This is a genomic window from Bacillus sp. ILBB4 (assembly GCF_035064545.1).
In the GTDB taxonomy this organism is placed as follows: Bacteria; Bacillota; Bacilli; order Bacillales; family Bacillaceae_H; genus Priestia.
Genome location: NZ_JAIQVD010000001.1, coordinates 1 through 57,278 on the forward strand (window position 1 = coordinate 1; position 57,278 = coordinate 57,278).

Here is a 57,278-nt window from a genome sequence, read left to right on the forward strand (position 1 = left end):
TCAGACTCAGTAAATCCAATTGGAACTGGAAACCCTTCGTTTTCTATAAAAGCTACAATTTGTTTTTTTTGTTTTGCGAAGGTCTTGATAGCATCTTCAAAAATGGTCTTTATTGACTCATCCTCAATAATAGAGAACATATATCGATTTACTACATCCGTCATTGTTCCGTTTACATACTCTCCCCATAGTGTCCCTATTTCAGAAGATGTGAGTTTTAACTTATTCTTATCCACATTATCACCTCTTGGATAATATTTACTAACTTGTTAATAGATATGAATTTTTTCTTAACAAAAAAAGGTTTTCAGCATGTAATTTCCGATAAAGAGGCATTATGGTAACTAAGTTTGTATAGCGTATACAGTTTTTCGGCTAAAAGAATAGAGACTTTAAAGCGATTGATGCTTCATGGCGATTACCTTCTAACAACAAACGAGGAAAAACCGATGCTCTTCTCTTGGCACCTTCATAGCAAATGATAGTTAACTTATACATAAAAATCACTCTATAGGTTATCTTAACGCATAACGTTTTAAAGAAGGAGATGCTTATGAGAAGGATTATTTTGCTGGTTGGGTTATCTTTATTTACCGTGTTCATGATGAGTGAAAAAATGGTTGGAGCCTATTCATTGATGAAACCATTATTTTCTATCCCTCTACCTCAAGATCGTGTAATTCATTCTATTCCTATCGAAAAAAAGAAAATAGCTCTTACGTTTGATGATGGACCAACATCGGATGAAACAGTACAAATCTTAGACATTTTGAAAGAATATAATGCAAAAGCGACCTTCTTCGTTGTAGGGTCTCGTGTAGAACGTCATGCATCCATTGTTGAAAGAGAGATACGAGAAGGTCATGAAGTTGGAAATCATACATTTCATCATTTGATTTGGACTGGAAATGTTTCTGAGAAACAACTAATCAAAGAAATCGAATTAACTCAGAACACTATTTCCAATATAAGTGGGTATAATCCCTCATTATTTAGACCTGTTCAAGGGTTTTATGACAAAAAGTTAGTGGACGTGGTAGGACGCTCAAACTTGCGGGTTGTGTTATGGTCTCAAAAGCATGATACGCGTGACTGGGATCGACCCGGTGTGGAATATATTGTTCAAAAAGTATTAAATGATATAGAAAATGGGGATATCATTCTTTTGCACGACCATGTACATGGAAAAAGTCAGACCATTTTAGCTCTCAAACGTATCTTGCCTGTCTTAAAAGAAAAAGGGTATGAATGTGTGACAGTTTCGGAGCTACTAAAAGCTCATGAAAATAAACGTTTTTAGATGTTCGAAAAATAATAGACCTTACTGTACATTTTGTCATATGCGTAAGCTATCTAATAAAAAACCTTACCCAGAGAATTTCTTACCTGGTGCATACTTTTTTGTATTGCATATTATTGTAATCGCCTTCATTATATTAGATATTATGGTAAACTAAGAAGTGCATATTGGTTCTTAAAATCAACTTCCAACGAGTCCGTTACCCTTCGTGGTTACGGATTTTTTTGTAACTTTCATAAAATGTAAGTGCTTTATTTTCCAATTTAGACTATAATAGAAATGCATTTGATTTTAGATGGTTAAATACACCTATATCATCTTACTTCATCGAACCTATTCCTCCATGCAGGAATAGGTTTCTTTTTATTTTGACTTCCCTTTGTATAAAAAGGAACATCTATTTTTATAAATAATAAAATTAAAAAGAAGCAGATTATCCAAAGAATAGTCTACTTCTTTTTGTTCATATGCTGGTTTGTACGTTAGAGAGAGCTCTAGTGTAAAATCTAGTGGTTAAGAAGGTTACAGACCTCTAATTAAAGTAAAAGCATGAATTCATGCAACAGTTTTAGGATGACCTATTCAACTCTGTCTCAATTGTTCCCCCTTATTCCATCCATTATAAATCCTACAATATTTCCGATTTCTGCTTCTTCATCACCCTCATCATTTGGCATCAACACAAATTTGGTGACAAAAAAGCCTCCGATAGAAACAAAAATCATCTTTTGAATGTCTTTGGATGGAATATCAATCAATTCGCCACGTTCTTGGTAAGACTGAATCAAATGCATGAGACGCGATCCTACATTTTCAACAAAATAAGGAATCATTTCTTTTCGAATGTCTTCATTATATAGAAGTTCCTTAATAATAATTTGAAAAATCTCTTTATTTTCTTTGATAAACTCCATTCGGTTTTTGATGAGCTCTCGTAAAAAGTCTTCAAAAGATAATACGTTCCGAGATATAATATCTTCGAAAAGCTCCTCTGCCATTAAAGGGATCGATTCCTTTAAAAATGATACGATTACGTTAATTAATAGGTTATCTTTCGTACTAAAATGACGGAAAATAGTGCCCTCGGCTACACCTGCAGCTTTTGCAATTTCACTTGTCGGGGTGTTTGAATAGCCCTTCTCAGCAAACAAGGTAATGGCCGTCTCCATGATTTTTTGCCTTTTGTTGGTTTGTTTTTTTGGGGACTTTGATTGCTCCATTATGGCTTCTAATAAGTTGTATTTCGACAACGCCAGACACCTCCTTTACGTTAAAGAATTTATTATAACTTACGGTATCGTTTCAAAGCTAGTATGTTAAGAATAATAAAAACAATCGCAAAAATGCTTAATGCAAGTAGGGCATTTCCAATATCAATCAATGTAAGCCCTTTATACATAACACCTTTTAACGCATCAGCGCCATAATAAATCGGCATTACTTTGGCAAGTGTCTGAAGCCAATCGGCCATACCTTCAAGTGGAAAAATTCCAGCGAAAAATACTTGTGGAATAGCTACTATTGGAATGAACTGAACCATTTGAAATTCTGATGCAGCAAAGGTAGATAGTAAGGTTCCCAAAGATAAAGCCACCAATGCCAATAGTAAGTTAATGAGTATAACATTCCAAATGGAACCGATAACTACCATATCCAAAACGTTTACTGAATAGAGAACAATAATAATTGTTTGAATGATAGCAAAGATTCCAAAACCAACTAAATAGGCGGTAACGATCTCCCATCTACGGAGTGGTGTTGCCATTAAACGATCCAAAGTTCCTGAGGTGCGCTCTTTTAATAATCCGATCCCTGAAATCAAAAATACAAAAAAGAATACAAAGAAACCAACTAATATCGGACTTAGCACATCAAAAAATGCGGTATTGCTGTTTCCATAAACATATTTTGTCTCTACATTTTGTTTTGCTGTTTGAACTTGCACAGGTATATGCTTAAGTAATTGCTGCTGTGCTTGAGCTGATATAGCTTGTTTGACTTTCATTTGTAAAACTTTGGCTGATGAAGGATCACTGTTTTGTAAGGTTAAAATATATTTGTCCTCTTCTTTTTGAAGCAGACCATCAAGATGCTCATTCAACACGATTTGTTTTGGTTGTTCTGCGGTATTATAACGTTTGATATCAATATCGGCTTTATCCAACATTTTGACAAATCTTTTATCAATATTTATAATGCCCAGTTTAGGCTGAACCGTGTCACCATTAAAGAAAAAGTACATGATTGTTAGAACTAATAATGGAGCAAGAAATAATAAAGCCAATGTGCGCTTATCTCGCAGCATTTCAAGCATAATTCTTTTGATTAGAGCCAACGTTCTCATGCCTTTTCCCTCCCCGCATTTAGAAATACTTGATCAAAATTATCTGCCTGATATAGGTCTTTCAATTCTTTAGGTGTACCACTCGCTAAGATCTTTCCATCTCGAACCATAGCTACCACATCGCATCTTTCTGCCTCATCCATAACATGCGTCGTAACAAGAATTGTTTTACCATCTTCATTTTTTAAGCGTAGCAGCTCGTTCCAAATACTAAATCTTAATTCAGGATCAATCCCTACCGTTGGTTCATCAAGAATCAGGATTTTTGGATTTTGAATGAGAGCTATGGCTAGAGATAACCTTCTCTTCATACCACCCGAATAGGCAGAGACTCTTTTGTTAAGATCCTCCGTTAAATTAACCAAATTGGCTGCATACTCAATTCGCTCTTTTCGTTCAGCCTTACTCAATTTATAAAGGGAAGCAAAAAATTTAAGGTTTTCTCTACCGGTTAATTCTAAATACAAAGCATCTGATTGTGCCATATAACCAATGTTATGAAGCAACTCCAAGTGAGGCATCTTTTTGCCTAGTACATTAATTTCTCCAGTATCAGGATTATCCATGCCTACGATCATTTTCACTAATGTGGTTTTCCCTGCTCCGGAAGGTCCAATAAACCCATAGATCTTGCCTGTATCGATATTCAAGCTAATATTATTTAATACTGTTTTTTTTCCGAAACTTTTGCTTACATTTTGAATTGTCACGCTGGCATTCATAATCCTAACCTCCATATCTATTTTAGTGAGTAATCACTCACTCTTTATTATGGAATCTAGAATTTCTGATGTCAATAAAAAGTGAGTGGTCACTTTAAATCCATAAAAATTTAATCTAAGAATCTACTTAGACCTAAAAGTATATGAATTCAAATAAAAGAAATTATGCGGAAAAATTGTTGGGTTTACTTCTTACCATATACCACTCTATCTTCTACTTTTCTTTTAAGAAATTTATATATTCATGTTTACTAAACAAAAAGTGTATAATTATTTGACATTAATATGTTTTTAATAAGATAAATCTAATTAAAAATAAAATATAAACGCTTTTCACTTAAAACAGTAAATGTATAAACTTTACTATAAAAAATATAGTTTTATCATTTACTCTAAAATGACGACAAATATGATTTTTTCGACAACAGATATAAATACTAAAGTATCTATAACAAAAATAATTAACCATTTACTTAAATGAATTAAAGATTACTTAAATGAATTAAAGAATTTTTAAGTTAGTATAAATGTTATTGCATATTCTAAATATTTACGAAAAGATAAGGTATGAAACAATAAATACATAAAGGAAGGAATTAGCCTGTCTTAATAATGCTATCTCCCGTTGCAGCAAATGCCTGATTTGGGATAAAAACTCCCAAAGCCATTATGATAGGTACTAGCTTTTTCTTCAATGGACAACACTCCCATTCAGTTTTTTGATACCGAACGAATGTAACCATTTGATAAAAATTGTCATGGTTTATTTTGTTACATTTGCATGACAAAGGAAAAACTGTTGCATCGTAAATCATAGAACAGCTAATACTAATTTTACGACTAAGAAAGGAGATGAAACTATATGAAAAGTAAAAAATTAGAAAGACGATTTCTAAAGTGTATAACCGTCATATTTTTAGGTAGCTTACCCTTCGTTTTAAAGAAAACCCCTGTCAAAGACTCACTGTTGGTCTTGTTTATGAATGGATATACAAATGCTATCGTTGACAGGTTTCTAGTTAACCGTCGAATACTTCAATACCCTATACGCTTTATACCTAAAGAGTTTAAATCGAATGTTTTATTTGATTTCTTATGTTTACCAACTGTTTCTTTATGGCTTTATCATTTAACAAAAAATGATAATCCTTTTAAAATTGTATATAAAATTGTACTTACCATCAGTTCACTATTTTTAGTTGAGTTATGGGCAGAAAAATATACGAAACTAATTAAGTGGCAAAAAGGATGGAAATGGTATTACAGCCTTATTAGCCTTAATGTAAGAGCTTTATTTAGTCGTTTAGTAATTGCAATTATTAACATTATACAAAAGAAACAAGAGGGTTAACCTATGCTCCTACTAAAAAAATCATCTTGTGTCTCCCTCTTGTTTTATAGATGGAAACTCAACTGGTTCTGCTTCTTCAAAGATGAACAAATCTAATTGTTCAGTCTCGAATGGATTACCGGATGTTTCCCAACCAGTTAATGCACCGAACAGACCTTCATTTTCCCATCCTGTTAAGTTACCCCAAATAGATACTTCACTCACATGAGCATGAGAAGAACTTGGGAATGCTGTTCAGATATTAATTGTTTTTCATCTTGTAGCCTTTGAATTTATATCCATATACGCTTGTAAGATCAACGAAGCTCTTATAGGAATACGTAATCGCAACCGGTGTTCCAACTTGAACTTTATCATAAAGCTTTTCGATGTCTGCATTATGCATTCTCACGCAACCTTGACTCACGTATTTTCCAATGCTGCTTTCATTGTTATTGCCGTGAATGCCATACGTATCACCATACGTACCGTTTGCATTTATCCCTAACCAACGTTTTCCTAATGGATTGCGAGGATTGCCCGCAGGAATATGCCCTGTATAGTAAGGGCGGTTTTTAATCTTGTTCACCACTTTAAAAAAGCCAACAGGTGTTTTGACCCATGTTTTCCCCGTTGCTACTGGATCAACGATTTCAATATAACCATTATCAAAATACGCAAGCTTGTTATATGATTAAATCTTGATTTGCTGGTTTACTTGCTGCTTCTGTTTTCCCCTGATTCACTCCACATAATGCGACCATTAATAATGTAAGAACGGTCATTAATTTCATAAAAATGTTCTTCATAAAAACTCTCCTCTTTTTTATATTTTTATAGGGAACGAAAAAAGCACCTCCCAATTAGAAAGATGCATTTTTGTCAAAATCATTTATAAATAAAAACCTAATAAATCGACGATTTTAACATGCTGAGAAACACTCCCTGACGAAATTAACTTTTATTTTGCGTATAACTTGCAAATTTCAGCGTTTTAAAATACACATAAAAAAGACCACTCATATAAGAGAGGTCTTTTCATTGCTGATTGATTTCTCCTCGATGGGAACAATGCTATCAATACTTTACATTAAAATTTCGATGATTCCATATACCTTGGATAGCTTGCTCAGTTTATAAAATTCACCCTAATTTGCGTTTGAATTCTTTACTAGCGAAAAAGTAAGCGATGACCATGATACCTAGGCACCAGGCAAGGGCACTCCAGATATCGTTGCCAACTGATCCTTCATACAAGAGTGCACGAATTGTATTCACGATTGAAGTCACGGGCTGGTTTTCAGCGAATGCACGAACAGCTTTAGGCATCGTTTCAGTGGGAACAAAGGCAGAACTAATAAAAGGTAGGAAGATTAGTGGGTACGAGTAGCCTGTGGCTCCTTCCATAGATTTCGCTGTCAGTCCTGGAATAATGGCCAACCATGTCAGGGCTAGCGTAAACAGCCCGAGTATCCCGGCTACCGCGAACCAATCTAGGATATCAGCGCTGGAGCGGAAACCCATCAAGAGCGCGATGAGGATAACTATTACGACAGTAAGCGCATTGGAAACAAAAGATGTCAACACGTGAGCCCATAATACCGAAGACCGTTTAATAGGCATAGTAATAAAACGGGCCATCAGTCCACTTTTTACATCATTAAATAGCCGCACGGAAGTGTAAGCGACGCCGGATGCGATAGCCATCAGCAAGATTCCTGGTAATAAATAATTGACGTAATTGGCTGTTCCTGTATTTATGGCACCCCCAAATACGTAGACAAACAGTAGCATCATCATAATCGGCGTAATCGCCACCGTAATAATTGTATCCGGGCTGCGCATAATAGTGCGCATCAAACGTCCTAGTAATACACCTGTTTTGTTTTTCATTTACATTTCCTCCTTTTTACCGATGATCGCGAGGAAGATTTCCTCCAATGTTGGCTGTTTTTCAATGTATTCCACTTTTGCTGGGGGGAACATCTCTTTAAGTTCGGTAAGGGTACCGGTTTTGATGATTTTTCCGCCATGTAGGATGGCTATCCGATCTGCCAGTTGTTCAGCTTCCTCCAGATACTGAGTCGTGAGCAAGATGGTCGTACCACCGCCAGCAAGCTCTTTGACGGTGTTCCAGACTTCAATCCGGGCTTCCGGATCAAGTCCGGTCGTCGGTTCGTCGAGAAAAATAACGGCTGGGGCGCCAATCAGACTCATAGCTATATCAAGACGGCGCTTCATTCCACCGGAATATTGATCCGCCCGGCGATTGGCTGCATCGGTCAAGCTGAATCTTGCAAGGAGATTGTCAGCTACTTCATTAGGATTAGATACCCCTCGCAATTTGGCGATCATTATCAGGTTTTCCTTCCCAGTGAGCATGCCGTCTAAAGCTGCGAACTGCCCCGTTAGGCTGATGTTCTGGCGGACATCAGCCGGTTGACGTTGGACGTCAAATCCGCAAATACTTACTTCGCCGCTATCAGCCTTCATCAGTGTTGAAAGAATGTTAACTGTCGTCGTCTTCCCTGCTCCATTTGAGCCCAGCAGTGCAAAAATTTCACCGCGCTGCACCTCAACGTTCACCCCTTTTAATACTTCTTTGTCTTTAAAGGTCTTTTTTAACTCTTTTACAAAAATCACTGTATTTCTCATACGTTTTTCCTCCTTTTAAAAGCTTCACAAGCTGGCTTGCTAGAACTGTCATGATTTAACTAAGCTGAGCGTCTCGTAGAGCTAAATTTTTAATACCTCACTATTCAGTCTGACTTATATTCTGTATTACTTAGTACTAAGTTTAAAAAATGACTGAATAGCAAAAGCAACAATCTATACTTGCAACTAGCTATTCAGTCGATGTTATTGATTAAATTTATTTTTTCCTAATCGTTCCTTAATACTCTGATTCAAATCTTCACGATACTTAACCATATAAGTTTTAGCATTTGCCACTAATTCGTCAGCAAAGGAAGCCACATCGTCTCCAGTAATTTCGAGCACCTGTCTACCTTCTGCAGCACCTGCTTCGAATAAATCAATTAATTCATACTGCATGTGTAGCATATCCATTCCGTTGCCCGATGAAAAATTCCACATGTAGTTTTGAATTTTTTTAAATACAAACTGATAGTCCTCTGGCAAGGCTTCAACCCGTGCCATCATCATTTTATACTCTTTTTTATCACCAATCATTTTTTTGAATATTTCCAGCATGTCATTTTTCCTCCTTTTTATAAAACTTCATAAGATGCTTTAAAACTATCCGACGGTCTATCTTATGAAGCTAGTTTGACTTCAAGACGTTGATTTTTGATGATACAAAATCCCACCTCTTCCAAAACAGCTCAAGCTCCTTGTAGCCCGCCTCATTAAGCGAATAAAATTTGCGGGGTGGGCCCATATCTGATGGTTTTTTTTCTATATTCACAAGTTTTTTCTTTTCTAATCTTACGAGAATAGTGTAGACCGTTCCTTCCACGACCTCGATAAATCCAAGCTCGTTCAGACGGCGTGTAATTTCATAGCCATAGGTTTCATGGCGGCTGATAATTTCTAACACACAGCCTTCTAGCGAACCTTTCAGCATTTCAGTTAAATTTTCGATCTTCAGAACCTCCTCTATATCGTTTGACTTATATTCTGTATTACTTAGTACCAAGCCAATTTTTACTTAATACTTTTAAAAATTAAGCTATTAAGTAATACTTAGTATATGTAGATTGTAATACTTAGTACCGGGCATTTCAACTATTTTTTAAAATATTTTCAAATGTATAGATATATTCAGGGATAATACTAAGACCCAAAAAACTTATTAAAAGAATCCATAAGTCCTTTTAATAAGTTTTTTCCTTTACAGATACTTTTACAGTTTTTCCGTATAACCCCTTGAATTTCGAATTAAAAAAGAGATCCCTGTCAGTAAACAGTTAAGAAACAAATATTTAGTCAAGTAGTGTTGAAAACTGTATGTGAAGTAGAAGTATAAGAAGAACACAAAACTAAAATAGAAAATAAATTTTAAATATCTTTTTAAAACTGAGTTATGAGGAGAATTCACATTGACTACTCCTTTTGAAACCATTTATTAAATTGATGAGCAACAAATAATAAAAGAGGGGAATATAGGGATATTTAAAAGCTCGTTTTTAATTGGTCTTACAAGTTCAGTATAATGTCCAATAAAAAAACCGTATAGGTTGGCTATAATAACAAATAGCGCATAATAATTTTTAATCTCGTTTCACATATCATAAACCTTTATATTCTAAATACCTCAACAGATGATATTACGATTTGTCTACTATTGAAGAAGATATAGGATAAAATAAACACAGCGGTATTATTTGCAATTGTTATCCACACTAATTCTCGTTATTCATTCTTTTCATCATTGTTTTGCCCCATTGATGAGTCACAAAATCTGGTGCAATCTTGCTCATAAAACGCATGATTTTACTGAAACCTGGATTCAAGCGAATTTTATTTTTTTCCATGCCTTTGATACCAGCATCAACAAGCCTGCCCAATGGCAAATCAATGAATTTGGTTGACTTGTCATGTGACATTTTATCCTCTAAATTCGTTCCAGAAATGAGTGGGGGGCAGAGTTCCATGACATGAATCCTCTCATTTTTGGCTCGAATTTGTTCACGTAGCGCATCTGTGTACATGTGTATTCCAGCTTTTGTTGCAGAATAAATTGGACTACTTGCAACCGAAATATTTGCTAGTACGGAGCTGACATTCACAATCATGGCTTCTTCTTGTTTAGCAAGAAGAGGAAGGAATGCTTTTGTCACATAGATTGTGCCGTTTAAGTTCGTCTCAATTTCTGCGGTTAGTTGTCCCCCTGTGACTTCTTCAGCAAATAAATCATAGTAGCGCATAATACCAGCTGAGTTAAACAGAACGTCTAGTTTTGAATACTGTTGTTTGATTTGATGCACCAACTGGTCAACCGACTTCACTTGACTGACATCCGCAGCAATGCCGATTAAATTAGGGTTTTCTTTGATTGCTTGGTCAATGTTTTGCTTGGATCGACTAGTGACAATTACCGTGTTCCCCATTTCAAGAAACTTTTTCGCGAATGCCAAGCCTATACCCGATGTTCCGCCCGTCACTAAAATAGTTCGATTTGCCAATTTCATATTGTTGTTTTCCCCTCCTGTATAGTCCTAAAAATTAATAATTACTTTCCCTTTTGGCCGTCCATTTGCGACGAGTTCTAGCGCTTCATTTACATTGTCTATGGTAAATAGTGTTGGATGAATTAGTGGAACAATGTTGTTCTCTTCAATGATTTTGGTAATCTCTTTGAGTTGTGCGCCGTCAGAACGAACGAAGATAAAATGGTATTCCACGCCGTGTTTCTTGGCTTTGTGGTCATACTTTGCGCCTGCAATGGAAAACAGCTTTTGTTTCCAAAATGGAAAATCTCTGTCTTTTCCGAAACGTTTATTTGGTCCTGTACGAAGAGAGAGTAATCTTCCGCCAGGTTTGATGATACTCAATTCATTGTCAAATTCTTTAGGACCCAGTGTATCAATTACATAATCTACATTCGACAACAAGTCAAAATAGTTTTCTGTTGCATAAACCAAATATTGGTCTGCACCCATTTCCAACGTGCGTTTGCGTGCTTCTGAGTTTCCACTAACAATGACATTTAGACCCGTTGTCTTTGCTATTGGGACAGCTATTTGACCAAAGCTGCCCGATCCACCTGGAATAAAAACAGATTGACCAAACTGTGCCTCAAGTTCTTCATGTAGACCTTGATATGCTGTGAGTCCAGCCAATGGTACAGCTGCTGCTTCCACATAGGACAAGTTTTTTGGCATTGGTGCAATTGCGGTAGCATCAATTGCGGCGTATTCCGCAAAAGCACCAATTTTTTCTAGTGGGAGACGTGTATAGATGTCATCTCCTACCTGAAATTCTGTCACGTTTTTTCCAACCTTTTCAATAACTCCTGTCAATTCATTACCAAGCGTTAATGGGAATTTATAATCCTGAATCAGTTTTACGCTACCTGTGATAATCAACATTTCAAGCGGATTGACCGCCGCAGCTTTGACTTTTACCAAGACTTCATTGTCATTGATTGCTGGGATTGGAATGTCATTGACTTGGGCATGGATATTTTTTGAGTACTTAGTTATCTGAGCTGCTTTCATGAGTGTTTTCATCTTTTATCAGCACCCTTCCGTTGAGTTGCATTTATTAAGTTTCTTTACCTTATTTTTATTATTTTCACTGTCCACTTCACTTTTTTGCCCTCAATACAATTCTTTTTATAAAGATCTTATATTATTCCAATCGTTTAGGTGGAGGAAATCTTATTTTAGGATCAATCCACCACCTAAACCTTAAATACTTACAACATTATCTTTTTTATCCATTTGGCACTGTGTTTTTAGAACGTTCATTCTTAAATGGTTAAATTTTTTGAATCGATACTGTAAAGAAACTGTTTATAACCTTAACGGGTTATTTTCGTTTTTTAGTTATATATAGATCTAAACTTTGTTGATGCATTAAACGCCTAGTATTGGATAGATTTGATCTCTTAAATTGAAATTGTAGCTTTCATCTACTTCTTGATTGAGTAACGATAATTCAACTGCTGTGTTTACTATTAAACATCCTTTTGGCTGTTTCTCATGTGGATAAATAACCATTCCAACTAATTTTCGTATACGATTTTTCAAACAATCTGCTCATCTGAATACTCCTTTTTAGTAAGAGTTAGAATCAAGAAATGAATTTACGTTTTCTGCAAATAGTTCTGGAAATTGGAACAGATGGCCGTGACCAGAATCAGGATATATAATCAGCTGTGCTTTGGGTAATTTCTCTGCTAAGATATAACTGTTTTTAGTCGGAACCATCACATCATTACCCCCATTAGTAACAAGTACAGGGTGTTTGATATTTTGTAACCATTTATAATCATGATTAGATTTTTGTTTAGCCCATTTTGCAATGGCTTGTAATTGTGCCTCTTTTACTTGTTCTGAACTGTTTACTTTTTTCTGATTAAAAATTCTTTGGAGTGAAGCCATTCCTGCAGATTTACTTGTTTCGGTTTGCTCGTAGAAAAAGAACATAAAATCATTTATTCCATCTTCTTCTGTGCCGCCGTGACGATTCATTCTTTCAAAAATCTCTGGATTTGGATTAATGCCAGATTCAGGTGAAGTACCTGCCATGATGATTCGTCTAACCAAATTGCCTTCTTGTAACGCTAATTCTTGCGCAACCATTCCGCCAATTGAAAAACCAAGAATATCGACTTGAGTTAATCCTAGTGCTTTAATAAATGTTCCTGCATCCTGTGCCATTTCAGCTATCGTAGTAGGTGTTTGCCCATCGGTTTCACCAACCCCTTTATTGTCAAATAAGATTACCGGGCGTGTATTTGCAATAGGTTCAAGCATGTTTGGATCCCAGTTTTCCATCGTTCCTCTAAAATGAACAAGAAATACTACTGGTATACCATTTTGTGTACCAAATTTTCTATATGCGTAACGAATTCCATCTGCTTCAATAAATTCTGATTCTGTTGGTATTTTAAAGTTTGTCATTTTTGTGTTCCTCCTTAGAAATTAAAAAGAAATTTTATCAGTATGCATTATGATGGTTTGTTTCATAATATTTTTAGAATGACCGTTCTAAAAAAGGTAAAAAAAGAAAGCTAGTCCAGCACTGAAAGTGCTAGATTAATGATGCCTTCTAATTCTTTTTTATTGTAATTAGTTTTTATTAGTACTCTTATCCCTACCAAATTGTTGTGTAAGAAACGAGATGTATTATGGGAATCGATTTCTTTTGATAGCTCTCCACTAGTTTGGCCCTGTTTTATAAGGTTATTAAACATATCTTCAGTACGGTTAAACATTTTTGTAACTATGCATCCAACTTCTTTGTCCAACAAAGATAATTCAACGGCTGCATTTACTGATAGGCAACCTTTTGGGTATTGTTCAATGGCATTAAGTATGAAAATAAAAACCTCACGTATCGTCTGTTTAATAGATGAAGTGTTCATAATTATGCTTTCCATCTCATTGACGATGAGCTCTTCATAGAGATTAAGGGAAGCTAAAAACAATGAACGTTTGTCACCAAATGTGTCGTATATACTTCTGCGGTGTATTCCCATATGATCCACCAAGTCTTGCATGGATGTTTTTTCATAACCCTGTTCCCAGAAAAGCTCCATTGCTTTTCTTAATACTGCTTTTTCATCAAACTCTTTACTTCTAGCCATTTTATTTCTCCTTAAAAGAATCCATGAATTAATACTAACAAATACAAACGTCACAATCTATTATAGAATGAACGTTCTAAAATAAACGTATGAATTTCAAACCATGATTAAATAATACCTTATTTAGAACGATTAGTAAAGAATTATAACTAACCAATAATTTCTAAAAAATCTGCTACATATCACAATATTATCCATTAACTTTCACTTAGGGGTACCGCCAAACATTTCTTCTATTCGTTTAGTTTCTTCAGGATTGTCTTCTCCCACTGTTTCAATTAATGGATCAAACTCTTCTACAGATGCACTCATACCAAATAAACAAGAAATAGCAAGTAGAAAAAACATCTGATCCCTTACTCAATCAAACTGCCCCTTTAGTTGTATAAGAACCTGAAAGAAGAATTAAAAGGAAACCCTTGACTTTATTCCTTTAACGTTTTGAAACAGAATCAAATACATCGTCCGTAAAAGTATACTTTTACGGATAAAATATTTAAATCTATGACAATGTTTTAAAGTAATTATTATTTTATTTACTCTTTAAATATTTTTTGCTCCATTCACCCATACTATGCAGGATAGGAAGGAAACTTTTACCTAAGGGTGTTAAAGAGTATTCTACTTTTGGAGGAACTTCTTTATATACTTCTCTGTGTACCATTTGGTCTTCTTCTAATTCTCTTAGCTGACGTGTTAGGATTCCTTTTGAAATATTAGGTAGCAGCCTTTGAAGTTCATTAAATCTCCTGGTTTTTGTGCTTAAATGCCATAAAATGATAATTTTCCATTTTCCTGCAATTATGTCTTGAGTTTGTGTAACTGGACAAACTTCTTTATGCTCTTCTGGAGGTTGGGTGAACCAACTTCGTGCCATAATCAATACCTCTCCTTCTTTATGGTTCTATTTTTGTGACTATGTTATAAAAAAATGACTACTTTTTAAAAAACGTCTAAGACTATAATATTAGATTACCCCTAATAATCAAATGAAAGTAAATAAATACTTGGAGGTTATTTGAAATGAAACACCTTATTGTTTATGCACATCCAAATCCAGAAAGCTTAAACCATGCAATCTTGGATACAACAGTTAATACATTAAAGAAAAACGGTCACGAAGTTGTTGTACGTGATTTATATGCATTGGATTTTCAACCTGTATTGAAACCAGAAGATACTGAAGCTATGAAAGCAGGACAAACTCCTAATGATATTAAAACAGAACAAGAATTTATCTCTGAAGCAGACGCTATAACATTTATTTATCCTATTTGGTGGACAGGTCTTCCAGCCATTCTTAAAGGATATGTAGATCGAGTATTTGCATACGGGTTTGCTTATGCTCCTGGTGAAGAAGGAATCATTAAGCTTTTGAAAGGTAAAAAAGGCTTGATCATTAATACTCATGGTACTCCTAATGAAGTTTACGATGAGATTGGAATGACAGCTGGTCTGAAAATAACATCTGACATTGGAATATTTGATTTCACTGGAATTGAGACTGTAGAACACTTACTGTTTGGAAGTATTGGATACCTTGATGAAGAAGGATATAAAGGTATGTTAAATAAAGTTGAAGATACCTTTAATCGTCACTTCTCATAAAAAGATAAAAATACTGCCTAATTAGGCAGTATTTTTTGATGGCACTCTTTTATTTAATGGGCTTTAAAAATTGTAATATTTAGCTCTTTAGGTTCCTAGAACATCCATTATAGCAACTAAAAATGTAAGGTTATTATGAGTATCTTTAATTTAATTTCGCTAGTTTTTCAAGACGTTCTCTGTCTCGAATGATGTAGCCTGGTGACTGCTTTTCAATAATATCTGTTTTACATAGTTGTGCTAGTACATGGAGCAGATGACGATATGATACGCCCAAGTACTCGCATACTTCAGTATGTTTCTCTTTATAAAAGTTACCATCAGCCGACAACATTATAAAAGTAGCGAGGCGGTTCTCAAGCGGATATGCCTGATTTTGGGTATACTTTGCTGAAGTTCTAGTTGCTTTCTCACTTAAAAAACTGCATAAATGCCTGAGAAATGTAACATCTGTTAAGAGCTTATTTTTACAGGCATTAATCGGAATAGCCAAACAAATGGTTTTTGTGACAGTTTGTATAGCTTTAGAATATCGTTGCGAATTTAATAGCTCTACTTCCCCCATAAATGTTGGAGCCTGTAAAAAATTAATCAAAGACACTTTTCCATTTTCGTGTGTAACATAGAGTTTTGCCTTACCTTCAACAAGATAATAAATATATTGAGGGTAGGAACCTTCCTTGTAAATAAACTCACCACGTTCAAATTGGCAGACTTGAATAAATGGAGTAATCGGAAAGGAAAAAAGTGATTGAATCGAATACTTTTCGATATAGTAACTGTGCATAGGCTCGTTTAAAAATTTCATTTTTTCTCCTATTGTTATAAAAATATGAGATATCTCACATTATTTTATACATTTACATGCTATGATGCAATAAAAGTTGATATATCAATAAGGAGTTGTCTCATACACATGATTAAACAAGACGAATATTGGAATGAAGTAGCTAATAAAAAGGAATTTACTACGCCTTTTCAACATGAATTATTTCTCACACATGTTGACCGTGATGCTGTCATATTGGATTATGGTTGTGGTTATGGGAGAACCTTATCTGAACTAAGAGGTTACGGTTATAAAAATTTACATGGTGTAGATTTTTCGGAAGAGATGATTAAGAGAGCTAAGTCAAACGACTCGGAAATTGATTTTCAAGTTATTCAAAGTGGGAAGCTCCCTTTTCCTAATTATTCTTTAGATGCTGTTTTACTTTTTGCAGTTTTAACATGTGTGTATAAAGATGAGGAACAGAACGCTATTTTAAACGAGATTAAACGCGTGCTGAAACCAGGAGGCATCATATATATTAATGATTTTTTGCTCAATCATGATAAGAGAAACAAAGACCGTTACGAAAAAGGTTTGGCTAAATATCATACCTATGGAGTGTTTGAATTAGCTGATGGAGCCATCTTGCGTCATCATAGTGAAGAGCGCATAAAAGAGTGGACGAATCAATTTGAAGAAGTAGAATATAAAAAAGTAGAATATGTTACTATGAACGGCAATCGTTCTAATGGTTTAGTTTATGTAGGTAAAATAAGATAAATATAGATAAAAAAAGCCATCTCTTGTGATAAAAGAGATGGCTTTTTTCGATTGTTTAAGATGGCACCTTCTTTGAATTTCCCGAGATTTTTCTTGTTGCAAAAGAAAAAGCTTCTGGAACGTAAAAAATAACACTTAACAGTCCTCTCATAGCTAACTTAGTCAGTGAAAAAGCTAGTTCCATTCTTCATCGCCTCCTTCTCATTACATATTTTATCGTAATTAACTGAAAATTCTTTGTTCATACATTTCCTAGAACATATTTTATATTTACTAAAAAGAAACCTTAGTATTGGCAAGGTTTCTTTTTGTATAAGGTTCATTCATATATATCCCGCTCTGAGCGAATATTGAAGGTGAATTAAAACATGTTTTTTACTACTATATAGCATTTTCCGACGTTTTGTGATTCATAAAATAAATGGCAGCGTCAAATACGCACTTTGTAAAAGCTGATACCTAGCTTTTGTTATTAAAGTCCTTTATTTCTCTTTCAATAAGAGCTACCGAAATTTCGAATGCTTGTATTCTTCTTTTAGCTAAGGTAATTTGAGATTTATATCTATCAGCATTTTCTTTAGCTTCAAACGTTTTTACTGTCTGTCTGAGTTTGTGTAAAGTTGAATCAATTTGACGTTTTGCTTCAACTAATTCAGATACATCAAATTTCATTTACGTCTCTCCTTTTTATAATTTTTATCGGTAAGATGTCTTTCTTTAAAAAGGTTGTTTATCGGCAGAGCTACTGTTATCTATATTTCCTGTCCTGTACATGAGTAGCCATCCAAAAATGCTTATTATATCAAATACAGTGAACACAAACTTACCACTTAAAACTTCTCCTAACAATATACCTGATAAAATATTTTTTTATCTATAGAAATTGAAAAGGCTCCTTTGAAAGAAGCAGGTTTCTCTGAGGTATTAAGAGGTAACATTGATTTTTATTGAGATGCTCAGCTGTTCTAAAATAGCCTCTGCGTAAGGGTCAAGCTAAATAACCCATTCAAAATCTCTCAACGCAATAAAATTTGTCATACAAATTTTAATTTTCATCTTCACAACAAAAATAGTTTGTGATATACTTCACATGTAAGGATGTTCATATGAACTAACAAACTCTTGAATGTAAAGTAGAAAAAGCTATTTCACTCCGATGCCAATACGATTGAAATAGCTTTTTTTATGTTCTTATTTTGAGAATCCCCACCATTTTTGTTGATATGGCCTTCTATGAATTTTTCTAGAAGAAGTAAGTAGTAAGTGCTTGATCCACCTATCTTCCTTATTCATCCAATCGTTTCAGCAAATTCTCATTAAATAATTCTATTCCCCCTTTGTTTGCATTTTGTAATCAAGCCACTGTAGATTGCTAAAAAACAAAATAAATTTTATCTATTTTCACTATAAAAATGTAGATAGAAAAATAGCTACAAAACCTATTCCTAAATATGAAAGATTAATAATTGATCACTCCAGCTATAGCATTATTCCTATGTAAAAGGTTTTACAATTAAAAACATGATGAACATAATAATGGCAAATAAAGCCCCCTGAAGAACAAAGTTAATGGGCCTATGAGTATCTTCATTAGCCTTTGCAAGCCGTTTTGACCATCTTGTATACATTGCTGATTTTGTACAAAAGCTAAATAGAACACCTGCAATGATTGAAGCGATTGCTATTTTTAAGATATGAATCCACTCCTTTCTAAACTAACAGAAGGATGTCCATAAATTAACATAAAAACCTAAATAATACAAAAACCTAAAAATCATAGGAAGTAGTCTTTCCACTTTCTGTGCCGCCACTAATTAACCGCCCTACCTTATTTTCAAACATGATTCTTGCACTTTTTCTGTCATTGCTTCGCTACAATATTCAGTGCTGCAGCTGCTTTTGGCCATCCCACGTAAAAAGCCATATGGGTTATTAATGCGATGATTTCTTTTTCAGTCACTCCATTCTTTTTTGCCAGCTGCAGATGAAAAGGCATTTGTTCTGTGTTGCCAATACTAATTAAAGCAGAAAGTGTACTTAAACTTCTTTCTTTTGGTGTTAAAGTCGGATCTCTCCACACTTCCCCAAATAAGATATGTTCTCCATATTTCACAAAGTCAGGAGCAAGATTTCTCATTTCTTCTAGCAGCTTAGACTCAATGCGATTATTCATTCTATTTTTCCTCCTTTTGATTCATCATTTGTGCGATTCCTTGCCCAAATGACCAGTTTTCAAGGGGTGTCTCGTTTAATGTAATAAAGATATTGTTTGTAGAAATATTCAAGTGAGTGGAAAGTCCCTCTGCGATGGATTGGTATAGCTTCTTTTTCTGCTCGACCGTTCTTCCTTGCCCGCACGTAATGGAGATATAAATCATGTTATCTGTTCTTTTTTCTCCCCTTTCTAAGAGATACTGTGAATCATAGAAAAAATGCTGAGATGGATACGGTAAAAACAGTTGAAAATAATCGTCTTTTGGGATGTGAAAGTGTTGGATTAAAGACTGATGAATATTGCTGCTTACTTCTTTTAGTTCCTTATCGTTTAATTGATGTTCTGGATAATAAACGTTAACAAATGGCATCGATCATCTTCCTTTCTATATTTAGTGTACTTCCATACTCTTCATTTGTATAATTGAAAATAAGTCTAGTAATTATCGAAAAAACCGATAGAGATGAGGTTAGAAAGTGGAAATTAAAGAATTAACGACGTTTAAAACAATTGTGGCAGAAGGAACGTTTTCACTTGCAGCAAAAAAACTAAACTATGCCCAGTCTACCGTTACCACTCATATAAAAAAGTTAGAAAAAGATCTTGGATTTCTCTTATTTGAACGAGGCTGGGAAGCAACCTTAACAAAGGAAGGTACGTTATTTGTAGAAGAAGTAGATAGCTTGTTGAAGCACTGGGAGTATTCCATATCTCAAGCGCAGCGTATAAGCAAAGAGGAAAAAGGAACCATCAAAATAGGGTTATCAGAATCGATTGCTCAAAGGTTGATGCCAGCTATATTAAGCTATTTAAATGAGGGAAAACCTTACATACACTGCGATTTTACTATTGAAAACACGGCACTTTTATCAGAACTATTACGTCAAGATAAACTGGACTTTGCTGTTTGCGGACAGAATACGAACCTTTCCGGCGTGACTTTTACTCCGCTTGGTAAAGAACAAATTCAATTTATTGTTAATACGTCTAACCATCCACTACTGCAACAGGAAACAGTTGAAATAGCCGATATTATCCACTATCCCATTTTAATCGGAGAAAATAGCTGTTATTACTATCAATCCGTCAATCATTTTTTGGCAGAGAATGGTTTAGCCTTTAAAACCGTTTACAGCTGCAGTGCCCTGCATCTCATTCCAGAAATGATGTTTGGACATGCAGTAGGAATTATCCCTAGAGGAACTAGTGTGAAACCAAGTAATATCTCGTTTGAAGTAAAGGGCTTTGACCCTCAAATGCCTATAGGCTTATTAATTTCTACTGAAAAAAGAACTTATTTAAGCCAGACAAAAAAGAATGTTATAGAGGTAATTAAATCTTCATTATCGTAGACGGAAACTTATTTAACGTAATGAATTCATTTATACAAAAACCCTTTGCTTCCAGGGCAAAGGATTTTTTTGTAATTATAGAGATCTTTGTCCCTTTTACAGATTAATATAGTACTCATTCGCTATCAGAACAATATTTGTTGATTAGTTAAATCCCATTAAGTTTTTCACCTGTTGAACATTTTCTAAAGAAGTTAATTTCTCTAATAGTAAAAAAGCCACATCAAACCCGGTGCTAGGGTTTGATGAAGTAATTATATTGTGGTCTACAACAATATAATCATCTTGAACAAGTACACCAAATTCTCTTAACTGTGCCCTTCTTATACTTGTAGAGTGATTATAGGTAGTAGCTTTTTTACCTTCAAGAATTCCACTTTTCCCAAGTGAAAGAGCGGCAACACAGACACTAGCGATAGGTTTTCCTGCTGAGTGAAATTCTCGAATAACCTGTAAGAATCTCTCATCGTAAGCATCTTCATAAAAATTTGCTTCTTCAAAACCACCGGGTATAGCAAGCGCATCAAATTCTTTTACATTAATATCTGATACTAGCATTTCCGGGATTACAGTAAAGTTCCATGTACATGTTAGTTTTGGATGTAAGCCCGCTGTTATTAGTTCAGTCGTGCCGTCTCCCTCAAATTTATTCCACCCAAACACATCTGTAAAAACGCTTGCTTCTACAGCTTCAAATCCATTTGCTAAAAGTAATAATATTTTCTTCATAGAATCATCTCCTTTCAGTAAATTTTATGAAATATTTATGCAATGTTATATACAAATAATTAGGTTATTTCTAAAGATAGCTTTACTAAATTAGGTAATTACTTGATAATAATTAATAAAAAAAGGTTGACGATAAAATGGACGTAATAGATAGAAAAATACTTCATGAACTGCAGGCAAATGCTAAGATTTCAATGAAAGAATTAGCTCAAAAAGTTTACTTATCTTCTCCTTCTACCATTGAACGAGTGAGAAGGTTAGAGGAAAACGGGATTATAAAAGGCTATAAAACAATTGTTGATGCAGAAAAATTGAATAGAAACATAACTGCGTTTGTTTTATTTGAAACGACAAAATGTAAGGATCTTGCCGCGTTTTGTAGCGTTCATCCCGATGTAATGGAATGTTATCGTGTGGCAGGAAAAATAAGTTACATAGCAAAAGTATGTACAGAGTCCGTACATACTTTAGAAGAATTTATTGATAAAGCTATGGAGTTTGGTACACCCTCAACAAACATCGTTTTATCATCACATACGAATATGGAACTTAAATTATCTCAAGATACTAGCAGTGGATAACGTTTAAACAGTAATTTCTACGGCTTAAAATGTTCATATATTTAGCAGTTAACAGTATCCAAATTGATTTTTCAAGAGAGCTAACTGAATCAAATTTCATATATGAGCCTGCTGTAATAGGGATTTTTAAAAGCAAGGAGGAGGATATACGTGCAAATAAAAAAAGATGAAAGACAGTCATTTTATGCCGGATGTCAATTCGTAGATATAGAAGATCAAGAAAATGAACACGTCTTTCCTCTGCTTATTATGTATCCTACATATAAAGAAGAAACAGTTGAAAAGATCGGACCTTACACGATAAGCGTTGCGCAAGATGCTCCGCTGTCAGATGGATTATTTCCTTTGGTCATTATTTCTCATGGAGATGGAAGCACACCTTTTGCTTATCGAACAATTGCTCAGTTTTTAGCACGTCATGGTTTTATTGTAGGAATACCTCAGCATCCGTTTAACAATCGAGAGAATAATACGCTATCTGGAACAATAGGTAATCTAAAAAATCGGCCTAATCATATACGTACTGTAATCGATTGGTTTTTAAAAGAGCATTCCTTTTCTTCCTACATTAAATCAAATAACATTTCTCTTATTGGCCATTCAATGGGAGGATATACGGCTCTTGCTGTAGCAGGTGGAGTTCCCACTTCTTTTCCTTCTGAATCTCCTGATCAAAAGCCTTATTGTTTATCTGTTGATCATGATAAGCGGGTTCAATCACTTATTCTTTTAGCGCCAGCCACCGGATGGTTCAGAGAAAGAGGAGCTCTTGAAGACGTCAATATACCTATTTTAATGATTACAGGCGAAAAGGATACGATTACTCCTTCTTTTCACGGGGAATTTGTATTAAATGGGGTTTCTGATGCGGAAAAAGTTCAGCATATAGTTGTAAAAAATGGAGGGCACTTTTCATTTCTCAGCCCATTTCCCGACTTTATGAAATCTCCTACCTTCCTCCCTTCTCAGGATCCGGAAGGCTTTAATCGCAAAGAGTTTCATGAGGACCTGCAAAACACTATATTGGACTTTTTATTACATTCTTTTTAACTATTACTATTCTATATATTTTTGAGACTTCTAAAGCTACTAAAAACATTTTTAAATCTTATATCAATAAAAAAAGTGATGTTAAGTAATTTCACTTACTATACCTAACCACGTAAAAACAAAAAAGAAGTAACCATATTGGTAACTTCTTTTTTTCCTATTCATACGTCAGATTTCCACCTACAAAATAATCACTTACATTCAGTCTCTTAAAAATGACAGGAGCGCTTCGTTAAATTCGTGTGCATGCGTTGCATTTAAGCCGTGCGGACCGCCTTTTATTAAGGCTAACTTAGAACCAGGAATGGCTTCATGCGTTCGCTTTCCGCTATATTCAAATGGAACAATCTCATCTGAATCACCATGAATAATAAGAGCGGGTATTGTAAATTTGGCCAAATCGCCTCTGAAATCCGTTTTGCTGAAAGCAGCTATACAGTCTAGTGTCCCTTTAGGTGATGCAGCTGCTGCAATATCCCGGTTGTAAAGTCGAAATGGTTCGCTGACTAAGTCATTTCCGTCTTCCATCCCAAAAAATGTTTTTGTAAAATTATCAAGAAAAGCTAAACGATCATTTTTTACGCCGTTTTCAAATTCTTGAATTCCTGCATCACCTAATGCTCCTTCAGGATGATCCTCTGACTTATAAAGAAATGGTGGTACAGCTCCTGCAAATACGGCTTTTTCTACTCTATCTGTTCCGTACGTTCCTACATAACGAGCTACTTCTCCGCCGCCCATTGAAAACCCGACTAGTGTCACATTTGTTAAATCCAAATGTTCTAGCAACTGATGTAAATCAGCAGCGAATGTTTCATAATCGTAGCCGTCCCATGGCTGAGAAGACTTTCCGAATCCTCGGCGGTCATACGTTATGACTCTGTATCCAGCCTCAACAAGAGCTGGAACTTGATATTCCCAAGACCGTCCGCTTAGTGGCCAGCCGTGAATTAAGACAACCGGCTTTCCTGTCCCATGGTCCTCATAGTATAGTTCAATAGGTGCTTCATTTTCTGTTCCTACATTAATTTTTGCCATTTTGCTACCTCCATTATATAGTCGTTCTTTATTTGGTTAAGTGGTCGTAAACCTAGCGTAGATAATAAAAAAGATGGCTAACTCTCCTATGATGAGGGTGCTCGGGACGACTAAAAGTAAGTTAATAATAAAAAACACAGCTAAAATTCCTAAAAACAAGCCTAAATGATACACTTTCAAACGATGTTCTTCAAATCTATACTGGTGAAAAACAAGAGTGGTTGCCATGAAGTAGAGCAGCACGGATCCGAATACAAAATATAAGCTGAATGTGTACTGAACTTCGTGTAAAAACATGAGCTTAATCGATGCTGCAATCATGCTTAGAGACATGAGGATAAGTAAGTGTCCGTAAATAATCGTTTGTCCCGCTCTTTGAATGGACTTGTTTACTTTCTTTTCTACGTTCTCAAAGTACTGCCACCACATGGCGATGATCAGGACAAATGAAATAACCGAAAATAAAATGGTATTCCAGTCCCCTTTTTGTGGCTGTATCACAGCAAGAATGCTGACAACGGATTCTCCAAACAGGATTAATGTTAGTAACGCAAAGCGTTCTAACAAATGAGCGGTGTTGGTCGGTAATTTCGCTAACCGTTTATGTCCTAAAATAGGTAAAATCATATCCACTGCAATTCCTGTATATAACACGGCGTAGCGGACCCATGAATCAAAAAAGAGCGAAAGAAGTGAGATGAAAATGCCAATTCCAAAGCATACGCCTAAAAACACAGCAACTTTTTTTCTCTCACTCTGTTCAAATTTTTGAACAATAAGATACTGAAGAGCAGTTAACGCTCTTAGTCCAATATAGCCAATCAGAAAAGAGACGTAATATTGATCAAAATCTACGGACAAGCTTGAGATCATGATAAGAACAAACAGCATTTGAAGAATCATAAAGATGCGCTGATGCAAAAAATCTTGTCCAAATCGATTGATAAACATCGTTTGTCCCGTCCACGCCCACCATATCGGAATAAAGATCAGTACAAACTTTAACAAATACTCTCCATGAATATACCCTTGTTCAACGTGAAGCAAAACATGCGTAGCAGTCGCAACGGCTGCCACAAATAACAAATCATAAAAAAGCTCCAGCCACGTAACTTTTTTTTCTTCCACTACTCCGCATCCCTTCCTATCATTTATCAGGCTGTCGTTAATGTACTTTGTTTTATATACAAGAGATGCATACTTCATGACAGGTAGCGTAGTAAAAGATAGGTGAGCCAGCTGTTCATCAGTCGGCTCACCTATCTAACAATTTCTCTTATGTCGTTACGTTTTCTCCGTCACATAAATGATCCACAGATGCCATTCTACTTTCATGTCTTATATGTAAAGAGAACGACCTTTAGCAAAATGTAGTCTCTGCTACATTAGACACTCTGCTTGCTGAAATCGCGCTGAGCTCCTCTATAGCTGCCCATTAAGTTTTGATAACCAGGAAGATGACTAGAAATTAAATTACCAAAACCTTCAACGTCGTTGCGCCAGTCACGCTGAAGCTCGCACGCTACGCTAAACCAGTTCATAAGCTGCGCGCCCCCGTGAGCCATACGCGTTAATGCTGCATCCGCTACTTGCTTATTGAACGTCCCTGAAGCATCTGTCACAACAAACACTTCGTAGCCTGCTTTAATGGCAGAAAGCGCAGGAAAAGCAACGCAGACGTCTGTCACTACACCTGCGATAATCAGCTGTTTTTTGCCCGTTGCTTTAATGGCTTTAACAAACTCTTCGTTGTCCCACGCGTTAATTTGTCCAGGACGAGCTATTTTTGGCGCATCAGGAAACAAATCAACGAGTTCTTGCATGAGCGGGCCGTTGGGTCCATTTTCAAAACTAGTTGTTAAAATAACGGGTAAATCAAAGAATTTAGCCGTATCACCAAGAGCTAATACGTTGTTTTTAAATTCATCAACACCATAGTCACGTACAAGGCCGGAAATAAGCCCCGATTGATGGTCAACTAAAAGCACGGCAGCATCATCTTTTGAAAGGCGAGAGTAAAGATCAGACATTTTATAATCCTCCTTAAATTAAGGCAAGTAAGGATACACGTACCTTTTCCATTCCTTACAAGCGGTCTATAATTTGAACGGTTTTTTGGATTTCATTTATGATCTGTTAGGTAAAACATGTATAGAAAGAAAAACTATTTCTGAGGTGAAGGTTCGTGAGGTGTGTTCTCTCTCTTAATCTAGAACAGGAACAGGCGCTTGATCAATCCAATGAATGAACTGCTGTAGGTAGCGCTGAAGATAACGTTTTGTTGATTCATCAGTAAGTACTTTTTGTTGCGAATCAACTTTTTCATGAACTTGAGAAATCAGCATTTTTTGAAATGGTAAAACGTTGACTTGCATAGCTTCCAGTACTTCTCTCGTTTGCATTTGAGCAAAAGCCGTACCGAAGCCTCCTGGAGTTGCTCCAATGAGACCAACCGGTTTTCTGTTTAAAACAGAAGAAGTCCGAGGTCTTGATGCCCAGTCTAAGGCATTTTTTAACACTCCTGGAATTCCGGAGTTGTACTCTGGACTTACAATGATAACACCGTCAACATCTTGAATCGCAGCTCTAAAAGATGCGACAGATTCTGGTGATCCGTCAGCTTCTAAGTCTTCATTAAAAAAAGGCAGGCTGCTTATTTCAATCCATCGATATTGAGCTGAGTCATCTAATGTAGTCAATGACTCAGCGATCATTCGGTTATACGAATTCTTTCGTAAACTTCCACAAATAAGACCAATAGTTTTTGTCATCTATTCACCTCCTTACTTGGAATTAATTTCATATTACCACGGTGTTTCAAATATAGATATTAGTTTTATATATAGATAAATTAATTCCTTCTTTGTACCTAATGTAGAGTTGAACTAGCGTTTTACTATTACTAAAAGAATTTTTTCAGTGAAATTCAGTCTAATTCTCTCACTTCAAAAGGAATCAAAGCTCTTTCAATTTGATCTCGATGGGTTTCGTACTGTTCAGGCAGCATGAGCTTTTCTCCCATTGTTTCATGTGATTCATCATGTGCAAAGCCTGGAAGGTCTGTTGCAATTTCAAATAGAATTTCTCCGTGTTCTTTAAAGTAAATCGCATTAAAGTAATTTCGATCTCGAACAGCCGTCACTCCGTATCCGCGATCGGCTACGTATTTCTGCCATTCTAACTGATCTTCATCATCTTTAGCTCGCCATGCAATATGGTGAACCGTTCCAACGCCCATTTGCCCGCGTCCAATGGTTGTTAATTTTAAATCAACCACATTTCCAATGTCAGCTGATGATTGAAAACGTATAAAATCTCCTTCTTGCCCTACTTTTTGTAGACCCATTACGTTTTCTAATAATTGAGCTGTTTCATCAGGTCGAACGGATAATAACGTAGCGCCTCCGAATCCTTTAATAGCAACATCAGGTTTAATTTCACCAGCTTGCCACGTATTTTTTTCTCCTTCTTCTCTTTCAACAATTTCTAGATGTAAACCATGAGGATCATCAAACTCTAAATACTGCTCTCCGAATCGCTCCATCTTTGCAGCTGAAACTCCAAACTTAGCTAATCGTTGTTCCCAAAAGTCCATCGCACCTTTTGGAACCACATAAGAAGTTACGCCAACCTGCCCGTCGCCTATTTTCCCTTGTCGTGCATTTGCCCACGGAAAGAATGTGATGATGGTTCCAGGTTTTCCTCCTTCATTCCCAAAGTAAAGGTGATACGTTCCTGGATCATCAAAGTTTACCGTTTGTTTGACCAAACGTAATCCTAACACACCTGCATAAAAGTCAACATTTTCTTGAGGATGACCTACAATCGCCGTGATATGATGAATACCCGCTGTTTTTTTACTCATTACTACCATCTCCTTCGATACATTTTTCGTCATATGTTTCGTTATCCCTCTTAAAATTACAACTATTTATCGTCAATATCTCGAATTCGAGATATTAACCAAAAAATAAAAGCACCTTTCTTATTCCAGCCTATTCTCTCTTTTAGAAAATAAAAGTGTCGAGTGCATAATAACCTGGTCCAGCAATTGCTACACCAATCGCTACAACTAAAAGCGTAAGATTATATTCATACCCATTTTGTGTTGCCCAGTATCCATTTGGACCGTGTACTTTCACAATCGCCATGACCATTGTTCCTGCAATTAAAAGCGCTCCAAGCGGCGTAAGAAGTCCTGCAGCAAATAAAGCCCCGCCTACTAGCTCTGATAATCCAGCCATTAACGCCATTCTAACACCCGGCTTCATTCCGATGGATTCAAACCAGCCTCCTGTTCCTTTTAGTCCGTGGCCGCCAAACCATCCAAATAATTTCTGAGTTCCATGGGCCATAAAAGATAATCCAACGACCAAACGTATTAACAATAAACCAATGCTCACCATTTTTTATTCCTCCTATTTTTTCATCACTTTAAAATCTCGAATTAAAATATCTCGAATTAAGTGTAATTATAAAACCATATGATTCTACTGTCAATATAAATTTTATTATTTTATAGAAATGCTTTACAACGTATAAAAAGCATATTCATTATTTGACGTGGATATGAACATTTCATGTTTTTTATATTAATAAGGGAGAAGCTTCGAACATGACAAATCCCTAGGCTAAATAGTATAACTGGCTCTATTTTATGTTTATGATTCAACTAAAAAAGGAGTATTTTCATTTTTCAAGACATGAAAATGCTCCTTCTCAATCCGTACGATTCAGCTAGAAAAACGTAATCTAGAGTTCCTGTTAGTATAAACGATTCACTATAACGAAGAGGTGACTGAAAATGTAACAGGGTATTCTACTACACCGTACATTTGCGGTGCGGGAGTTCGTTCTATCAATGAACCTTCTTTTAATTGAAGGTTCGTACATTTGCTTAGCATTTCTTCAAACGCAATTTTTGCTTCTAAACGGGCTAAAGGAGCACCTAAACAGAAATGAATTCCCTTCCCGAAAGTAAGGTGCTGATTTGGTTTACGATCAGCTTGAAATACATTAGCATGAGGAAATTTAGATTCATCGCGGTTAGCTGATGCTACCCAGGCAGTCACCGCATCCCCTTCTCTAATTGTCTTACCTCTAAGCTCAACATCTTTTATGGCAATACGTGAAGGTGCCTGTACAGGTGGATAAAATCGCAGAACCTCTTCCACCATAGTTGGTACGAGTGAAAGATCATTTGTCACTTGCTTTTGCAGACTAGGAATTTCAGTAAGCAGACGGACTCCGTTTGTGATGAGGTTGGTTGTCGTTTCATTACCTGCAGCTAAAAGCAGCATACTAAACTCTAATATTTCGCTGTCTGTAAGCTTATCTCCGTCAACTTCTGATGAAAGTAAAGCTGATATGATATCTTGTTTAGGATCTAGACGTCTTACATGCACAATTCTATGAAGGTATTCCTTTAATTCATCGCGGGCATTCTGCTGTTCATGCTTTACTGCTTCATACGCTTCAGGCTTATTTTCGCTTACCCCTTTTACAAGGATATCGGACCATTCCTTAAACTTCTCCCTGTCCTCAGCGGGTACGCCTAACAAATCTGCTATGACGATGACCGGAAGTGGCATAGCAAAGTCATGAATCATCTTCATTTCTTCTTTGTCCATGACATCTTGCAGCAGCTGATTCGTAATTTCTTTAATACGAGGAGCAAGATTATTAATTTCTCTAGGCGTAAATGCTTTATTAACGAGATCGTGCATTTGTTTGTGACGTGGAGGATCCATCCTTAATAAATTCTCTCCTTCTACCATTCGCTGCTGCTGAGAAGAAAAGAGCTCGTGATGTTTAAGCACGTAGTCTACATCTTCATATAGAAAAATATCCCAACACTTTCTTTCCTCATCATAGCGTACGGGATTTTCTTTTCGAAACATTTCATAGATTGGAAACGGGTTAAAATACTTCTCTTTTGTATTTAATTCTTTCATGGGCGTTATTGGAGCAAGATTAATCACTTTTTTGACAGCCATTACATACATCTCCTTTAGTACACCAAAATGATATTTTATTTAATGAACAAAATATAACGAATTAAAAGTTTATATGTTGTATTCTACAACTTGTAGTTAATTGTCACAATAGTATTAAATATCTGTTTTTTATAAATCTACCTGTCGTTTAATAACAAAAAGAATTGTTTCTCACTTTAAGAACATTAAAATTGACCTTACATAAAAAGGAATTACAAAAAAGAGACCATACAGCAAGATAGAACGCTGTATGATCTCTTTTTTCAGCCTTTTCGTATTTAGGTAGTCTACTTTAGATGAACGTAGACGTCTGGAGCGATTTTCAATTTAGTTCTGTAAAGCGTATTGTATTTTATACTAAATCATAGTCTAACTCTTACTTCCGTACCGTCAGCAGCTTTGACATCTACTAGTACCATTCCCTTATGTTTCTTTAGTTCCTTGACGATAGGCTTTAGCAATCTTTTATCGATTAGCGGAAAAGTAAAATTCAGCTCTTTTCTTTTAAAATGTTCTTTTGTCCATTTACCTGCATGCTTATGGATAAATTTTGAAAAAACAACGCTGATAACAACGTTTAAAAGAGCATATGGAATAGGGATGTTAAACCGAGCTTCTTTGGTTTTCACTTTTACATGAATCATAAGCGAACCATTACTCAATAATGACTGAAACGGTATCGCCGTTTGCCGATTTAATATCAACAACTTGGCCATCTAACTCGTTTTCAATTGCTTCAACAATAAGGTTTATGTCTATATCTTTCACATATTTTTCTGATTGGGGAATACTCGCTGCGATGCTGTGTCCAGCCATTAATACCAGCTTGACAAGTTTGATAGGCAAATTAACCTTCACATTATCGTTTTCAGTTGACACAACTCGAATTTTTAACGTTTTATCTAAATACGCATTTGGTTTCTTTAAAAGCGTATTTCCTGTTTCTTCTTTCTCTTTTAATACTTGAATCAGTTCTGATCCCTTTTCCGCATCAATTTTGCCTTCTTGAACCATTGTTAACACTTTTGTAATTTCCTCTTTCATAAAACATCCCTCCCTATTCTCCTTTTAAAAGCTTAATGGCTTCTTCTGCTGTAATTTCACCATTTTCTAACATAGACACAACTTTTTTCTCATCTACTTCATTTTTCTTCTTCTCTACATATCCAAGAGATGAAATGATGTCAGTCAGCTTGCCTCGAACAGTTGGATATGAAACGCCCAGTTCTTTCTCAACTTCTTTGATATTTCCTCTACATGTTAAAAACACTTCTACAAAATGAAGCTGATCACTTGATAAGGATGCCAGTTTAGATAATTCAAATTCATTTTCAATTGTCGTGTGACAATGAGTGCACTGCAGCTTTGTAATTTTTAATGTTTCACTGCAAACAGGACAATTTGTAATTACTTTATAAGCCATAATCAAATCTCCTTCTTTTAGTTAATTTGATTATATAACAAATATTTAATATTAAAAACAATAAAATTAAATAATTTTATATTAAAAATTAAATATATTAACTTTAATTTTAAAAATATTGATAAATTTCTCTGAAACCAAAACAATAAGAGCCCAGATCCTTCACATCTAAAAAAGTAAACACAAGATAAAAATGTTTATTTTTTGGAAAAATATGTTGTAAAATACATTTGGTACTATAAAATTATTCCTGGTACCAAATGGAGGTTTTTTATGAAAGAACAAATTACACAAGAAGCCATTTTTTTAATTCAGCAAAAAGGGTTGTCTTTTACTATTAGCGATTTAGCTAAGAATTTGGGGACTAGCAAACGAACCATTTACCAACATTTCAGCTCCAAAGACGCAATCATTGACTCAATAATTGAAAATCTCATCCTACAGATTAAGAACAAAGAAGAAGAAATCTTTCATGATGAAAGTCTCAATTTACTTGAAAAGATTACCCAAGTCCTTATATGTGTTCCTGAAGAGTTTAGCACAATGGACATTCGCCTATTAGCAGATTTAAAACGGCTTCACTATAATCAATGGGTTAAGATAGATGACTTTCTAAAGCAAGAGTGGGATCTAGTGGTAAAACTTATGGAAGAAGGCATAGAAACCGGAGTTATACGTGAAATTAATTTACAACTGTTTGTAGAGCTATACTTGGGCGCAATCAACCAAATTTGTCAGCCAAACTTCTCGCTAAACACTAAACTCACAATGAGTGAAATATTAAAATCTGTTATGGATATTCTTTTGAATGGCATTTCTATAAAAAAATAAGGTGGCGAAAAGATTTGCATTGGATTTATCTATGTTTAGCTATTCTTTTTGAAGTAGCTGGTACAACGTCCATGAAATTATCAGACGGTTTTACTAAAGTTATACCAAGTGTGCTACTTATACTTTTTTATATTTGTAGTTTGTGCTTTTTAACGTTAACGTTAAAAAGTTTAGAGGTTTCAATCGCTTACGCTATTTGGTCAGGGATGGGGATTATAATTATTACGCTAATTGGATTTATGTACTTTAATGAAAGTGTAAGCCTGCTAAAAATTGTTGCTATAGCTCTAATCATTATTGGCGTAGTGACATTAAATATGACCGGTGAAAAAGAAGCTGACATTAGTAAATCCACTTTAGAAGAACACACAAGGTAAAAAGATGAAATATTTAAAACCTTTTTTTCTTGTTACAGATATCGGATTTATTATCTATTGGATTGTTACTTACTTTGAATTGATACCCAAAAGTGCAGCCTTCAAAGATTATGATAACCCCATAGTCATAGCTTGGAACTGGTCGTTCTTCCCTCTAGATATTCTTGTTTCATTCACTGGATTGTTTAGCCTATATTTATACAAGCTGCATAGAGAATCATGGAAAGGTTACGCTTTAATTTCTCTAGTGTTAACATTTTGCTCAGGGCTACAAGCTATTGCGTATTGGGCATTTATTAAAGATTTCGATTTCACATGGTGGGCTTTTAATTTGTACTTGATGATTTACCCTCTATTCTTTATAAAATTACTTATAAAAGATAACGGCAATCAAAAAAGCAACCTTTCCTTATAATGAACGTTTTAAAAATTGTAAGAATTAATGAATAGCAGCATTCACTAATAAAAGAGGTAAGATTGGCTTAATCTTACCTCTTGGAACTTGCTCTTTTATGGTGCAATATCTTCTAAAACCTTTTCACGTGTTTCAATCATCTTAAATGCCATAAATGCACCTACTGCAGCTACACAAGCAAACAGAACAAAAACAGAGGTAATTCCCTTAGCGCCTAACACAAAGCCAAGTATCGTAGGAGCAATAGCCGAAGCTAGTCGCAGCCATGCTGTCGCAAACGCGATTCCAAGTACTCTCATACGTGTTGGATAAATTTCTGGCGTGTAGAGATAGAGTAGAACCGTAATTGTTCCCATAAAGCCGTAAGCTGCTGAACCTAAATACATAACACTTTCGGCAGATTTGGCACCATTAAACCAAAGTGTCGTTAAAAGTAATTCTACAACAAGAAAAGCAATAGTTGCCCACCTTTTACGGCCAACTCTATCAATAAGTAAGGCGCAAGCAAACACAGCCACTGTTTGAATCACATTCGTTAGTGACACTGCGTGTAGAGAATCCTCTAATGGAAGATTATAAACTGTTTTATATAAACTTGGGAGCCAGTTGTTAAGTCCATTCGCAACAAAGTAGGAAGAAAACCAAAGTGTCCAGACAATTAGCGTTCTACTGCGGTAAAAAGGGGGAAATAATTCTTTCCAATTGCCTTTTACTACAGCTTGAGGTGCACTAATTTTTGCTTCTATACGTTTATCCGTACTCGATTCAATTTCTTCAATTACTCCTTCTGCTTCGTCAAACCTGCCCTTTGAAATTAACCAACGAGGCGATTCACGCAGCTTAAAGAAAAATAAAAAGACAATTAATCCGCCGATACCACCGATCAAAAACATCCACTTCCACCCAAAGCTAGGTACAACTAAAGCACCAATCTGCGCGGATATCATTAACCCTAGCGGAAAAATCATCTCATACAGCATAAAAAAACGTCCCCGTCCTTGTGCAACTGAAAGTTCATTTATATAAGCTGCAGCAACAGGAACTTCACCACCTACTCCGATGCCTTGTACGAACCGCAGCCACATAACACCTTTAGCTGCCTTTTACCTTTAATTGTATACGTTCCAAGAAGTGATAAACCTAAATTATTTTACATAATATACATGTTGTTATGAATATGCCTTACCTATCAAGTACTACTTTTTCACCAGTCTCTGCAGATGTCCGAACCGCATCCAATAGCTGATGAAGCTTAACGGCATCATTGAAGTTGGGAATTTGACCTCTATTTTCGAATATATCTTTTGCCAACATATTATAAGCCTTTTCAACATAGCCTTTTGGATTATTATCTTTTACTGAAGATACGTTTATTTCTTCAAAATAAAAACCTTTAGCACTTAATAAATAAGTAGGATATTTAACTTTTTCGACTTTGAGATCACCAAATTGCACGTGGCCTGAGGAATGATTTTGTGTTAAACGAAAAACCCCCTTTTCCCCTCTAATCTCTAATTGAAAAGCTGGATAAACTCCGCCTTGAATATGGACAGAAGCCGAAATGTCATCGATGAGTGTCCCTTGTATTAAGATTTGGTCGGCTGTATCTTTTGGTATCGTAACTCCTGTTCCTTGTATGAGAGTTTCTGTATAATGCGTATTCATTATAGCCGATAACTCTCTAAAATCACCTAAGATGTAGCAAAGAACATCAAGCGAGTGCCCACCGTTAATGGTAAGAAGGTTCGCTCCGTTTTCTTTTTTCAAAATATAACTGTTTGCTTCATCTGTTACTCCCCCTTTCCCTTGTGTGGCTACCTGCATGGTGCAGGAAATGATTCTCCCAATTTCTCCTTGTTTAATAGCCTCCTTTATATAATTCACTTCGGGAGATTGTCTTGCTTGTAATCCAATAGCATGGTGAATGTTCGCCTGACCCGCTAACCTTGCTAGTTTAACAGCCTGGATAGTATCTATGCCTAACGGCCACTCGCAATAAATATGTTTATTTTTCTCTATGGCTGCAATTGAAGCTTTGTAATGGAATGGAACTTTTACACTAACTACTACTAAATCAACATCTTTAGATTCAGCTAATTTCTTATAATCTGTGAAACTATGGGAAGCATGAAGTACCCTCGCACTTTCCTTTGCGGTTTCTGCTTTTGATGTTCCAATCGCGGTTATTTGATAAAAAGGGTTTTCTTTAAGTACTGGAATATGTGTTTTACTCGCCCATTGATTATTCAAAGATCCTCCTATAATTCCTACTTTTATTAATTGATCCGTCATTAGACATTCCTCCAAAATTTTGTAGAAAATCTTACCTTTTAATCAAGTATAATTAAAATGAATCATCATTTTAAATGTTAAAATATGATGGATATATCACTTTTTTTGATGGATGGTGAAAATGAATGGATATTGAAAACATGAAAGCTTTCGTTTCAGTGGCGGAATTAAGAAGTATATCTGCTGCTGCGATGAAATTGAACCATCTGCAATCTAATATGACCGCAAAAATAAAGAAAATTGAAATGTATTATAACCAAGAACTGTTTATCAGAAATTCAAAAGGAGTTAAATTAACAAAACAAGGAGAAAAATTGTACCATCAATTTAAAAAAATATTGCATCTTTGGGAAGAAACTGAAAATAAAATGAAAAAACAAGACGAAAAACTCCGTATTGGTACCATGATATCAGTTGGGGGAACTGAATTCTCAAGCGCTTTAAACAAACTTTATAACACATATCCTGATTTAGCAGTAACGTTAAAAACCGGTTCAACCGAATATATTGAAAATCAAGTTCTACTTGGACAAATTGATGTAGCTTATACAATTGGATCATTAAACAACAAAAAGATAAGGTATAAAGAAGTAGGAGTAGAAGAAATGGTTGTAATTGGTCGAGGGATTGATCCACACACAACATTTGATGATTATGTAAGACAAAAAAATATACTTGTACTATCTGATAAGTGCTTGTACATGACAATACTACGTAATATTTATTTGAGCTTAAATATTGAACAAGGTGACATTATTGAAGTGGGCGATCCAGAAACATTAGTACAATTTGCATTAATGGGTATGGGTATTTCTTTAGTATCTAAGCGTATCGCAAATCGTTATAACATCAACAATTATTTAGAAGTTCCATCAACCTATAGATACACTGACTTTTATCTCATCTCTCGCCTAAATTATGAATTTACCCCTATAGAAAAACAGTTTATTGAGTTAAATAACTCCCTTAGCGACACTTTTAAAGGAATGGAAGTTTAACATCGAGGTTACAGTTCTTCCTGTAACCTCTTTTACAATTCCTTACCTGCAATTATCTTTTATATAAGTGTCATATGAGGTATTTTTTAATTTCCACAAGTTTGATCATGGGAAGCAGCCTTTCTAATTCCTGTGCCGCCATTGGTTACCAACACTATCTTATTTTTAAACATAACGTTTAAATCTCTTTTATTATCAAGCTCTGGAGAATTACCATATTTGCTTGTTCATTCATTTTGTTTGGTCTTCTTCACTATCTTTTTTAAGTAGATTTCCTAAACCTAAAAGAACTCAGTTAACAGCTAGGGGAGAAGCTGGATTATAACAACAGATAATTTCAGAAAAAATTTTATGATTTTGTAATTTCACGAAAGTTTCTCTTGCCTCCCTTTCTGTTTTAAATTCAAACATGATAATATTATTTTCTCTTGAATAAGCATTGATTACAGTAACCACCCACATTAAAAACCCCCTATGGTTGTTACAATTAAATTTGATTCTGATAAATGAATATCTCTGGCATTCTTATGAGTAACTGTTATACCTGTAGACTTATTTGGAATGAACCTCTTTTCTAACCAAATGGAACCGCTTTGAAAATTCCATGTTCCCAAGTAAATCCCCCCGTATCTTACTATTGATACAATAAATTAGTTTATTTAATTGTTTACAGCAGCATCTTCTTTACACGCTTTGATAACATCCAACCAGTGGTCTGGCTTTTGTCCTTTAAACTTCTCTTTCAAATTAAATGATGCTAATGTTTCTAACTTACTTTTTGCTGCTTTAGACATAACCGAGTTTAAATTAGAAGCCTCTAGCATTTGAATAGAGCCGTCTAACTCAATTGATCTTCTTAACGCATGTATAGAAGTCCCCGTTACTAATCGGTTCATTGTTTCTCTAAAGCTCTTACTATCTAGAGTTTTACTAATAGAATCTAAGACTAACTGTTCTACGTTAAATTCATGAGAAGCTTCTAATAACTCTAGATAAAGAGCAACTACACCTTTCATATAAATGCTGCGAATTAGTTTTACAGCAGAGGCATCACCAGGTTTTTCACTTACTTTAGTTATGTCCATACTGTACGGAGTCATTAAGGAAATCAGTCGATCTACACCATTACCACTTGCTGAAATAGGAACCTTATGTTTATAAACCGGCAGGGGACCTAGCATTGCGGCATCCACAAAGAATGCATTCTTTTCTTGTATATTTGTGTTAACTTTTTGTTTCACGATAGGAGTGGAAGCTGATACATCTACATAGATACAACCTTTCTTTATAAATGGTTTTAGCATTTCACTAACTTCAAGTGCTTTATCTGCGGGTACTGCTACCATTACTATATCTGCTTGTTTTAAAACTTCTTCGGGTCTATAAAGAAGTTTTACTTGAGCTTGAGCAGCCCGTTCTTTAATTTGTGGACCATATGTAGGATGGTCTATCATAACATCATGAGCAAAAATGGTTTCTAAACCTTCGCCTTTTAAGCCAACTGACAACTCAAAAGCCGCCTCTCCAAATCCAATAAAACCTAATTTCACTTTAAAGCTCTCCCTTCTGTTTATAATCCGTATGCTTTCATCTGTTCTCTTAACCAAGAAGGCTGAATGTTGCCTCCAGATTCACCTTGCAGACGCGCTCTTTCAAATGCTTCGATTGTTTCTAAACGCGTTTTCTCGTACTCTAGTTTTTTTTCAGCTTTAAAAAGAACCTCTTCAATCTTTTCTTTTGGCACTACAACAACTCCATCGTCATCACCTATAATTAGATCTCCTGGAATAACAGATACTCCTCCACAAGAAATAGGCTTATGTAACTCACCTGGCCCGTCTTTTAGGGGGCCATTTGGAATAAATCCTTTTGAGAAAATAGGAAACCCTGATTGACTAAGGGTCTCTTTGTCCCGAACTGCCCCATCTATAATAATCCCCTCAAGTCCAATAGCTTTAGCTGCAGCTGCCATTAATTCTCCAAGGTAAGCGTTTGCCGTATGCCCCTTTCCATCAGCAACTAGTACATATCCTTCTGTACCATCATAGATTGCCTGATGAAGAAATAAGTTATCTCCAGGTCTTAAACTTACAGTTAGAGCAGTTCCAACTACCTTCATTCCTGTAGATACAGGCTTAATTTTATAATCCATTGAGCCTGTACACCCCATTGCATCGGATATAAGAGTAGTGTTAAGAAGTTTTGCTCTCTTAATAATGTCTTTAGATAATACTGGTGCTAAATTACTCACTGATATACACTCCTCTTCTCTTTTAATATATTCTAATCAATGCCCTACTCAGGATAACGCTTACAAAAATTAATTTAGTAAAATTAGATATTGCCCCCCTATTCGCAGAATATCTACAGTTTATTTGCTGCATTTTCGAAAAAGATAGAGAAACATCGTAAAAAATAAATAAAGTAATAAATATTACTACATTTAATATTTTAGTAATATTTATTACAACAACCTTAAATGTATCTTATCACCGGTGCCTAATAAAGTAAATCTATTTTTGTAAATAAAACACAGGAAAAACATATCGTAAGCCTTATTACTTAGAAGAAACATTTTTACATAAAAAAGTAAACATGCTAAAATTCAAGTAAGTATTGTGATAAATACTTTTTATATACTAAAAAAAATAAAATTTACAATATAATCTGTTTAATTGGAGCGAAGGTATGGAAAATCCAATATTAAAATTAAAAGATAATATCTCACAACTAACAGAAACTCAGCGGAGAGTAGCAGACTACATCCTTAAAAATCCTGTCGATGTAGCTTTTTTAACGGTTGATCAATTGGCCTTGACAGTAAAAACTAGTACGACCACGATAATGAGATTAACTTTTAGTCTAGGTTATTCTGGATATGCAGAGTTTCAAAAAGGACTTCAGGAGCTTTTACGTAACAATGCTGCTCCTCAAATCAGATTAGAAACAAATTTGAAGGGCTTAGATGAGAGTGATTTGTGGATGCGCTGTGCAGAAAGTCAATTCAATAACATTCAATCAACAGTAGAAATGATTTCTACAGAGAGTCTAAATAAAGCGTTAGAAATGATTGTCTCTGCAGACCGAATATTTTGTACAAGCGTTAGAAGTGGTTTACCCGTGGCACAGCATCTATCTTTTGGACTTAATCGATTACTCGGAAACTGTGAACTAATTGTCTCTGACTTAAGTGATTGGGTGGATAAAGGAATTACTTTTACTTCTAGAGATTTAGTTATTGCAACCTCTTTTCCAAGATACGCTAGAAGAACTGTTGAGTTTGTAACAGCTGCCAAAAGCAACGATGCCAAGGTAATTTCAATTACTGACAGTTATTCTTCTCCTTTAGTTAAGTACTCAGATTTAGTATTACCTTGTAGCTCTAGTAGTATTGCTTTTCATAATTCGCCCATATCATCACTACTCGTAGCCGATTACCTTGTAAGTGCAATAGCTATAAATTATCCCGAAAAGACAAAAGATCGTCTGGATAAAATCAATTCAGTCCTTACAAAAATTAATTATCATTACACTGATTAAATTTACGAATGTGGTAAAAGTATGAAATATCGAATGTATAAAATAATTCGACATTTCATGTTTTTACCACTTTTTTATTTTTTTAATTAGTCTAATACTTCCCTTTCACTTTTCATTTCTGTAAAAAAACATTTACTTTTCATTAGAAGCCATGATAGTATACTTTTAAATAGTCACAATTATTACAACAATTAAATAAAAAGTAATAATTATTACTTTCTATAAAGGGTTGTAATAATGAATATAGTTATTTCTGTAAAATCATTTTTAGATATCATCCGGAGATATCTGACTGCTCCATTACTTAGATACTACAAAGTGACTATAAGTTTATTAACTCTAACACTTGTATTTTGCTTGTTAAAACGCAAATGATGCGAGCACTACCGTTGGTTCTGAGCAATCATCAACAAAAGATTTTAGTAAAGGAGTGATTGGTTAAGGAACACGAGAATAGAAAATAATTTGTTAATGATTCTATATATCCAGTAGGCTTAAGGGGTAATTCACGTTAGCTTTTTTGTAAACCCTTACATTCATTCTAGGAATATTTTTAAAAGCAATAAATTGTAAAAGGCACCTAATTATTTTTACTCATAAATGATTGTGAAAAGCAGCTTTATAATAAAGAATGACAGTTAGATAGTTTCATGAGAATTTAAAAAGTATGACATTAAAGATAAACAAGAGGGAAAATGAAGGAAAGTTCTAGAGGGGGTATAATATGTTAACATTTTTAGGTTTTTCCATGATTGTAGTATTTATGTATTTAATTATGAGTAAGCGTTTGTCTGCCTTTAGTGCATTAACGGTGGTTCCTATTGTTTTTGCTTTATTGGGCGGATTCACTGATTTAGGACCAATGATGATGAAGGGTCTTGAAACCATTGCTCCGACAGCAATTATGATTATCTTTGCCATTCTCTATTTTGGCGTGCTGATTGATACAGGATTATTTGATCCTCTGGTCGCAAGAATTATAAAGATGGTTGGCGGCGATCCTTTAAAAATCGTGATGGGTACTGCAGTACTTTCTCTGATAGTTGCTCTAGATGGTGACGGTACCATTACATATCTAATTGTAGTAACTGCATTTCTCCCACTATACAATCGATTAGGTATGAATAAACTTATTTTAGCCTGTATTCCTGCCCTAGCAATGGGTATCATGAATTTGACTCCGTGGGGTGGTCCTGCTGTACAAGCTACGGCGGCGGTAAAAGCAGATGTAACGGACTTACTGTTACCACTTATTCCTTCTATGATTGCAGGCACGATTTGGGTTTTAGGGGTTTCTTATTTTCTTGGACGACGTGAACGTAAAAGACTAGGAGTTATCAATATAGATACAGAATTTAACGATGAAATTGCTGCAGCTCTTGATGTAGGAATGGATGCATCAATAAAGCGCCCAAAATTATTCTGGTTCAACTTAATCCTAACACTTTTACTTCTAACTGCTCTAGTTCTAGGGTTCTTGCCGTTACCAGCTTTGTTTATGATTGGTTTTGCTATCGTGATGATTGTTAATTACCCAAATTTACAAGATCAAAAAGAGCGCTTGCATGCTCATGCAGGAAATATATTAACGGTGGTTTCCATGATATTTGCTGCAGGTATATTTACTGGAATTATAGATGGAACAGGTATTGTTAAAGCTATGGCGGATACTTTAATAGCAGTTATTCCTGATGCTCTTGGACCAAAATTAACAGTAATTGTTGCGCTTATAAGTATGCCATTTACTTTTTTCATGGCAAATGCTCCCTTCTATTTCGGGATTATTCCTATTATGTCTGAAACGGCTGCGCACTTTGGTATCCCTCCACTAGAAATTGGCCAAGCTTCTCTACTGGGACAACCCTTGCATCTATTAAGTCCGCTTCAAGGTTCTATTTATGTCTTAGTGGGACTCCTAGGTATTGATATAGGTGACCATATTCGCTTTGCTGCCAAGTATGCCATTGGAACAGCGTTAGTTATGACGATTGTGGCTGTATTATTTGGAATACTATCTATATGAATGATTTATAGAAACATAAAAAAGGAGGGCTGATTCTTGAAAACAGCTCTCTCTTCTATATATTTAACTTTAATTACATTAAAGATTGAAATACAACATAAGCCAATTACTAATCAATCATGACTGATACAGTATCTCCGTTTGTCAATTTGATCTCAACAATTTGGCTACCTAATTCATTTTCAATTGCTTGAATAATAAGATTGGTGTCTATATCTGTAAAACTTTAAAAGGTGCTTACATAGTTCTACTTAAGTTTTTAAATCAACTCCATTTTTTTGCCTTTTCAAATAAATACTGCACTCCATATAACAAATATGCTTTGTAGTGAAGGTAGATAAAAAATTGAAAATGATTTAACCGGTTTAGACTTACAATTTTCAACCTTTTAAGAACATCAATGAAGAAAAAAGCAAAGATTCCATCAACTACAATATTCAGTAGTAAAAACTTCTTAAAGTTTCCATACGAAGATTTAAGCAGCCACATTGAAAGAGGCATATAAGGCCCAATACTAAAAGGAAGTTCATCTTTTATAAACGAATCTTTTTTATCATAAAATCTCCACCACTTCCTCTGATGCCCATACAAATGATTAATAATTTCAAAGATAATAATAAAAATCCCTGCTAACGAATAACGTCTTATGCTGTGTTTTCCTATAAAAAACAACGATAACCACGGAATCGCTATTATAGATAGGTTAAATCCTAAGTGTTTTCTTGATATCATAAGTGAACTCACCTCAATGTACTTTATCTAGTTCTTCTTATAGTGTCCGCCTATTACAAAAAAACACAGACCATCCAATGGTCTGTGTTTTTTATTAATGTGCTTTTTGTTCAACATTAACTCTCTTGATAAAGAACGAGATAACCAATCCAACAATTGAAACAATAATCGCAAAGACGAACGCATGCTGAACACCGTTGGTAAAGGCAAGAACTTGATTTAATGGATCCATTTTATCTGATACCGTCTCAAGGAAGCTTCTTGAACCTGATGAAAGAATGGAGATTCCAACAGCTGTTCCAATTGCGCCTGAAACCTGCTGCAAGGTGTTCATAATCGCTGTTCCATGCGGGTACAGCTCAGGTGGAAGCTGGTTTAATCCGTTTGTTTGAGCCGGCATCATAATCATCGAAATGGCTATCATAAGCGCAATGTGTAAGGCAACGATAAACCCTGTTGACGTTTCCAGCGTTACGGTTGAAAAACCATACATGGTGCCGGCTACAATCACAAGACCAGGGATAACTAACCATTTGGGACCAAAGCGGTCAAATAATCCGCCCATAACCGGTGAAAGAATTCCGTTAATCACTCCCCCAGGAAGAAGCATTAGACCAGCGGCAAAGGTTGATAAAGCTAATGATGTTTGTAAGTATAAAGGTAAAATCATCATCGCAGACAGCAGTACCATCATGCAGACTAGAATTAATAAAAGGCCAACTGTAAACATTGGATACTTAAAGGCTTTAAGGTCTAGCATTGGCTCTTTCATCTTCGTTTGACGAATAGAAAATGCAACTAATGCAATAGTTCCAATCACAAGAGTTAGAACAACCTGTAGACTTCCCCAGCCTCCGCCTTCTCCAGCGCTGCTAAATCCAAATACGATTCCTCCAAAACCTATTGTTGAAAGAACAACAGAAATCATATCGATTTTTGGCTTCGTTGGTGTGGTAACGTTCTGCATAAAGAAAGCTCCAAACACTAAGGCAACAAATAACAGCGGAAGTGAAATCCAGAAAATCCAGTGCCACGTTAATGTTTTTAAGATTAAGCCTGATACGGTTGGGCCAACAGCTGGCGCAAACATAATAACAAGGCCGATAATCCCCATTGACTTTCCACGTTTATGCGGCGGGATAATAACAAGAATCGTGTTAAACATAAGCGGTAAAAGTAAAGCAGTTCCAACGGCTTGCACGACACGGGCAATCATGAGTACCCCAAATGTTGGTGCAATAGCGGCAATAAATGTTCCAATGATGGAGCAGATTAGAGATGCTATAAAAAGCTGTCTGGTCGTAAAACGCTGAAGAATAAAACCTGAAATAGGTACCAAAATTCCTAATGTTAACAGATACCCTGTTGTCAGCCACTGTGCGGTTGTTTCATGAATACCAAAGCCAGAAATTAGCTCCTTTAACGCCATATTTAAAGCTGTTTCACTAAATAAACCAATAAATCCAGCAATAAGAAACGACGTAATAATCGGCAGCACTTTGATGTTAGAGCTTTCGGCTACTGTTTGTTGATTACTCATATTAAATTGTCTTCCTCTCTTTTACATACTCTTTTTAGTGAACGTTTTTCTATCTCAATGATAAGTTGATTAGCAGACAAACAATGCATATTGATATAAAGATTAGTGATAGGTTTAAGGCATTATGTTGACTAAGCTTTTTCTTTCTCTTCTCTTTTGATCGAAGTGCTTTTTGTCTTCTAAATTCGTTTCTTTCCACAGATCCCTCTCCATTTCATTTCTAAATCAGTTTTAGAAACCTTCCTATGTAAACTCATTTCCATTCCTAATATGGACTTTTTAATAAGTAAGTTAAAAGGAAATAGAACTATAAAATGAATTTCACTCTACATAACAGGAATATTGTAACACAGCTATAAGTACTGTTTCTATCTAAAATATACTAAATAACAACAGCTATATACCTAACTTAGTGCCCTGTGACAATTAAAATTTGTTTCTGTTGTATGCTTTTTGTTCTGTTTGCCCTAATAGAACACAACTAACTTTTTAATCATCAGTCAAAAGAAATAGTATCAGAAATTAAGTAATAGTAAAAATTGATACTATGGAGGTGTTTTCTTATGAAAAAGTATGAAGTAACGTTTCATCTAATTAATGGTGAAATAGGTCATTTAGTTGAAGCTAAATCACTTATTCGTGCAAAGAACTACATACAGTATAGGTTTGAAGATAAAAGTAAAATATTGGATCTAGCAAATGATTTGGTCATTGTTAAAAGGAACGTCCAATACTTTACGGTAGTTGAAAAAGAATAATTAGCTATGTAAAAGGACGTTATCTACAAAAGTAATGTCCTTTTATATCCATACACTATCTTGTAGGGTAGTCTCTTTTTTCCCATTCTGGTCACTAAAATTTTTCTCCAGCTCGAATTCACATACTAAATTTATCTAACTAAAAAGATATTCTTCTAAACAGAAGAATATTTATAGTTAAAAATTTATGTGGATAATTGGTAGTTCTGAACAGAATTATTAAAATTCAGTCTCTTCATTTTAATAAATAAAGGAATGCATCTAGGTTCTCCTCTGTATTTTTGTATTAGTTATTAATTTACATAAAGCATATCTGTAAAGAGTACGTGTAGAAATTAAAAGAGCAAACTCCCTTACACGTGAGTTTGCTCTTTCTGTGCTTTATTCAAATTTCTTCAGTTTAACTTATTGTCCTATATCCTTCATCCTTTTAAGAGCTTTTCTATATTCTTGATCTCTCATATGCAGCATTTTATCAGGAGAAGGTTTAGACTGACCAAACTTTTTTAAAGCTGCTCTATACTCGCTGTCACCAATGACTTGATTCGAAACAGCCTCTTTAGGCGAACGCTCAAAAACGGGAGTATCTTTTTTAAGGTGAACCTCTTCGGTACTCAGCTTTTCTTTATTTTTTTCTTTGTCATGAGGCTTATGAGCCAGCTTGTGGCCTTTACCTGTTAGGAACATCAAAAATGAAAGAATTAATACTACAATGCTCAATACACACGAAAACGTAGAAAATGTATGATAAGTAATGATTTCAGATTTTACATGTAGAGATTGCGTGAAATTTTCTTTACTAGCAACCTGACTCTCTGCACTTACCGTTGCAAGTTGATCTTTATACATCTTTGCAAAGACGATACTGCTGATTACAGGGATGACCGCCGATACTGTAACTCTTATAAATTGAACCGTGACCATTCGAGGGACTAAGCTTGGTAGTGGTCCGCCTAAAGCTGCACCCATAAGACCTGCAGCAACTGTGAACCCTACTCCTGCGATTAAAGCTGCAAAGCTGCTAACAAAGAGGAATGCAGAAGCATGACCGTCTAAATACATCCACTGTATGTTCACTCCCATAATAATGACCGCTCCTATAATACCTAATACGCCCGGTCCAACTTTATCATATAATACGGCACTTAATATGGCCGCAATCACTATTCCCGCAAAAAGCCCGATATAGATCAGTGAAATGTCTCCTTTATCAAAACTAGATCCGCTTTTAAGCAATCCTTGTAGAGATAAAAGAGTTAAACTCATACTAATATTGCCTATAACAGCAATTAAGATAGCGAGAGCTGGTTTTCGAGAAGCCACTAATCTAAAGGGAATTAACGGATTTTTAATATGCCATTCTGCTATAAATAAAAAGCATAAAAAAATGATGCTTCCTACTATGCCTATCCATACATAAGTAGATGTCCATCCTGATTTTTGGAGATTAAGTAATGTAAACGTAATAAATGCGGTAACCATAAACATTAACGCTACACCGATGATGTCAAATGGTTCATGATATTTGTGCTGTTGCTTGGCGTGATCATTTGTTAAAAATTTGTAGCTGAAGCATATTCCCAGTAAGGAAAGTACGGCAGCTATATAGAATAACCCTCTCCAATGGCCGTAGCTGTTCACTAACATTCCGAGAAAAATACCGACAACGCTAGATCCATAAAATCCGCCGATAAGAATCAGTAATGCCAAGTTCCGTTTCTGAATCGGAAAAGAAAGAACCAGCATTGGAATCATCATCATAAGTGCTAAACCTGTTCCTGTTCCTTGAAAAAAACGACCAATACCCATTCCTAAGAAGCTGTTAGAAGCTATACTTACGATAGCTCCTATAAGAAACAAACACATCGAAAGAACATAAGTCCTTCTCTCCCCTATCTTATGTCGAAGGATAGGTCCAAACGGAATACAAAATGCAAAGCTTATACCCCCTATTAAAACCGGTGTTATCGAAATATAAGATTGATCGTTAAACGTTTGTTGGAGAATTTCACGTATAGAATTTAATGAAGTGTTTAACATTAAACCAGGACCAATTGCTAAAACTGCCAGTAAGGAAATCCCCCAGTGTTTTTCTATTTTCATACTACAATTCCTTTCTGCCTTTCATGATTGTAAAAAGCTAAAAATGCGAAGCTCACGTTTCTTCCAACCATCACAGTAGCTATGGTGAAGAAGAAAGATATTTATCCGCATTTGAACAAACTAAAAAATAAAGCTTCAGTAAGGAAGCTTTATTTTATTTTCTAAGCCTGCCACTCGAATTGGCCCTAAAAGTGTTAGACTGGTTAATTTTTCAGCCATAAATGCAGGGCTAAATTTCATATCACTTTCTAACCAAGAACAAATGACACCTATATGAGCTGATGTGATATAGCTAATCAGGATATCTTTAGGGATATCAAGTCCATCCTCTGCTTCTCCAATCGAAGAGATTAGCTCTCCATACACTCTTTTCTTTACAATTTCCGTCATATGACTTCTAAATTGAGGTAATCCTCGATCACTTAGCATAACTTTAAAATAATCGGCATGGTCATAGATGAATTCGAAAAGCTTTAAGAAAGAAACGGATTCATTTTTTTCTTCTACTTCTGAAGAATCCTCATTATTTTGTTTTGGTTTTACTTTCTCTATTAGCTCTTCTAGAACTTCATTCATACTCTGCATGAGAAAGTCTTGCTTATCTTGATAATGCAAATAAAAGGTTCCCCGCGTTAATTCTGCTTTTTCCGTAATTTCTTGAATCGTAATGGATGTAACGTCTTTCTCTTTAAGAAGTTCAACTAAAGCGTCTCTTAAGTATTTATTTGTTCTTTTTATCCTAGGATCTACTTTTGCTTTTTTAGACATTGTTCGTCTCCTTGTATAACTTTTATTGAGTCTCAGGCATATGATTATGACTTGTATAGGTGCAGCCATTTAGGCCTTTTCTGATGATTGACTATTTAAATTAAACTACCTTGTATCAACAACATACATTCTGTACATGATGTAAACTAATGAACATTATGTATATTAAGTCTCACAAAATATAATCAATCTGTCAATGTCAAAAACTGATTAAGAACGAATCATTTGGTTGTTAGATATGGATGGCGCGAACGTAAAAGCAAAATCTTTGGTAATGAAAGAAAAAGAACTGAAAGATATAACTGGCGATGTAAGAAGTGCTGGTTTTTATATGCTGGAGATTGGACTATTGAGATAGCTTCTACATAGCAAACTACTCAAAAAGCAGAGACTGGGGCAAAAGTATTTTTGTTCAAGGAAGATCCGAACGCGTTTGATTCTTGATTAAGAATCAAACGCGTTCGGATTTTTTAATTGGTAGGGTAAACGTAGGTTTCATATATGCTGTTTCTTCTAGCTGTTGATTTCCCTGTAACAAGTGATCTCTACTAGCTCATTTATCCCATTTGTTCATCTTTAGATTGAATGGATATAGTTATGTCTCAATCTCTTCTTTTATATGCCTATAAATAAAGCTTACAGAAATATAAAATAGGAATGGATTTAGGTCCTATGAAATGTTTTAGCTTATCTTAAAGATAAGAAATTCTTCTTAATGAGCATTGGTTGGCTTCTTGCTGCAATTCGGGAGCATAATAACTCAATTTTTTAATGAAATAACAAGTCTCAGGGAAATGATGTATCAGAAACCTTAACGTTTCCTTATTTAAAAGCTTGTTCTCCTTATATTTTTCGGTCATAGCATAAACAAACCGGCTCATTTCAATAGTGGTTTTCCCTACTTCTAAGGCAAACTCTGTTTGTCTTGCAAAACCTGGCTGCTTAAATCGTAAATAACCTTTTAAATGATGGTTTTGCACAATGAATGTTTGAAACTTTCCGATATATGAATCCGCTTGTTTAGATATCATAATTTCAATCGGGTCAAGCAGGTTTTTAAACAAAACTGCATGTCCAAGCTGATCTTCCAGCCATAAATCCATTAATTTGACTAAGCTAAGAGGAACAGGCTCCTTTCCTTGTACTAAATAAGATAGAAATCTTAAATATTCCTGATTTTCACTTAACGTACCATTAAGATAAGTAGGAGATAAGTTTAGATTCACTGCGTTTTCAATTCGAAGAGCCTGAAGAGACCCTTCAAAATCAAAATACCCTTTGGCAATTGGCCAGGCCTTTCTTGAGAATTCTATTAATGCAGGATCGTTATGCATAACATCAGGGGATAAATAGTTCAGTTGTTTTAGCAAGTCATCAAACAAATGAATATATTGCTTAGCTGTTCGGACGTATTCGACTTCCTTCACCGATAAGTGATCTCGAACAAAATAAGTATGGTCCTGAATTATTTCTAACCAAAATAAATGTTCCTCCCATAATGAAATCATTACTAGCTCTCCCTTCGGTTTTCTTATTACTACATGTTTATTAGAAGCTTTAGAAGAAATGAACCAAAGTAATAAAAAACAGGATCTCTTATTTCATCACATAAACACTCACGAAAAAGGGAATATATATACATATCCATATTTTTAAAAAGGGAGAATATCATTTGAAGAAAAAAGATAAATTGCTAATCATTTTAATGACCATTTTACCTTGGCTTAGTATTCCGTTTATTGGTAAAAGAACGCTAAAAAGATTCCTTCCAGGAAGTCTTTTTATGAGTTTATATCTTATTGCCGAAGGCAGGTTTGCAGAGAAGAAAAAATGGTGGTGGTTTCCGTACTCCATCAAGCCCAATGTTCTAGCAGAATTACCGTTAATATTTGGCCCCTTTTTAGTTGGAGCTTTGTGGATATTAAAATATACTTACGGAAAGTTCAACTTATATCTTTTAGTAAATATACTTATTGATTCTTTTTTTACTTACTTCGGACTAAAATGGTTAAAAAAAATAGGATACGTCTCTTTAGCCCGGTTGACTAGATTTCAATTATCCATTGTTTTTTTAATAAAAACGTTTGTGCTGTATGGGTTTCAGATTGTTTATGAAAAGTGTTGCCATCTATCAAAGAATTCGTCCTTATAAATTTTGCAGTCTAAGATGCAAAAAACAAAACAAAATGTCTATAAATGGGAGTATATTAAAGAAAAACATTAATGAAATAGATACTGATTGCTAAGTGGAATTATGATTTTTTAGATACTATGTAGTTACCTCAGGAAGCTAATGAACCCTATGCCTTAAGGCTTAAAAAGAGTGAAAACAAGGTTAAATAAAAAAGAAGTCGCCTTTTGGTAACTTCTTTTTTTCTACTATGGATGTGTGGTTAAAACAAAAAACATGTAAGTTTTTTATTTTTCAATATCTTCATCGCTAGGTTTTCGTTTATGTTTCTCACTAATAATTCTCTTGTTCAGTATCCTTACCTCACCCACCATTAGTAGTCTCATATCTTTTACAATATATTTAGCCAATTCTTCATCAGAAATGTCATCACTATCAATATCAAGACGAAATTCCTGTCCTTGTATTCCACCGCCATTAGTAAAATCGACTTCAAAGTCAAAAATTACTCTTTTATCCATGTCTAATCCACCTTAACTTGTTTTAATCATCTAATATATATTCGGTTTAAGAAAACAAATGCCCTATCCAACAACTATCTAATGAAGCTTATTGTCTGATAAGTCCCGGTAAAAGGACTTTTAAGTTCTAGATTGGTATTAAAAAAGGAATAATACTGTGGTAAAGGAGATTCTTTAGAACCTTAGACACCTGTTTACACCAATAAAATAAATATAATTAAAAAAGACAACGGGTTGAATAAGCTACGCTCTATTAACTCATCTTAACAATGTAACTAAATTTGAAGGGAGATTTAAAAATGAGTCAGAAACGCGATAAAGGCAATAGTCAGAAAGGCAAACCAAATAGCAATACGGTAGATCCGGTAATTGCAGCAGAAGACGTGGGAAAAGCAATTTTTCCAACTAATAAGCCTCCTGGCAACGCAAAACCTTAAAAGAAAATTAGAGTTGTATTATTAGCTGCCTGTTTGGCAGCTTCTTCTTAAGAAAAGAACTTAATTAATAAGTACGAATATGCTCAGACTTTTACGTTTTTTATACGATTTTTAGTACAAATGTTGGGACTTAGATGATGTAAAATCCTCTCTCATTTCTACTCAAATACTCTTCTTCAGCCCGCATTCTCAACATTCCTATAAGAATACGCGACCCTTTACAGAACTTTTGAAGTAAGATGAATTGCAGTTATCAAATCGTCCTCTTAACTTATTATTAAGATTAATTTTTAGAGAGTTTTTAACTTAGAACGCTTTAAGATATCTAACTGTTACTTACCTTCGTTGCATATAAATAAGCAACATAGTCAGTCATAACTCCAGGATATCCCATTTGGCGTAACATAGCTGTTATATTTCCACGATGATATGTTCCATGATTAACTACATGTTGGATTAATTCAAATAGATTAGTTTCTAGCTGGCCAAAATTAGGATGTGCGCAGAAAACGAGTTGATTAAGGTTATCTTGGTGGTCAAAAAATGCTTTAAATTGCTCAGATAAGTTAAGAAACATCATCTCCATTTCCTCGATGCTTTTGCCTTTTATATTCTCTCTTAGTTGTTTTCCTGATTTGATAATTTCATCAAAACTATAACCTGACATGACACTTAACCATATAGTATCAGTAGCATAAATATGTCCTAACACCTCCGATACAGAAGAAAAAACATTCTTAACCTCCTTCTGGTAAATATCCTGAGGCAAGCCTTTTAAGTGACTAAAAATCTTTTGATTTGCCCATACATGGTAGTTATAAAACTGTAATTCTTTACCCTTCACTTGAGATTCCTCCTTATTCTAAAATCCACGACCAATATTAGGTATTCCTCATTGTTTTCAAAACACCTTCAAATGATTATTGAAAAAAGCATTGATTCTTTACGTTTTATTTAGGTACCGAAGTAAGGCTGCATGTGTACTCATGAGATTCAAAAAATGAACTGTAGTAGGCTATGTGGAGACAATTATCTAGTATCTCTTCTTTAAATTATTTTATCTTGACACTGTTCTAAAGGCGTGATTAGATATAATTGTTAACTTTAAATAAAATTAAGTTAACATATATTGTTTTCGGTGGTGAAAGTGCATTGTATTGGGAAGAAGATATAAAAAGAGAACTTGCCTATTTAGATGAAATTTTTCAAAAACGGCACCTTGTTACTACAGAATTTGCTGAACAACCATGGCTTACAGTCAATGGACATAAGATGTTAAACCTTGCCTCTAATAACTATTTAGGCTACGCAGGAGATAAGGGGCTGAAGAAAACAATGAGTGATGCTGTGATGACATATGGAATAGGAGCAGCAGCTTCACGCTTAATAGTAGGAAATCACTCTCTTTATGAGAAAGCAGAAAAAGCACTTGTTAATTGGAAAAAAGCTGAGGCAGGACTTATTATCAATAGTGGTTATAATGCAAACCTAGGAATCATTTCAGCCCTGGTTCCGCGTAATGGCTTCATCTTCAGCGATAAGTTAAATCATGCAAGTATCATTGATGGGGCCCTACTGAGCCGTGCAAAACTGCAGCGCTATCGCCATAACGATATGAACCACCTAGAAAATTTATTAAAAAAAGTTCCCTTGGAGTCACGGAAGTTAATTGTAACAGATACTGTTTTCAGCATGGATGGTGATTTTGCCAAGCTCGAGGATCTTGTTAAATTAAAAGAGCAATATAACGCACTGTTAATGGTTGATGAAGCTCATGCAAGCGGTGTATACGGAAAAAATGGTGAAGGATATGCGCATTTTCTTGATCTGCAAGATAAAATTGATATTCAAATGGGAACGTTTAGTAAAGCGCTAGGGGCATTTGGAGCTTATGTTACCGGAAAACAGTGGCTGATAGATTATTTTAAAAATAGAATGCGAGGATTCATTTATTCAACTGCTCTTCCCCCTGCTATACTCGGTGCAATAACGGCTGCGATTGAAAAGGTGCAACAAGACACAGAGCGTCGCGCACTTCTTCAACAACATGCACTATTTTTTAGAAAAGCACTTACATACGAAGGATTTAACACATGCAAAAGTCAATCTCAAATCATTCCAATTTTGACGGGAGAAAACAAAAGAACAATGCAGTTTGCAGAGCGTTTACAGAAAGAAGGAATTGCTGCTATTGCAGTTAGGCCTCCTACTGTTCCTGAGAATAAAGCAAGAATTCGTTTTACTGTAACAGCCGATCATACTCAAGAAGATTTAGATTGGGCCATAAAGAGAATTTCTCTAATTGGAAAAGAAATGAGTGTGATTCAATGAAACCATCCACTATTATAATATTTCCCGGATGGGGAATGGAAAAAGCAGCGTTTCACCCAATCATAAAATCATTGTCTACTATATGTAACGTTTTGTGTACAGACTGGAGAGGTGTAAAAGAACTAAGTGACTTTAGAGAACGAGCAATTCAATTGCTTACTTCTACTCAAGGTACTGTTTATTTAATGGGTTGGTCATTAGGTTCCCTTGTAACGCTTGAACTTGCAAGTTTATACCCTAACAAGATAGAAGGACTCATATTAATTGGCGGAACTAGTCGCTTTACAAACGATGTGCATAATACAAATACAGTTGGATGGGAGCAACGTATCGTTGAACGTATGAAAAAACAACTACAGCGTAATAAAGAAAAAACCCTTACTGCATTTTATAACGCCATGTTCACTAAATCTGAAAAAGAAGAAGAATTTCATCATCAATTTATTGAAGTTGTTCAGCGTGATTATCAAGGAGACAGTACGTACTCCCTCCTTAAAGGGCTAGATTATTTACTTCAAAAAGATGTTAGAATGCAACTCAATCAAATTCAAACTCCTTGTTTGTTAATCCATGGAAGAGATGATCAAATATGTTTACCTGAGTCTTCTTCTTTCATAGCTGAAAGGATTGATGGAAAAGCACAGCTGTGTATCCTAGAAAAAACTGGCCATATTCCTTTTTTTACGAAGCCTCAGCAATGTGCGCAACTTATAGAAAAATTTCTCGAAAAGGAGCTCATTTATGATTAATAAGCAACTCTTAAAGAAAAGGTTCAATAATCATGCTAAAACTTATGATGCTTATGCCGATGTACAAAAAAGCATGGCAAACCAGTTAATAGACCAGCTTTCTACCAATTTCTTCAACCAGGAAATAACTATTCTTGAAATTGGCTGCGGTACGGGTTATTTAACACAATTATTGTGCGAAAAATTTCCTAGGGCTACTATTACAGCAGTTGATTTGTCATCAGGAATGATTGAGTTAGCAAAGAAAAAAGCAATGGAAGATCGAGTTTCTTTCATATGTGGAGATATCGAGGAACTAAGTATAGAAAGACATTATGACCTTATCATTTCGAATGCAACATTTCAGTGGTTTAATAGTCTTCATACGACAATAAAAAAATTGTATAAACAACTTAAGCCTACAGGCAGCCTTCTATTTTCAACCTTTGGTAATCGTACATTTCAAGAGCTTCATTCATGCTACAGTCATGCGAAACAAAAGCTTGGTCTTTTCAGTAACAGTTCACCTGGCCAATCGTTTTTTTCTCTCGAAGGGTTGTCTCAAATTTGTGAACAAGCATTAGTTCCATTGAGAGAGCATCCATTTAAACTATCAAAAATGGAGAAACTAGAGGTTCAATACTTTCCGACGGTTCAGGCATTTTTTACATCAATAAAAAAGATTGGAGCAAGTAACAGTAACGAGGAAAACTACTGTCAACGCCCTTCGTTTTTTCGTGAATTAATCAACCTATATGAAAATGATTATCGTAATGAGAACGGAATAAAAGTAACCTATCATTGTTTAATATTTAATGTTACAAAAACGAACCAATAGCTAATCCTGCCCTGGCTACTGGCTACTCTCTAGAAGTGATGGATTGCAGCTAAATTAAAAAGCTCAATACAAGAAAGTATTTTATATAAAATCTCGCATCATCTCATATCAATTTCTATGTGAAAGAGCACGCTTCTTCATACTGTTATTTTGTTTAATAGGTTTTTGCTCAATCGCCTCTTCTATTTGACATATAAATTTAAGAAAATAACACATACTATAAGCAGTCCGTCCTTCCCTTTGCGGGTGAATGGTCTCTCCTTTCAATAAAGAAGGTTTTCTAAAAGCACCCTTTTATGGGTGTTTTAGTTTTCGGATGTATAATTTTGAAAGGTTAACACAATATTTATAAAGGGAAAGTGTCCCTTTACCTTCCCAGCGTTTCATATTTTTGACCTATGTATTACTTCAAAAATGTAAGGAGAATGATAAGCGTGGAAGAATTAAGACGGTATGTTGATGTTGTTAAGAAAAATATCGAAACTATGAAAGCTCCTGATTACGAAGGGAAAGAGAGGGATTTAGAAACCCAGCAAGAGCAACTAGAGCAGTATGAGCGATACCTCAAAGCAGAAAGTATCTCACCTGAAGGTTTTGATGGAATTGTGGATGCTGCTGTAGGTTATGCATCTAAAGATATCTCTTTTTCAGAGCTAGAAGAAATGTATAAACAATTAACGAAATAGTACTTTGATAATGGATGTTTGTTAAAATACTTTAAATACGTATAACTACAACAAAACGAGCATGTCCTGTAACTACTAAGCCTCCTCCCTTTGCTGACGAATCGCTTCTCCTTTACACGTTAAGTTTATAAAAACGCTCGCCTCCACGGGTGCTTTTTATTTTAAGGTATAATTCTTATGAAAGAAGTAATAGAATTTTTCAGCTAACTCCTTTCAGGTGGCTAGTGTTTACGTTATGTAATTGTCACCAATTAAAAAAGATCAATTGATCTTTTTTAGGAATTAATTTGATTGTAACTATATTTTAATATACGCTCACTATTTGTGGATTATAATGGAATTACCACGTGATTACCTTTCTTTTAACTTGCTTTTTACCTTGAGCAAGTCTTTTTGTATTTATCGTTTCAACTTTTTCAAAGAAACATCATGCTACAATTAATTTTCACACACGTTATGTTGCATTAAGGACACTTTCCTCAATAGAATGCTGCCCTTTCTTATACGTTTACGGACAATCTATTTAAATAAGTTATAAGATGTTAAAGTAATTATTAAAATGCCACCCATTGTTTGCAGGACAGGTGGATTTTCAATATAGAATGCGGGCTTTTTTATACATGCTCTTTTCTTTTAACTATCCAAAGAATTTAGTCATATCAACGATCTATAAAAACCTCATAATCTAAAAAAGAATCCTTGAAAAAAGCTTACTGCTCCAAGAATTCTTTTACTTAATCGGTTCTTTTAAGAATGATTTCTTAAGCTTATTTAATTTTATGGTTTAGTATCGTCTTTGTCCTGATTGAGCTCCTTTTTGGATTTCTTTACTATTTGATTTAATTCCCGTATGTCCCCTTTTGCATTGATGATTTCAAATATTTGATTTAATCTCTCGTTCGTTTGATCATCATGATCTCTCATCATCTATTCTCCTTATAAGATTACTACTATCATTTTCCACTTTATTAAGAATTATGTTTCTGATTTGATAATATCAAGACAGAGTTCATTTCACCGTCTAGCATAAGTTATTATGGTCATATTCAAGATCTCAGGAAATAAATGCCCTTATTAACCATGAAGACATCCCCTACAATACGAAGTTAGTTTGCGTAAAACATGTTACAGCTAGCAATAACAGTGACTATAATAAGTAACTTTATTATTGTTATATATGCATTAATACTGGCTATTTAATCAATCCTAATTTTGCTGCTACGCTATAGCCTGATGAATTAAATTTAAATCGATTACGAAGTTCAATAAGGTTCGGTCCAAAGCTTGACTCTAGGATCTCTCGATGTTTTTTCATCATTTCATAGATATACAAGTCGTGAATGATAACTTCTGTAATTGGCATAACTAATCCCGGATGCATCGTCCAGGCAGCACGGCTATCCTTACCAAGTGATAATATACCTGCAACTACTTCTCGATCATCAGCACTTAGAACAATCCATCGTCCGCCATATTCATTGGTTATTTCTTCGCTTGCATCATGCTGATGAACCTGCGCAAAGTCAAATACTAAATCTCCATAGGATACAATTAAAATTTCTACGCCTCTTTTGGCTGCTGCTTGTAATTCTTCTTTTAGTTCCTGGGCATCTTCTGCCCATATTTCCAATAGAATACGCCCTGTAGCTTCTTTTATAGCTTCCTTTGTACGATTTAGTATAGGCTCATAACCTGTAATGTTCCAGATGTT

Annotated in this window: 65 protein-coding genes and 1 pseudogene (1 of these 66 running past the window's edge); 20 read left to right on the forward strand and 46 right to left on the reverse strand. The window is 35.0% G+C overall.

Going from position 1 to position 57,278, the window contains the following annotated elements; genetic code table 11:
• Window positions 1–236, reverse strand: a 236-nt coding sequence (locus LAV82_RS00005; RefSeq protein WP_499715322.1) for a DUF3231 family protein, incomplete at its 3' end; no start/stop codon positions are given.
• A 317-nt stretch (window positions 237–553) separates the two neighbouring features.
• On the opposite strand from LAV82_RS00005, the gene LAV82_RS00010 reads away from it, so the two are divergent.
• The gene (locus LAV82_RS00010; protein WP_499715324.1) at window positions 554–1,300 is read left to right on the forward strand and encodes a polysaccharide deacetylase family protein; all 747 of its coding nucleotides are present in this window, start codon (window positions 554–556) and stop codon (window positions 1,298–1,300) included.
• 593 nt (window positions 1,301–1,893) lie between these two features.
• Here the strand turns inward: LAV82_RS00010 and LAV82_RS00015 are convergent.
• The 3 genes from LAV82_RS00015 to LAV82_RS00025 are packed head-to-tail and all read right to left on the reverse strand — an operon-like array spanning window position 1,894 to window position 4,366.
• On the reverse strand, window positions 1,894–2,550 hold the full coding sequence (locus LAV82_RS00015) for a TetR/AcrR family transcriptional regulator (RefSeq protein WP_057234478.1): 657 nt from the start codon (window positions 2,548–2,550) through the stop codon (window positions 1,894–1,896).
• A gap of 32 nt (window positions 2,551–2,582) precedes the next feature.
• Window positions 2,583–3,644: an ABC transporter permease gene (locus LAV82_RS00020; RefSeq protein ID WP_499715326.1), complete on the reverse strand. Its 1,062-nt coding sequence runs from the start codon at window positions 3,642–3,644 to the stop codon at window positions 2,583–2,585.
• The gene (locus LAV82_RS00025; RefSeq protein ID WP_057234473.1) at window positions 3,641–4,366 is read right to left on the reverse strand and encodes an ABC transporter ATP-binding protein; all 726 of its coding nucleotides are present in this window, start codon (window positions 4,364–4,366) and stop codon (window positions 3,641–3,643) included. Before LAV82_RS00025 ends, LAV82_RS00020 begins: the two co-directional genes overlap by 4 nt.
• 862 nt (window positions 4,367–5,228) lie before the next feature.
• Between LAV82_RS00025 and LAV82_RS00030 the strand changes: the two genes are divergently transcribed.
• Window positions 5,229–5,717 carry a CBO0543 family protein gene (locus LAV82_RS00030; RefSeq protein WP_013058315.1) on the forward strand — a complete coding sequence of 163 codons (489 nt, stop codon included), beginning with the start codon at window positions 5,229–5,231 and terminating at the stop codon, window positions 5,715–5,717.
• Between the two features lie 21 nt (window positions 5,718–5,738).
• Here LAV82_RS00030 and LAV82_RS00035 read toward each other — a convergent pair whose 3' ends face one another.
• The 12 genes and pseudogenes from LAV82_RS00035 to LAV82_RS00090 form a co-directional block, all read right to left on the reverse strand.
• A complete protein-coding gene (locus tag LAV82_RS00035; RefSeq protein WP_211077609.1) occupies window positions 5,739–5,921 on the reverse strand; it encodes a hypothetical protein in 183 nt (60 codons plus the stop codon).
• 37 nt (window positions 5,922–5,958) lie between these two features.
• A pseudogene (locus tag LAV82_RS00040) lies at window positions 5,959–6,505 on the reverse strand (L,D-transpeptidase).
• Between the two features lie 334 nt (window positions 6,506–6,839).
• Window positions 6,840–7,589, reverse strand: a complete 750-nt coding sequence (locus LAV82_RS00045; protein ID WP_064471970.1) for an ABC transporter permease — start codon at window positions 7,587–7,589, stop codon at window positions 6,840–6,842.
• Window positions 7,590–8,351, reverse strand: coding sequence for an ABC transporter ATP-binding protein (locus LAV82_RS00050; protein WP_013058326.1), 762 nt, complete (start codon window positions 8,349–8,351; stop codon window positions 7,590–7,592).
• 204 nt (window positions 8,352–8,555) lie between these two features.
• Complete coding sequence (locus LAV82_RS00055; RefSeq protein ID WP_013058327.1) at window positions 8,556–8,909, reverse strand: DUF1048 domain-containing protein; 354 nt, start codon at window positions 8,907–8,909, stop codon at window positions 8,556–8,558.
• Between the two features lie 70 nt (window positions 8,910–8,979).
• Window positions 8,980–9,300 (reverse strand): PadR family transcriptional regulator, encoded by a 321-nt coding sequence (locus LAV82_RS00060; RefSeq protein ID WP_028414817.1) that lies wholly within the window; start codon window positions 9,298–9,300, stop codon window positions 8,980–8,982.
• 760 nt (window positions 9,301–10,060) lie between these two features.
• Complete coding sequence (locus LAV82_RS00065; RefSeq protein ID WP_499715331.1) at window positions 10,061–10,849, reverse strand: SDR family oxidoreductase; 789 nt, start codon at window positions 10,847–10,849, stop codon at window positions 10,061–10,063.
• A gap of 27 nt (window positions 10,850–10,876) precedes the next feature.
• Window positions 10,877–11,890, reverse strand: coding sequence for an NADP-dependent oxidoreductase (locus LAV82_RS00070; protein ID WP_499715333.1), 1,014 nt, complete (start codon window positions 11,888–11,890; stop codon window positions 10,877–10,879).
• Window positions 11,891–12,439: 549 nt separating this feature from the next.
• Window positions 12,440–13,288: an alpha/beta fold hydrolase gene (locus LAV82_RS00075; protein WP_499715334.1), complete on the reverse strand. Its 849-nt coding sequence runs from the start codon at window positions 13,286–13,288 to the stop codon at window positions 12,440–12,442.
• 110 nt (window positions 13,289–13,398) lie between these two features.
• The gene (locus tag LAV82_RS00080; protein ID WP_013058342.1) at window positions 13,399–13,974 is read right to left on the reverse strand and encodes a TetR/AcrR family transcriptional regulator; all 576 of its coding nucleotides are present in this window, start codon (window positions 13,972–13,974) and stop codon (window positions 13,399–13,401) included.
• A gap of 204 nt (window positions 13,975–14,178) precedes the next feature.
• Entirely contained in the window at window positions 14,179–14,322 is a 144-nt protein-coding gene (locus LAV82_RS00085; RefSeq protein ID WP_155660623.1) for a hypothetical protein, read from the reverse strand.
• Window positions 14,323–14,506: 184 nt separating this feature from the next.
• Complete coding sequence (locus LAV82_RS00090) at window positions 14,507–14,851, reverse strand: winged helix-turn-helix transcriptional regulator (RefSeq protein WP_013058343.1); 345 nt, start codon at window positions 14,849–14,851, stop codon at window positions 14,507–14,509.
• A gap of 146 nt (window positions 14,852–14,997) precedes the next feature.
• Between LAV82_RS00090 and LAV82_RS00095 the strand changes: the two genes are divergently transcribed.
• Window positions 14,998–15,582, forward strand: a complete 585-nt coding sequence (locus tag LAV82_RS00095; RefSeq protein ID WP_013058344.1) for an NAD(P)H-dependent oxidoreductase — start codon at window positions 14,998–15,000, stop codon at window positions 15,580–15,582.
• Between the two features lie 145 nt (window positions 15,583–15,727).
• Here the strand turns inward: LAV82_RS00095 and yeiL are convergent, their stop codons facing one another.
• Window positions 15,728–16,390, reverse strand: coding sequence for a transcriptional regulator YeiL (yeiL, locus tag LAV82_RS00100; protein WP_499715337.1), 663 nt, complete (start codon window positions 16,388–16,390; stop codon window positions 15,728–15,730).
• Window positions 16,391–16,498: 108 nt separating this feature from the next.
• Between yeiL and LAV82_RS00105 the strand changes: the two genes are divergently transcribed.
• Window positions 16,499–17,134: a class I SAM-dependent methyltransferase gene (locus LAV82_RS00105; RefSeq protein WP_499715339.1), complete on the forward strand. Its 636-nt coding sequence runs from the start codon at window positions 16,499–16,501 to the stop codon at window positions 17,132–17,134.
• A gap of 55 nt (window positions 17,135–17,189) precedes the next feature.
• On the opposite strand, the gene LAV82_RS00110 is transcribed toward LAV82_RS00105, so the two are convergent.
• The 4 genes from LAV82_RS00110 to LAV82_RS00125 form a co-directional block, all read right to left on the reverse strand.
• A complete protein-coding gene (locus LAV82_RS00110) occupies window positions 17,190–17,318 on the reverse strand; it encodes a hypothetical protein (protein WP_499715341.1) in 129 nt (42 codons plus the stop codon).
• Between the two features lie 275 nt (window positions 17,319–17,593).
• The gene (locus tag LAV82_RS00115) at window positions 17,594–17,806 is read right to left on the reverse strand and encodes a hypothetical protein (RefSeq protein ID WP_013058347.1); all 213 of its coding nucleotides are present in this window, start codon (window positions 17,804–17,806) and stop codon (window positions 17,594–17,596) included.
• A 1,189-nt stretch (window positions 17,807–18,995) separates the two neighbouring features.
• Window positions 18,996–19,307, reverse strand: coding sequence for a carboxymuconolactone decarboxylase family protein (locus LAV82_RS00120; RefSeq protein WP_013058348.1), 312 nt, complete (start codon window positions 19,305–19,307; stop codon window positions 18,996–18,998).
• A 1-nt stretch (window position 19,308) separates the two neighbouring features.
• Window positions 19,309–19,719: a tautomerase family protein gene (locus tag LAV82_RS00125; RefSeq protein ID WP_211077598.1), complete on the reverse strand. Its 411-nt coding sequence runs from the start codon at window positions 19,717–19,719 to the stop codon at window positions 19,309–19,311.
• A 106-nt stretch (window positions 19,720–19,825) separates the two neighbouring features.
• Between LAV82_RS00125 and LAV82_RS00130 the strand changes: the two genes are divergently transcribed.
• Window positions 19,826–20,701, forward strand: a complete 876-nt coding sequence (locus tag LAV82_RS00130; protein ID WP_499715344.1) for a LysR family transcriptional regulator — start codon at window positions 19,826–19,828, stop codon at window positions 20,699–20,701.
• A 144-nt stretch (window positions 20,702–20,845) separates the two neighbouring features.
• On the opposite strand, the gene LAV82_RS00135 is transcribed toward LAV82_RS00130, so the two are convergent.
• On the reverse strand, window positions 20,846–21,430 hold the full coding sequence (locus LAV82_RS00135; RefSeq protein WP_057273738.1) for a DJ-1/PfpI family protein: 585 nt from the start codon (window positions 21,428–21,430) through the stop codon (window positions 20,846–20,848).
• Window positions 21,431–21,567: 137 nt separating this feature from the next.
• On the opposite strand from LAV82_RS00135, the gene LAV82_RS00140 reads away from it, so the two are divergent.
• Both LAV82_RS00140 and LAV82_RS00145 read left to right on the forward strand, forming a co-directional pair.
• Complete coding sequence (locus LAV82_RS00140) at window positions 21,568–22,011, forward strand: Lrp/AsnC family transcriptional regulator (RefSeq protein ID WP_029323463.1); 444 nt, start codon at window positions 21,568–21,570, stop codon at window positions 22,009–22,011.
• A gap of 150 nt (window positions 22,012–22,161) precedes the next feature.
• A complete protein-coding gene (locus tag LAV82_RS00145) occupies window positions 22,162–23,061 on the forward strand; it encodes an alpha/beta hydrolase family protein (RefSeq protein ID WP_499715346.1) in 900 nt (299 codons plus the stop codon).
• Window positions 23,062–23,262: 201 nt separating this feature from the next.
• Here the strand turns inward: LAV82_RS00145 and LAV82_RS00150 are convergent, their stop codons facing one another.
• From LAV82_RS00150 to LAV82_RS00195, 10 genes are all read right to left on the reverse strand, one after another.
• Window positions 23,263–24,099 carry an alpha/beta fold hydrolase gene (locus LAV82_RS00150; RefSeq protein ID WP_499715348.1) on the reverse strand — a complete coding sequence of 279 codons (837 nt, stop codon included), beginning with the start codon at window positions 24,097–24,099 and terminating at the stop codon, window positions 23,263–23,265.
• A gap of 36 nt (window positions 24,100–24,135) precedes the next feature.
• Complete coding sequence (locus LAV82_RS00155; protein ID WP_499715350.1) at window positions 24,136–25,227, reverse strand: low temperature requirement protein A; 1,092 nt, start codon at window positions 25,225–25,227, stop codon at window positions 24,136–24,138.
• A 257-nt stretch (window positions 25,228–25,484) separates the two neighbouring features.
• Window positions 25,485–26,129, reverse strand: a complete 645-nt coding sequence (gene ycaC / locus LAV82_RS00160) for an isochorismate family cysteine hydrolase YcaC (RefSeq protein ID WP_211077594.1) — start codon at window positions 26,127–26,129, stop codon at window positions 25,485–25,487.
• A 174-nt stretch (window positions 26,130–26,303) separates the two neighbouring features.
• A complete protein-coding gene (locus LAV82_RS00165) occupies window positions 26,304–26,870 on the reverse strand; it encodes an NADPH-dependent FMN reductase (RefSeq protein ID WP_013058357.1) in 567 nt (188 codons plus the stop codon).
• Window positions 26,871–27,025: 155 nt separating this feature from the next.
• Window positions 27,026–27,964, reverse strand: coding sequence for a ring-cleaving dioxygenase (locus tag LAV82_RS00170; RefSeq protein ID WP_499715353.1), 939 nt, complete (start codon window positions 27,962–27,964; stop codon window positions 27,026–27,028).
• A 142-nt stretch (window positions 27,965–28,106) separates the two neighbouring features.
• Complete coding sequence (locus tag LAV82_RS00175) at window positions 28,107–28,505, reverse strand: DoxX family protein (RefSeq protein ID WP_499715355.1); 399 nt, start codon at window positions 28,503–28,505, stop codon at window positions 28,107–28,109.
• A 375-nt stretch (window positions 28,506–28,880) separates the two neighbouring features.
• A complete protein-coding gene (locus LAV82_RS00180; RefSeq protein ID WP_499715357.1) occupies window positions 28,881–30,095 on the reverse strand; it encodes a cytochrome P450 in 1,215 nt (404 codons plus the stop codon).
• 362 nt (window positions 30,096–30,457) lie between these two features.
• Window positions 30,458–30,739 carry a hypothetical protein gene (locus LAV82_RS00185; protein WP_499715359.1) on the reverse strand — a complete coding sequence of 94 codons (282 nt, stop codon included), beginning with the start codon at window positions 30,737–30,739 and terminating at the stop codon, window positions 30,458–30,460.
• A gap of 10 nt (window positions 30,740–30,749) precedes the next feature.
• Window positions 30,750–31,139 carry an SHOCT-like domain-containing protein gene (locus LAV82_RS00190; RefSeq protein WP_499715361.1) on the reverse strand — a complete coding sequence of 130 codons (390 nt, stop codon included), beginning with the start codon at window positions 31,137–31,139 and terminating at the stop codon, window positions 30,750–30,752.
• A gap of 13 nt (window positions 31,140–31,152) precedes the next feature.
• A complete protein-coding gene (locus tag LAV82_RS00195; protein ID WP_013058379.1) occupies window positions 31,153–31,518 on the reverse strand; it encodes a DUF2089 domain-containing protein in 366 nt (121 codons plus the stop codon).
• Window positions 31,519–31,791: 273 nt separating this feature from the next.
• On the opposite strand from LAV82_RS00195, the gene LAV82_RS00200 reads away from it, so the two are divergent.
• Genes LAV82_RS00200 through LAV82_RS00210 form a run of 3 tightly spaced genes read left to right on the forward strand, consistent with a single transcriptional unit; the run spans window position 31,792 to window position 33,141 of the window.
• Complete coding sequence (locus tag LAV82_RS00200) at window positions 31,792–32,349, forward strand: TetR/AcrR family transcriptional regulator (RefSeq protein WP_499715363.1); 558 nt, start codon at window positions 31,792–31,794, stop codon at window positions 32,347–32,349.
• Between the two features lie 14 nt (window positions 32,350–32,363).
• Window positions 32,364–32,726, forward strand: a complete 363-nt coding sequence (locus tag LAV82_RS00205; protein ID WP_211077588.1) for a DMT family transporter — start codon at window positions 32,364–32,366, stop codon at window positions 32,724–32,726.
• A 4-nt stretch (window positions 32,727–32,730) separates the two neighbouring features.
• Window positions 32,731–33,141, forward strand: coding sequence for a YvaD family protein (locus LAV82_RS00210; protein WP_029323476.1), 411 nt, complete (start codon window positions 32,731–32,733; stop codon window positions 33,139–33,141).
• Between the two features lie 95 nt (window positions 33,142–33,236).
• On the opposite strand, the gene LAV82_RS00215 is transcribed toward LAV82_RS00210, so the two are convergent.
• Window positions 33,237–34,226, reverse strand: a complete 990-nt coding sequence (locus tag LAV82_RS00215) for an MFS transporter (RefSeq protein ID WP_499715366.1) — start codon at window positions 34,224–34,226, stop codon at window positions 33,237–33,239.
• Between the two features lie 97 nt (window positions 34,227–34,323).
• A complete protein-coding gene (locus LAV82_RS00220) occupies window positions 34,324–35,433 on the reverse strand; it encodes a Gfo/Idh/MocA family protein (RefSeq protein WP_499715368.1) in 1,110 nt (369 codons plus the stop codon).
• 125 nt (window positions 35,434–35,558) lie between these two features.
• Here LAV82_RS00220 and LAV82_RS00225 point away from each other — a divergent pair, with 125 nt between their 5' ends.
• Complete coding sequence (locus LAV82_RS00225; protein ID WP_211077586.1) at window positions 35,559–36,431, forward strand: LysR family transcriptional regulator; 873 nt, start codon at window positions 35,559–35,561, stop codon at window positions 36,429–36,431.
• A 291-nt stretch (window positions 36,432–36,722) separates the two neighbouring features.
• Here LAV82_RS00225 and LAV82_RS00230 read toward each other — a convergent pair whose 3' ends face one another.
• The 3 genes from LAV82_RS00230 to LAV82_RS00240 all read right to left on the reverse strand — a co-directional run bounded on the left by LAV82_RS00230 (window position 36,723) and on the right by LAV82_RS00240 (window position 38,682).
• On the reverse strand, window positions 36,723–36,893 hold the full coding sequence (locus tag LAV82_RS00230) for a hypothetical protein (protein WP_168761135.1): 171 nt from the start codon (window positions 36,891–36,893) through the stop codon (window positions 36,723–36,725).
• A gap of 197 nt (window positions 36,894–37,090) precedes the next feature.
• On the reverse strand, window positions 37,091–37,981 hold the full coding sequence (locus LAV82_RS00235) for a prephenate dehydrogenase/arogenate dehydrogenase family protein (RefSeq protein WP_499715371.1): 891 nt from the start codon (window positions 37,979–37,981) through the stop codon (window positions 37,091–37,093).
• A gap of 20 nt (window positions 37,982–38,001) precedes the next feature.
• Entirely contained in the window at window positions 38,002–38,682 is a 681-nt protein-coding gene (locus LAV82_RS00240; protein WP_499715373.1) for an RraA family protein, read from the reverse strand.
• A 437-nt stretch (window positions 38,683–39,119) separates the two neighbouring features.
• Here LAV82_RS00240 and LAV82_RS00245 point away from each other — a divergent pair, with 437 nt between their 5' ends.
• Together LAV82_RS00245 and LAV82_RS00250 are read left to right on the forward strand one after the other, a co-directional pair.
• Window positions 39,120–39,971, forward strand: a complete 852-nt coding sequence (locus LAV82_RS00245) for a MurR/RpiR family transcriptional regulator (RefSeq protein ID WP_063672422.1) — start codon at window positions 39,120–39,122, stop codon at window positions 39,969–39,971.
• A 724-nt stretch (window positions 39,972–40,695) separates the two neighbouring features.
• Complete coding sequence (locus LAV82_RS00250; RefSeq protein ID WP_053487609.1) at window positions 40,696–41,994, forward strand: CitMHS family transporter; 1,299 nt, start codon at window positions 40,696–40,698, stop codon at window positions 41,992–41,994.
• Window positions 41,995–42,258: 264 nt separating this feature from the next.
• Here LAV82_RS00250 and LAV82_RS00255 read toward each other — a convergent pair whose 3' ends face one another.
• Complete coding sequence (locus tag LAV82_RS00255) at window positions 42,259–42,726, reverse strand: hypothetical protein (RefSeq protein ID WP_013058392.1); 468 nt, start codon at window positions 42,724–42,726, stop codon at window positions 42,259–42,261.
• A gap of 94 nt (window positions 42,727–42,820) precedes the next feature.
• Window positions 42,821–44,266, reverse strand: a complete 1,446-nt coding sequence (locus LAV82_RS00260; RefSeq protein WP_211077581.1) for a DHA2 family efflux MFS transporter permease subunit — start codon at window positions 44,264–44,266, stop codon at window positions 42,821–42,823.
• 563 nt (window positions 44,267–44,829) lie between these two features.
• On the opposite strand from LAV82_RS00260, the gene LAV82_RS00265 reads away from it, so the two are divergent.
• Window positions 44,830–45,024: a hypothetical protein gene (locus LAV82_RS00265; protein WP_211077580.1), complete on the forward strand. Its 195-nt coding sequence runs from the start codon at window positions 44,830–44,832 to the stop codon at window positions 45,022–45,024.
• Window positions 45,025–45,429: 405 nt separating this feature from the next.
• Here the strand turns inward: LAV82_RS00265 and LAV82_RS00270 are convergent, their stop codons facing one another.
• The 3 genes from LAV82_RS00270 to LAV82_RS00280 form a co-directional block, all read right to left on the reverse strand.
• Window positions 45,430–47,127: an MFS transporter gene (locus LAV82_RS00270; RefSeq protein WP_499715375.1), complete on the reverse strand. Its 1,698-nt coding sequence runs from the start codon at window positions 47,125–47,127 to the stop codon at window positions 45,430–45,432.
• A gap of 135 nt (window positions 47,128–47,262) precedes the next feature.
• A complete protein-coding gene (locus LAV82_RS00275) occupies window positions 47,263–47,895 on the reverse strand; it encodes a TetR/AcrR family transcriptional regulator (RefSeq protein ID WP_055990508.1) in 633 nt (210 codons plus the stop codon).
• 692 nt (window positions 47,896–48,587) lie between these two features.
• Complete coding sequence (locus LAV82_RS00280) at window positions 48,588–49,403, reverse strand: DUF2935 domain-containing protein (protein ID WP_053487612.1); 816 nt, start codon at window positions 49,401–49,403, stop codon at window positions 48,588–48,590.
• A 164-nt stretch (window positions 49,404–49,567) separates the two neighbouring features.
• Between LAV82_RS00280 and LAV82_RS00285 the strand changes: the two genes are divergently transcribed.
• Window positions 49,568–50,047 carry a hypothetical protein gene (locus LAV82_RS00285; protein ID WP_013058398.1) on the forward strand — a complete coding sequence of 160 codons (480 nt, stop codon included), beginning with the start codon at window positions 49,568–49,570 and terminating at the stop codon, window positions 50,045–50,047.
• Window positions 50,048–50,313: 266 nt separating this feature from the next.
• Here LAV82_RS00285 and LAV82_RS00290 read toward each other — a convergent pair whose 3' ends face one another.
• Window positions 50,314–50,547, reverse strand: a complete 234-nt coding sequence (locus LAV82_RS00290) for a hypothetical protein (RefSeq protein WP_013058399.1) — start codon at window positions 50,545–50,547, stop codon at window positions 50,314–50,316.
• 299 nt (window positions 50,548–50,846) lie between these two features.
• Between LAV82_RS00290 and LAV82_RS00295 the strand changes: the two genes are divergently transcribed.
• Complete coding sequence (locus tag LAV82_RS00295; protein ID WP_013058400.1) at window positions 50,847–50,984, forward strand: hypothetical protein; 138 nt, start codon at window positions 50,847–50,849, stop codon at window positions 50,982–50,984.
• Between the two features lie 325 nt (window positions 50,985–51,309).
• On the opposite strand, the gene LAV82_RS00300 is transcribed toward LAV82_RS00295, so the two are convergent.
• On the reverse strand, window positions 51,310–51,828 hold the full coding sequence (locus LAV82_RS00300; RefSeq protein ID WP_211077577.1) for a DinB family protein: 519 nt from the start codon (window positions 51,826–51,828) through the stop codon (window positions 51,310–51,312).
• Window positions 51,829–52,136: 308 nt separating this feature from the next.
• On the opposite strand from LAV82_RS00300, the gene bioF reads away from it, so the two are divergent.
• From bioF to LAV82_RS00320, 4 genes are all read left to right on the forward strand, one after another.
• Window positions 52,137–53,315: an 8-amino-7-oxononanoate synthase gene (gene bioF, locus LAV82_RS00305; RefSeq protein WP_211077576.1), complete on the forward strand. Its 1,179-nt coding sequence runs from the start codon at window positions 52,137–52,139 to the stop codon at window positions 53,313–53,315.
• A complete protein-coding gene (locus LAV82_RS00310) occupies window positions 53,312–54,064 on the forward strand; it encodes an alpha/beta fold hydrolase (RefSeq protein WP_499715377.1) in 753 nt (250 codons plus the stop codon). The genes bioF and LAV82_RS00310 overlap by 4 nt, the downstream gene beginning before the upstream one ends.
• Window positions 54,057–54,881 carry a malonyl-ACP O-methyltransferase BioC gene (bioC, locus tag LAV82_RS00315; RefSeq protein ID WP_211077575.1) on the forward strand — a complete coding sequence of 275 codons (825 nt, stop codon included), beginning with the start codon at window positions 54,057–54,059 and terminating at the stop codon, window positions 54,879–54,881. Before LAV82_RS00310 ends, bioC begins: the two co-directional genes overlap by 8 nt.
• Before the next feature lie 425 nt (window positions 54,882–55,306).
• Window positions 55,307–55,567 carry a YnfE family protein gene (locus tag LAV82_RS00320; RefSeq protein ID WP_499715378.1) on the forward strand — a complete coding sequence of 87 codons (261 nt, stop codon included), beginning with the start codon at window positions 55,307–55,309 and terminating at the stop codon, window positions 55,565–55,567.
• 777 nt (window positions 55,568–56,344) lie between these two features.
• Here the strand turns inward: LAV82_RS00320 and LAV82_RS00325 are convergent.
• Window positions 56,345–56,491, reverse strand: a complete 147-nt coding sequence (locus LAV82_RS00325; protein ID WP_170959539.1) for a hypothetical protein — start codon at window positions 56,489–56,491, stop codon at window positions 56,345–56,347.
• A 268-nt stretch (window positions 56,492–56,759) separates the two neighbouring features.
• Window positions 56,760–57,278 carry the 3' portion of a TrmB family transcriptional regulator gene (locus LAV82_RS00330; protein ID WP_013084386.1) on the reverse strand. 324 nt of this gene lie beyond the right edge of the window, so 519 of the gene's 843 nt are visible here — the last part of the coding sequence; its start codon lies beyond the right edge, outside the window — the gene reads right to left on this strand; the stop codon is at window positions 56,760–56,762.

Bases quoted from the DNA above. Each gene is read 5' to 3' on its own strand.
- LAV82_RS00250 (WP_053487609.1), top strand. From the start codon at position 40,696: ATGTTAACATTTTTAGGTTTTTCCATGATTGTAGTATTTATGTATTTA.
- LAV82_RS00020 (WP_499715326.1), bottom strand. From the start codon at position 3,644: ATGAGAACGTTGGCTCTAATCAAAAGAATTATGCTTGAAATGCTGCGA.
- LAV82_RS00110 (WP_499715341.1), bottom strand. From the start codon at position 17,318: ATGGAACTAGCTTTTTCACTGACTAAGTTAGCTATGAGAGGACTGTTA.
- LAV82_RS00325 (WP_170959539.1), bottom strand. From the start codon at position 56,491: ATGAGAGATCATGATGATCAAACGAACGAGAGATTAAATCAAATATTT.
- LAV82_RS00220 (WP_499715368.1), bottom strand. From the start codon at position 35,433: ATGACGGATCAATTAATAAAAGTAGGAATTATAGGAGGATCTTTGAAT.
- LAV82_RS00320 (WP_499715378.1), top strand. From the start codon at position 55,307: ATGATAAGCGTGGAAGAATTAAGACGGTATGTTGATGTTGTTAAGAAA.
- LAV82_RS00065 (WP_499715331.1), bottom strand. From the start codon at position 10,849: ATGAAATTGGCAAATCGAACTATTTTAGTGACGGGCGGAACATCGGGT.
- LAV82_RS00185 (WP_499715359.1), bottom strand. From the start codon at position 30,739: ATGATTCATGTAAAAGTGAAAACCAAAGAAGCTCGGTTTAACATCCCT.
- LAV82_RS00260 (WP_211077581.1), bottom strand. From the start codon at position 44,266: ATGAGTAATCAACAAACAGTAGCCGAAAGCTCTAACATCAAAGTGCTG.
- ycaC (WP_211077594.1), bottom strand. From the start codon at position 26,129: ATGTCTGATCTTTACTCTCGCCTTTCAAAAGATGATGCTGCCGTGCTT.
- LAV82_RS00165 (WP_013058357.1), bottom strand. From the start codon at position 26,870: ATGACAAAAACTATTGGTCTTATTTGTGGAAGTTTACGAAAGAATTCG.
- LAV82_RS00055 (WP_013058327.1), bottom strand. From the start codon at position 8,909: ATGCTGGAAATATTCAAAAAAATGATTGGTGATAAAAAAGAGTATAAA.
- LAV82_RS00120 (WP_013058348.1), bottom strand. From the start codon at position 19,307: ATGAATAATCGCATTGAGTCTAAGCTGCTAGAAGAAATGAGAAATCTT.
- LAV82_RS00125 (WP_211077598.1), bottom strand. From the start codon at position 19,719: ATGCCATTTGTTAACGTTTATTATCCAGAACATCAATTAAACGATAAG.
- LAV82_RS00190 (WP_499715361.1), bottom strand. From the start codon at position 31,139: ATGAAAGAGGAAATTACAAAAGTGTTAACAATGGTTCAAGAAGGCAAA.
- LAV82_RS00105 (WP_499715339.1), top strand. From the start codon at position 16,499: ATGATTAAACAAGACGAATATTGGAATGAAGTAGCTAATAAAAAGGAA.
- LAV82_RS00175 (WP_499715355.1), bottom strand. From the start codon at position 28,505: ATGGTGAGCATTGGTTTATTGTTAATACGTTTGGTCGTTGGATTATCT.
- LAV82_RS00255 (WP_013058392.1), bottom strand. From the start codon at position 42,726: ATGATATCAAGAAAACACTTAGGATTTAACCTATCTATAATAGCGATT.
- LAV82_RS00195 (WP_013058379.1), bottom strand. From the start codon at position 31,518: ATGGCTTATAAAGTAATTACAAATTGTCCTGTTTGCAGTGAAACATTA.
- yeiL (WP_499715337.1), bottom strand. From the start codon at position 16,390: ATGAAATTTTTAAACGAGCCTATGCACAGTTACTATATCGAAAAGTAT.
- LAV82_RS00210 (WP_029323476.1), top strand. From the start codon at position 32,731: ATGAAATATTTAAAACCTTTTTTTCTTGTTACAGATATCGGATTTATT.
- LAV82_RS00045 (WP_064471970.1), bottom strand. From the start codon at position 7,589: ATGAAAAACAAAACAGGTGTATTACTAGGACGTTTGATGCGCACTATT.
- LAV82_RS00030 (WP_013058315.1), top strand. From the start codon at position 5,229: ATGAAAAGTAAAAAATTAGAAAGACGATTTCTAAAGTGTATAACCGTC.
- LAV82_RS00215 (WP_499715366.1), bottom strand. From the start codon at position 34,226: ATGTGGCTGCGGTTCGTACAAGGCATCGGAGTAGGTGGTGAAGTTCCT.
- LAV82_RS00295 (WP_013058400.1), top strand. From the start codon at position 50,847: ATGAGTCAGAAACGCGATAAAGGCAATAGTCAGAAAGGCAAACCAAAT.
- LAV82_RS00070 (WP_499715333.1), bottom strand. From the start codon at position 11,890: ATGAAAACACTCATGAAAGCAGCTCAGATAACTAAGTACTCAAAAAAT.
- LAV82_RS00310 (WP_499715377.1), top strand. From the start codon at position 53,312: ATGAAACCATCCACTATTATAATATTTCCCGGATGGGGAATGGAAAAA.
- LAV82_RS00090 (WP_013058343.1), bottom strand. From the start codon at position 14,851: ATGGCACGAAGTTGGTTCACCCAACCTCCAGAAGAGCATAAAGAAGTT.
- bioC (WP_211077575.1), top strand. From the start codon at position 54,057: ATGATTAATAAGCAACTCTTAAAGAAAAGGTTCAATAATCATGCTAAA.
- LAV82_RS00050 (WP_013058326.1), bottom strand. From the start codon at position 8,351: ATGAGAAATACAGTGATTTTTGTAAAAGAGTTAAAAAAGACCTTTAAA.
- LAV82_RS00075 (WP_499715334.1), bottom strand. From the start codon at position 13,288: ATGACAAACTTTAAAATACCAACAGAATCAGAATTTATTGAAGCAGAT.
- LAV82_RS00135 (WP_057273738.1), bottom strand. From the start codon at position 21,430: ATGAAGAAAATATTATTACTTTTAGCAAATGGATTTGAAGCTGTAGAA.
- LAV82_RS00280 (WP_053487612.1), bottom strand. From the start codon at position 49,403: ATGATTTCATTATGGGAGGAACATTTATTTTGGTTAGAAATAATTCAG.
- LAV82_RS00245 (WP_063672422.1), top strand. From the start codon at position 39,120: ATGGAAAATCCAATATTAAAATTAAAAGATAATATCTCACAACTAACA.
- LAV82_RS00025 (WP_057234473.1), bottom strand. From the start codon at position 4,366: ATGAATGCCAGCGTGACAATTCAAAATGTAAGCAAAAGTTTCGGAAAA.
- LAV82_RS00150 (WP_499715348.1), bottom strand. From the start codon at position 24,099: ATGGCAAAAATTAATGTAGGAACAGAAAATGAAGCACCTATTGAACTA.
- LAV82_RS00225 (WP_211077586.1), top strand. From the start codon at position 35,559: ATGGATATTGAAAACATGAAAGCTTTCGTTTCAGTGGCGGAATTAAGA.
- LAV82_RS00080 (WP_013058342.1), bottom strand. From the start codon at position 13,974: ATGGCTAGAAGTAAAGAGTTTGATGAAAAAGCAGTATTAAGAAAAGCA.
- LAV82_RS00170 (WP_499715353.1), bottom strand. From the start codon at position 27,964: ATGAGTAAAAAAACAGCGGGTATTCATCATATCACGGCGATTGTAGGT.
- LAV82_RS00010 (WP_499715324.1), top strand. From the start codon at position 554: ATGAGAAGGATTATTTTGCTGGTTGGGTTATCTTTATTTACCGTGTTC.
- LAV82_RS00115 (WP_013058347.1), bottom strand. From the start codon at position 17,806: ATGAAATTTGATGTATCTGAATTAGTTGAAGCAAAACGTCAAATTGAT.
- LAV82_RS00085 (WP_155660623.1), bottom strand. From the start codon at position 14,322: ATGTTTTTTCTACTTGCTATTTCTTGTTTATTTGGTATGAGTGCATCT.
- LAV82_RS00095 (WP_013058344.1), top strand. From the start codon at position 14,998: ATGAAACACCTTATTGTTTATGCACATCCAAATCCAGAAAGCTTAAAC.
- LAV82_RS00140 (WP_029323463.1), top strand. From the start codon at position 21,568: ATGGACGTAATAGATAGAAAAATACTTCATGAACTGCAGGCAAATGCT.
- LAV82_RS00230 (WP_168761135.1), bottom strand. From the start codon at position 36,893: ATGTGGGTGGTTACTGTAATCAATGCTTATTCAAGAGAAAATAATATT.
- LAV82_RS00290 (WP_013058399.1), bottom strand. From the start codon at position 50,547: ATGGATAAAAGAGTAATTTTTGACTTTGAAGTCGATTTTACTAATGGC.
- LAV82_RS00200 (WP_499715363.1), top strand. From the start codon at position 31,792: ATGAAAGAACAAATTACACAAGAAGCCATTTTTTTAATTCAGCAAAAA.
- LAV82_RS00180 (WP_499715357.1), bottom strand. From the start codon at position 30,095: ATGGCTGTCAAAAAAGTGATTAATCTTGCTCCAATAACGCCCATGAAA.
- LAV82_RS00265 (WP_211077580.1), top strand. From the start codon at position 44,830: ATGAAAAAGTATGAAGTAACGTTTCATCTAATTAATGGTGAAATAGGT.
- LAV82_RS00270 (WP_499715375.1), bottom strand. From the start codon at position 47,127: ATGAAAATAGAAAAACACTGGGGGATTTCCTTACTGGCAGTTTTAGCA.
- LAV82_RS00275 (WP_055990508.1), bottom strand. From the start codon at position 47,895: ATGTCTAAAAAAGCAAAAGTAGATCCTAGGATAAAAAGAACAAATAAA.